This window comes from Vibrio sp. 1641, from assembly GCF_033339995.1.
In the GTDB taxonomy this organism is placed as follows: Bacteria; Pseudomonadota; Gammaproteobacteria; order Enterobacterales; family Vibrionaceae; genus Vibrio; species Vibrio alginolyticus.
The window spans coordinates 57,672-115,342 of the sequence record NZ_JAWOVP010000008.1 but is presented as its reverse complement, the minus strand read 5'-3'; the positions used below and the strand labels follow the sequence as shown (position 1 = coordinate 115,342).

Genomic DNA, 57,671 nt, shown 5'->3' with positions numbered 1-57,671 from the left:
CGCCGCAGAGACTTGTTCGCTGCTCTGCTCACCAGTTGCCGTCAATACACTATCCTGACAGTTTATATCGGCAATCACAGGACCGAGATCTAAGCTGCCAACGGGGCTTTGAATACCACTGGCATTCCATACTAAAGTGCCTTCACCGTTCTTACACCAAGGCGCAGCATAAGTCGCATGACGAATATTCAGCTCAAGCTGCCCATCAACACCAACAGGCACAGGGAGGCGCGCTTGCTCAACAACTTTTACCGCCGGAATCGAGGCAACTAAGTTTTTGGCATAAGGGCCATCACTTAAGCTATAGCCGACAAAACCGCGCCCACGAACGTCCATTTCACTACCACGACCAAAGCGCACAGCAAACTCAGCTTTACCTGTCAGTAGACTCGACCATTGGAAATCCCAATTAACTTCTCCAAGGTTCTGGTGCTGCCAACGAATACTAGCAGCTTGACCTTGCCATACCGAACCGTTGGCTCCTTGAATGTCCAGGCCTCTCACTGTTGGTGCTTGTTGTAACACCCAAGAGACTGGTAATCCCATTAAAAGACTGACTGAAAAAAAGACGATAAAGATAACAACGTAAAGTACTGCTCGCTTCACCTTAACCTCGCTTAAACTGAAGGCGGTTTACATCGATCATGCCCGCTTGCTCTGTTCGGTCGATATCTAAAAATTCGACTTCAATACCCTGTTGCTCTTTCAAGTAACGTAACCAATCCACTAGTTGATTAAACGCGAGTGGTTTGATCCACACTTGAACGCTCTCATTACGAGGTTGTACGCGAATCAACTCAACTTTATAACGACGAGCTGAAGAAGAAACCAACTGATTCAACGGTTGACTAGAGTAGCTCACACCGCTGCTTTTTCGCAGTGCAGTGATGCCATCCGCTTTATCTTGTACCCAAGCTAGCAACTGTTTTTCGCTTTGAATACGTGACTGAGCTAGCTCCGCACGTTGGCTCATTGGCTGTAATAAACCCCAATAAATAATACCGATAACGGCAATAGCGCCACATCCCATGACCAAACGCTGCTCACGCTGCGAGATGCTACTCCACCAAACCTGAGCTTGAGAAATTAAGTTTTTCATCATCACCTCACAAACGCTTCAAAACAAAGCTGCCAACCACAACGTTATCGCTACGGTTCAACTGACCTTGCTCAACATTAAACTTCTCTGCCAATTTCACACGAGCTTGCTCAAAAGGTTGGAAGTCTGAACTACGAGCCTGAATACGTACTTCGCCACGTTGTCCGTCGTATTTAAAGCTAGTGATCTCCAAGTCGCTGACCTGACCAAGTGTCGCGGGTAATGCCGCCAACCATGACAACATTGCCTGCTGACCACTTCCACCAGATAAGCGGCGCTCTTCATCATCCATTTGTCGTTTGAGGTAACTAACGGTAGGAATGCGTCGTTTATTTGGGAACACCTGGCGGAAAATACGCTCACTCTCCTCACGATACGCTTGAGCTTGTGCTTCGTACTTGTGGACCACGAGCAACTGCTGCGCAACCATGACGACGATAAGCACCCCCGCAGCAATGGTAGCTTTTTGCCAGAGCTTCCAGTATTTACCCCAAGAAGATTTCGGCTTGAAGATCCCAGTCAGCAAATTGACTTTGCTTTCTGTCACCCCCTTCGCCAGTAAAGCTATCGTCATTTCTTCTGGTTGCGGCTCCCATATTTCAGGTAACGCAGATTCCGGGACCGAGCTATAGCAATCGAGCTTCCAACCTTCATGATTTTGTAGATAAGAAGAGAGGTAAAGGTCTAACCAAGAAGCGTCGACAACCGCGCCCTCTGTCGCAGAGTGACGAATTAGCCATTGCTCGCCAATCATTGCAGCACTGCTGTGCTCTCCACGAACCGGTAATGCAAGCACATCGGGTAAAATGCGTTTAATGGCGATACCTTGGCTTGAAAAACGTTGCAGTACAGTCTGAATCCAAGCACGTTCAACTGCGCAAATCTGCGCTTTGTCCGCTTGTTTACCCAACACGCTAAAGTGCAGGCCATCAACGTCCTGAGCAACTTCGTCTTCCACTAAGTACGGTAACATCGCCTCGAATTGGCGTGTTGCACCAGGTGGTATATCCACTTGCGTCAGGACCACATCATTACTCGCCAGCAGCGCCACAACTTGGCGCTGACCAGCATATGAGACCAACTCATCTAAGTGTTCCCATCCGGCGATTTCACCGCTAGCAATCACTTCCTGTTGATCTGTCGACCACACCACCCAAGGAATGGTACTTTGTTGTTCGCTACTCAGCCGAACGGTCAGAAACTCGCTCACTGATCCCTCCAAAACGACGGCGAACTACGGTCACCGTTTCTCTATTTGTACTTTGCAAAAGGCTTCGGATACGTACACGTGATTCATCCACCAACACTTGTGCATCCAATTCAAAAAAGGCGCTATCCACACCCAAATAGCCTTTGGCGTTTTTCTTTACATCTTCACTTAAGCCAGCCATTTCTGACTCTGCTAAAAATTCATCAATGCTATCCCACCCATCAAATGGGCGTTTTTCAATTAGCTGAATCGCATCACTACTGCTTAAGTTTGGTGAGAACATTGCCACCAAAATCGGAGCTTGCTCAACATCAATCGTATTCACGTTTAAACGCCAGTCATCACTTGGTAATGCACAGACCAGCGGCTCCAATTTTTGGAAAATTTCACCACTCACCTGATAGACAGCCCGTAACTCGGAAGCATCTGCCATCCAACCATTTGATGCTAAATAGGAAGGCTTCATCGCTTCATATGTGCTGTCTTCAACCCCAGTAGTCGAACGGACAGAGTCGTCAGCATCAATGTATTCCCAAGTAGAGTCTGCAATGATTTCTGCTTGATATGGCTCGACATCCAACTCTTCTAATAGGCGCTGCAATACATTCACTAAATATGGTCTTGTAATTTGCTGACCCGTTGGTTGCACACGACTCAATACATTTAGATTAAAGCACGCTTGCTTGTCTCTAATTCGTCCCGCCGCTTGACCATAATCTAACGGATAGACTTGCTCTTTTATCGCCCACGGTTGACTCATATTAATCGTGTCGGTGTCTTTATAACTTTGCTCGATACCCACTTTTGCTAGCGCCTCGACGCCAAGGCTGTACCAATACGCTTGCTGGTAATTGATTTGATTAGCGCCTCGCTGAAACTGCAAGAACAAACGTTCCGACATACTGGCAGCAACCGTCGCCATAATCGCCAGCAACATCAACACTATAATCAAAGCAACACCGCGTTGACGGTTAACCATTATTGCTGTCTCCTGAACTTTCCTCTTTCTGACTCAATGTGCCATCAGGAGTGAGATAAGTGCGGGCAATTTCTCCATAGTCTTTGAGAGTGAGAACAACAGAAACCGCTTTCGGCAGCGCTTTTTCTTCAGCCCACTCTTTTTTCCATTGCTTACCATCATAGAAACGCATATCAAATGACTCGACCTGCGTTAGCAATGGAGTAACAGTACCTTGTTGCCCAACCGGCGTATCAGGATAGCGCCACCATACTCGCTGCAGTGTTTCTTCTTTTAAGCGATAGCCAACCTTGGTTACTTCTCCACGAGGGAACTGCTGCTGAGGGTTGTGCCAACCTAAACGGGCAAACATCAGCCCTTTAGTATCGGAGTCCAACAGGTAATCGGACCAAAAAATTAGCCGGCTAGCAGGCTCTTCACCATTAGTACGTGTTTGACGCATCGCCATTTGACGAAAATCGTTATCCATCATCACCATGGCACGCTGAATTTCGTTTAAGCGTTGGGTTCGTTCTTGTGATAGCGCATTGCTACGCTGTACTTGCGATACCACTTGGTACGCAGCGACACTTAAACTGGCAAAGATGGCAATCGATACCAACACTTCAATAAGTGTAAAACCTTTTACCCTTTGGCGCGTGTTTGCGCGGGGATGATTATTGCGCCACATAGCTTCGTACCGTTACTACGGGGCTCGCGCTTTTCTCTACCGAGACGCTCACATCAAATGCTTTCAGCAATGGCTGCGTCGTGGCGACTGGCGTGACTTTCCAGAACCAAGTGCGTCCTGCCAGCTCTTCTGTGCCGTTTTTCGCTTTGAGTTCTCCGGTATTCAACATCACATTTGCCATCTGATTATCCACAACCATGGCTGCAAACATTTTTTCTTCTAAATAACTGATTGTATTAATATGCTGGCTCACGGAGCGAATGACACTGATGGCAGCGGTGGCGAAAATTGCCAGTGCGACCAATACTTCCAGTAAGGTCATGCCTCTCGTCCGGCGATGACTCAAATTTGGGCGAGCTTGCTTAAAATTGCGCATTCTCATCCTCTTTCACTTCTTCGCCCGGAGCTAATAACAAGACTTGTCCACTTTCTTTGCCAATGACTCGCCAACCGTCATTAAAGGCATCACCATTTTGCGGAAAAAAAGACAGGGTAAATGGCGTGACTTCGGCGCTGGAAAAGATAAACACTTGCGGTGGCTCAATTTTCTTTTCGTCCTCTTCTTCTGTGAACATGTCTTCATCAAAAAGAGAACCTGGTTTGAATAAGCGCTCATCATTATCCCAAGCACCACCTCCGAGCTCGAGTTGTAGCGCAATATCTTCTTCTAGCTTGGTTTTGCTCGGAATCTGCTTTAATTTCAGAGGCTGCCAACCTTCTGAGGTTAAACTCAGTAAAACGTAGGTCGATTTGGCATCATCCACTCGAACGCCAAAATCTTTACCGCTCAGCACCGCTTCTTCATTGAGCAACTGTAAACGCTGAAAAAAGCTTTGAGCATACTGTTTGGAAAGATCTTTTTGGCTAGTCGGTAACGTCGAGATCACGGCCACAGCCGTAAGAGATAGCAAAACCAGCACCAATAGAATTTCTATCAATGTAAAACCGTTATGTTTTCGCATTTGTTTCATTAGTGCTGGCTTAGGCTCAATTATTGGAAGTCTTGCATGTTCCAGTTGCCAATATCTGCAGCTGGACCTTCTCCACCCTCTTGGCCATCTGCGCCTAGAGTGAAGATATCGATTGTACCGTTATCACCTGGGCTTAAGTATTGGTACTGGTTGCCCCAAGGGTCATTAGGAAGACGTTTGATGTAACCACCATCACGGTAGTTGCGTGGCTCTGGGTTAGATGGCTTACTAACCAATGCTTCTAGACCTTGGTCCGTTGTTGGGTAAACGCTGTTATCCAACTTGTACATATCTAAGGCATTTTCCAACGCGACAATGTCCGTAATCGCTTTTTGTTGGTCTGCCTTCTCTTTGTTACCCAATAGGTTTGGAACAACAAAACTTGCCAAAATACCTAGGATAACCACAACAACCATCACTTCTAAAAGTGTAAAACCCTGTTGTTTACTACGCTTAAACTTCATTTTTTTCTCCGAAAGTTAGATTAAAGCCATGCCGTTAGTAGACACGTCTTAATTCGAAATTATCCGCTCATCAAGTTATTCATTTCTAACATTGGCATCAAGGTCGCCATCACAATGAACAACACTAATCCAGCCATTAATGCAATCAGCGCAGGAGTAAACACACCCAGAGCAATATTGACTGTTGATTCAAAGTTTTGATCTTGGTTATCGGCTGCCCGCGTCAACATGCTCTCTAATTCACCACTTTGCTCACCACTGGCGATCATGTGTAGCATCATTGGTGGAAACAAGCGGGTTTGGTCCAACGCCTTACGCAAACTAGCGCCCTCTCGAACGTTATCCGCTGCAAGCAACACTTGCTGCTTCACATAACGGTTAGACATAACATCTACCGCAACGCGCATACCCTCTAGAATTGGAATCGCACTGGAAGTACAGATCGAAAGCGTTCGTGCGAATCGTGCGGTATTCAAACCTCGAGAGATCTTACCTATTAGCGGTAAGCTCAAGATTTTTCTGTCCCAAGCTAAGCGAAAGTCTGGCTTTTGCAACGCCAGTTTGAGGCCATAGAAAAGCGCCACCAGCACAACGAAAATAATCAGCCCCCAATCTTGCACAAACTCACTGGCTGCCAGTAAAAATTGCGTCGATTGAGGTAACTCTTGGCCCATCTGAATGATGGGTTCAATGATTTTAGGAACCACTGTCGCCAATAAGAACGAAACGATGACAACCGCGAATACCACCAAAACTACAGGATAAATCATGGCTTGAAGCAATTTAGATCGCATCTTTTGGCGGTTTTCGACATAGTCTGCCAAACGCTCTAATACGGTATCGAGGTGACCTGATTTTTCGCCCGCCGCAACCATGGAGCGGTACAGTTCATCAAACACGTGTGGGTAATCGGCAAAACTGTCGGCGAGCGGATAACCCTCGGTTACTTTCGAGCGAACCGCAGCCAACATAGAACGAATCCTCGGCTTTTCAGCCTGCTCAGAGACCGCACGCAAACACTCTTCCAAAGGCATTCCTGATTGGACTAGCGTAGACAATTGCCGTGTGATGAGTGCCAGCTCAGATGTCGAGATGCCGCGCTTAAAGCTGACTGAACCTGAAGACTTAGCCGATTTAGCTTTCGTCTCGACCACTTCAATCGGGATCATCCCTTGCTCTTTGAGTCGCTGGCGCACTTGTCGGGCGTTGTCCCCTTCTATCGTGCCTTTTTTATGCTTGCCTTTTGCATCTAGCGCTTTGTACTCAAATGCCGCCATTAGGTTTCCTTCGTCACTCGCATCACTTCTTCAAGTGACGTAATACCACGACGTACTTTGCTTAAACCATCACTGCGAATACTTGGCGTATGGGCGCGAACGGCTCTCTCAATTTCTTGTTCACCAGACTCTCGATGAATCAACTCTTGCACTTGCTCATCAACCATAATGAGCTCGTGGATACCTGTTCGACCTCGGTAGCCTTTTTGGTTACACGCTTCACAGCCTTTTGCTCGGTGCAGTTCTAACGGTTCATGCGCTTCCATACCAAACAGTTTTTTCTGTTCCGCATCGGCTTCATACGGCTCTTTACAGCTTGGACAAAGCGTTCGAACTAAGCGCTGCGCTAGCACCCCTAATAACGAAGAAGAAATAAGGAATGGCTCAATACCCATATCACGTAGACGCGTAATCGCACCCACTGCGGTGTTGGTGTGGAGAGTCGACATTACCAAGTGACCCGTTAAGGACGCTTGCACTGCAATTTGTGCGGTTTCTAAGTCACGGATCTCACCGACCATCACCACATCCGGGTCCTGACGCAGAATGGCACGCAAGCCGCGCGCAAACGTCATGTCGACCTTTGGGTTCACCTGAGTTTGACCGATGCCATCAATATCAAATTCGATCGGGTCTTCAACCGTTAGAATGTTGCGTTCGTTGCTATTGATCTCTTGCAAGCCAGCGTACAAGGTGGTGGATTTACCAGAACCTGTCGGGCCCGTCACCAAGATGATACCGTGAGGGCGGCCAATCAAGTGACGGAAGTTGTCATGCACTGAAGGGGTCATGCCCAAACTATGTAAATCAAGACGAGTCGCGTTTTTATCCAACAGACGCATTACCACGCGCTCCCCATGAGAGGACGGCATCGTCGATACACGCACGTCCACCGCACGACCACCGATACGCAACGAAATACGGCCATCTTGAGGCACACGCTTTTCTGCGATATCTAGTTTAGCCATAACCTTCACACGAGAAACCAGCAAAGGCGCTAGCTTACGACTTGGGGTCAGAACTTCACGTAATACGCCATCGACACGGAAACGAATCGAAAGGGTTTTCTCGAACGTCTCAATATGAATATCCGACGCACCTTCTTTGATCGCTTCGCCCAACATGGCGTTGATCAATTTGATGATTGGCGCATCGTCTTCCGATTCTAATAAGTCTTCATCGTGCGGCAGTTCTTCAGCCAAAGAGAAGAAGTCATCGCTATCAGCACCAATATCTTCCATCAACTGACGCGCTTCAGACGAGTCGCGTTGATATGCTTCGGTCAGCTTTTTATCAAAGGCTTCTTTATCGATAGGTTGCGGTACGAAGCTTTTCTTTAATACACGACGGACTTCAACCAGAGCCGCAGGGTTAAGCGGCTCGACATAGTAAAGAATAGGTGGACGCTCAGGATGCTCTGTCTCCAGCACCAGTTTAAAGCGGTTGGCAAAACTGAATGGCAGACGACGCATACTTGGCGCTGTGTCTAACATATCAACCATTAGTTGTTTTCCATTTGATCAATAAACGCTTGAATCTCTGTTGGGTGCTGACGCTCCTGGCCAAAGGCTGGCATAACCGGGATCTTCTCGTCTGCCATCAACTTCAACCCTTGATCCGCTTTATAAAGCTGTTCTGCGCGAATAAAGTTGTATTTACGCTGCGTAATACCGTCAGCCGTCACACCATCGCGAATAATCGTCGGCTTGATGAACACCATCAAGTTACGTTTTTCTGTTTGCGTGCTAGTTGACTTGAACAGGTGACCCAGTACCGGAATGTCACCCAATAGCGGCACTTTAGACTCACTTTCAAGTGCGCGTTCATCGACCAAACCACCAAGAACCAACATCTGACCATCTTGGATCATGACAGAGGTGTTTAACTGTCGTTTAGCAAAGCGAACGTCAACCGCACCGTTTGCGCCTAATACGTTGGAAACTTCTTGTTCAATGTTTAACTGTACAGAGTCACCTTCGTTAATTTGTGGCACTACTTTGAGTTTGATACCGACTTCTTTACGGTCAACCGTTTGGAATGGGTTGTCGTTGTTTGAGCCAGCCGTAGAGCCCGTAATAACCGGAACCTCTTCACCCACAATAAATGATGCTTCGCCATTATCCATTACGGTAATACTCGGAGAAGATAGAATGTTTGAGTTGGAGTCAGAAGCAACAGCACTAATTAGCGCTGTCCAGTCACCCATGACAATACTCATTGCCGCACCATTTACTCCGCTAAGCGCTGAAGCTAGCGTAGAGTAGTCACCTGATTCAGTAACATCATATGGCGTTCGTTCGCCATTAGAGTTGGTATAGTATTCAGTGCGGGTTTGATCTTTTGCTTCTTCTAGACCAACCATCACCTGACCAATCGGGGCTCCTGAGTTACCGTACTGAATTACAGCACCCGTTTCTAATGAACCCCACTGAACACCTAGGTTAATACCATCACCTTCAGACATTTCGACAATTAACGCTTCAATAAGAACCTGAGCACGACGAATATCGAGTTGAGAAATGACGTCTTGTAATGCCATCATAATATCTGGTGGCGCTGTTAAAACTAACGAGTTAGTTGCAGCGTGAGCAGCAATGACGACCTCACCACGCGATGCGCCTGATGTTTTCTGACCGGCTTGCTTTTCAGCTTGCAGGTTATCGGAAACACCTTTCAATACATCCACCAAGTCTTCAGCTTTCGCATTTTTCAGGTACACAACTCGGTTGTTACCTTTTGTCGCCATTTCAACATCAAGTTGACGAATCAAACGTTTCAAGCGGGCTCTTACTTTTGGATCACCAGAAATTAAAATCGCGTTAGTACGTTCATCGGCCACAATTTTAGGTTCAAGGAACTCTGGCGTGCTTTTCTGATTCGCACTTTTATTCAGTGCTTCGACAATGCGTACCATTTCAGCAGCAGATGCATTACGCAGCTCCACCAATTCAATTTCTTTATCGCCGGCTTGGTCAACACGCTTGATGATCTCTGCTAAGCGATTCACTACTGCCGCACGACCAGTAATCAAGATAATATTCGCTGGATCATAATGAACCACGTTACCGGCACCGGCGTTATCAATCAGCTGACGAAGTAGAGGAGACAACTCACGGACCGACACATTACGCACCGCGACAACTCGAGTGATAACACTATCGCCTTGCGCGCTGCCATCACCTAACACAGGGATTGCTGAGGTTTTTGAGTCTTTTGCTTTGATAACCTTAAGTACCCCATTGTCCATCTCTACGACTGCGTAACCGTATACTTCAAGGACATTAAGGAAAAAGCTGTAATATTGCTCTTCGTTAAGTACGTCATAGCTGCGGACATCGATCTTACCGCGTACTGAAGGATCAACAATGATGGTCTTTTCGAGGTTACGACCCACTATGTTGATGAATTCTTGAATATCAGTGCCTTTAAAGCTCGCACTAAATTCGTTTGCCATTGCACCTGGTACGCAGAGTAAACTTCCTGCTAGTAGCCAAGCACTTTTGCTGAACCAATGTTTCACGTATGTCTCCCTGAACTTACGCCGGTTGCCTAAGTCTTACAATTGGATATAGATATCGTACTGTTGGCCGTCTCGCTCAACAGTTAAATTTAATTCTTGCGGATCGCTCATCACTTGCATCAGTTGTACTGAAGAAGACGGATCACTTAAATCGATCCCGTTCAGTTGAACCGCAATATCACCGGGTTGTAGCCCTACATCATTAAATAATGCGGCATCACGACCAGGTGATACTCGATAACCAACAATGTCTCCGTCTTTTTTGACGGGTGAAATGGTGATGTATTTAAAAACGCTTTGTGGATCTTTCGCAATTTCCTCGCGGATTTGCTCTAATTTCTCTCCAACGTCAGACGTCGCTGCTTCTGCTCGCTGAGCTTGCGCCCTAGCTACCTGCGGCGATTCAGATAGCTTCTTATATTCTATACCTTGCATCATTAAGGTCTCGTCTCGACCTTGGTTATCAATGATGACGCGATCCACCAATACCGCTTTTAGCGTCGCACGTGTCCCTTCGATTTCTTCACCCAAACCGTACGTAGCTTGCTTACCTCGGTTAGCAATAACAGCAAGGCTGGTATTGGCATCACTGCTGGCAACCGCACCGACTAGCGTGAGGTTAAGGCGCGTCTTAGGGGCGTCTTTAACAATGGGCTGTTCTACAACTGCCGCTTTTTGCTCAGTGTATTTACCGAATAGGTTGGCATTCTGAAGGGCATTAAAATCTATCGCGTCGCCTTTATTGCTCGCGACAACGCCACTCGCCGATGGACGCCATTGCGGCACTTCCGACGATTGAGGTATGGCTAACCACACAATTTTGCCAAGTATCCATCCGGTTATCGCAATAAACAGACAGGTAAGCAACAAGCTAAGTTTGGCTTGAATGGTATAATGATTGGACTTGATCTGAGCCAGTAGCGGTCTGCTTGATAATCCTGCACTTAGCTCTAAACGTTTCACTGAATGGATTCCTTTATTCTAACGTCCGTCATTTAAGCTATAACGATAGCTATCGACTTTAAATTGCTAAATTTGCAATAAAATTATTACTCAACAAAGAGCAGTGAACTATATCACAAGTTGTCTTTCATACCTTTTTCTTATGCAGTTTTTGCCAACTCCCTTGAAAAAAATACGCCTTGACTCCATCTGTAGGTGAATAATCCATCACTCATTGCCGTATTCGGGCAGTGATTAGATAGCGTAGTGTTCTATGAGTTCCCTAAATGAAGCCGTTAGGCTAGATAAATGGCTATGGGCCGCAAGATTTTACAAAACCCGCTCCATCGCGCGTAACATGGTCGATGGCGGTAAAGTCCACTATAATGGCCAACGAAGCAAGCCGAGTAAAATCGTTGAAGTGGGCGCTGAAGTAAGACTTCGTCAAGGCAACGAAGAAAAAATCGTGATCATCGAACAAATCTCAGATCAACGCCGAGGCGCTCCCATCGCACAAACCTTATATCGCGAAACTAATGAAAGTATAGCGAAACGTGAGGAACACGCGACTCAACGTAAGCTTAATGCCCACAACCCAAGTCCGGAACGCCGCCCAGATAAAAAGCAGCGCCGAGACATCATTAAGTTCAAACACCAATAAAAGCCGGAATTACCAACGAGGAAAGCACTCCATGGCAAATAATGTTTTAAACCGCTACCTATTCGAAGATCTTTCAGTACGTGGCGAGTTGGTACAATTGGATGAAGCGTACCAACGTGTTATCTCCAGCAAGGAATATCCGGCAGCAATAGAGAAACTGCTGGGTGAGCTACTCGTTTCAACTACTCTTTTAACTGCCACTCTTAAGTTCGAAGGTTCGATCACCATCCAGCTACAAGGCGATGGTCCTGTGTCTCTTGCCGTTATCAACGGTGACCATAACCAACGTGTCCGTGGCGTAGCTCGCTGGGAAGGCGATATTGCCGATGACGCAAACATTCACGATCTAATGGGTAAGGGCTACCTTGTGATCACTATCGAACCGAAAAACGGCGAGCGTTACCAAGGTGTCGTTGGATTAGAAGGTGACACTTTAGCAGAAGTGCTAGAAGGCTACTTTGCAAACTCAGAGCAGTTAAAAACGCGCCTATGGATCCGCACTGGTGAGCATGAGGGCAAAGCACACGCAGCAGGTATGTTGATTCAAGTGATCCCTGACGGCACTGGCTCTCCAGATGATTTCGAACATCTAGAGCAGCTCACTGATACAGTAAAAGATGAAGAATTGTTTGGTTTAGAAGCGAACGAGTTATTGTATCGACTATATAACCAAGACAAAGTACGTCTGTACGAGCCGCAACCTGTCGAGTTCCATTGTGGCTGTTCTCGTGAGCGTAGCGGTGCCGCAATCATCACCGTTGAGAAATCTGAAATTTATGACATTTTGGCAGAAGTTGGATCAGTTTCTTTACATTGTGATTACTGTGGCACAACTTATACGTTCGACGAATCTGAAGTCACTGAACTGTATGCACAAGCTTCTACGGACAAGAAAACCCTGCATTAATTTACATAGCTTATCAAGCACGTAATTTACCCTACAAAAGGCCAGCTTAATGCTGGCCTTTTTGTGATCAACCCCTCGTAATAACTAGCCTCAAGCGTAATAAAACAACTGCTTAATTTTAAACAATTAATAATGATTTTGCCCTAGCGCAAAGGATTGCGTGCACGATAGACTATTCCCACCAATATGTGACGGGTTACCTAAAACCTTATTGAAATCATGGGTAAATTTTGAGCTATCTCCCTGTTTTCTCCCCGCCCCGTTGCTAGCATGGTGAGCAGATTAAAATTAAAACATTCTTACAAAATCCCTACAAAATCCTTATAAGGAGCACCTATGACCGTTATGGAACATACTAAGGCTGCAACACTTGATCTAACCAAGCACGGACTGCATAACGTAAAAGAGGTTATTCGCAACCCAAGCTACGAAATGTTGTTTGAGGAAGAAACGCGTGAAGACCTAACCGGTTATGAGCGCGGCGTGGTTACTGAACTAGGTGCGGTTGCCGTTGACACTGGCATCTTTACTGGTCGCTCACCAAAAGATAAATACATCGTCAAAGACGCTACGACAGAAGAACATATGTGGTGGACGTCTGATCAAGTGAAAAATGATAACAAGCCAATCACTCCTGAAGTGTGGGACGAGCTAAAAGAACTGGTCACAAACCAGCTTTCTAACAAACGCTTGTTTGTTGTTGACGGTTACTGTGGTGCAAACCCAGATACACGTTTGAGCATTCGTGTTATCACAGAAGTCGCATGGCAAGCGCACTTCGTTAAAAACATGTTTATTCGCCCGACAGAAGAAGAGTTAGCGACATTTGAACCAGACTTCGTGGTAATGAATGGCGCAAAATGCACTAATCCAAAATGGGAAGAGCAAGGCCTGAACTCAGAAAACTTCACCGTATTTAACCTAACTGAGCGCATACAACTTATCGGTGGTACTTGGTACGGCGGTGAAATGAAGAAAGGTATGTTCGCGATGATGAACTACTTCCTTCCACTAAAAGACATCGCATCAATGCACTGTAGCGCTAACATGGGCAAAGATGGCGATGTAGCGGTATTCTTCGGTCTATCTGGTACGGGTAAAACGACCCTGTCGACTGATCCTAAACGTGCGCTAATTGGTGATGATGAGCACGGCTGGGATGATGACGGTGTCTTCAACTTCGAAGGTGGTTGTTACGCAAAAACCATCAAACTTTCGAAAGAAGCGGAGCCGGACATCTACAATGCAATTCGTCGTGATGCACTGCTAGAAAACGTAACAGTACGTGGCGATGGCTCTATCGACTTTGATGATGGTTCGAAAACAGAAAACACACGTGTTTCTTACCCTATCTACCATATCGATAATATCGTTAAGCCAGTATCAAAAGGCGGTCACGCGAATAAAGTGATCTTCCTATCAGCCGATGCATTTGGCGTACTGCCTCCAGTATCTAAATTGACACCTGAGCAAACTAAGTACCACTTCCTGTCTGGCTTTACCGCCAAACTAGCGGGAACAGAGCGCGGTATTACTGAGCCAACACCAACTTTCTCTGCTTGTTTCGGCGCGGCGTTCCTAACGCTCCACCCAACAAAATACGCGGAAGTACTGGTAAAACGCATGGAAGCAGCGGGCGCTGAGGCTTACCTAGTGAATACTGGTTGGAACGGCACTGGCAAACGTATCTCTATTCAAGATACACGCGGAATTATTGATGCCATTCTTGATGGTTCGATTGAAGATGCACCAACTAAGCACATTCCTATCTTCAATCTTGAAGTACCAACGTCACTACCAGGTGTGGATCCAAGCATTCTAGACCCTCGCGACACGTACGTTGACCCACTTCAGTGGGAAAGCAAAGCGAAAGATTTAGCAGCGCGCTTTATCAATAACTTTGATAAGTACACAGACAACGCAGAAGGTAAATCTCTGGTTGCGGCTGGTCCTCAGATTGATTAAATCGAGTAACAGCGACGTCGCGTAAACTCAGTGAAAAGTTGGCATTAACTTATCACCTTTACGTAGGCCAAGTTACAAAAATTGCTTCAAGCCCCTCTTTTGAGGGGCTTTTTATTGAATACCACAGAATATTGATACAAGCTAAAGCCTATCTAGTTTTATTTAATAACACACGTAGGTTCTAGCAAAGATGAAAACAGCGCGTCGAGTTCTACTTCTGTTACTGGTTATCTTAGTTACCATTCCGGCCGCTACGATTGCGCTGCTAACAACATCTTACGCGGACGCAACCTGGCGCTTGCTGTCAAACACCTTTTCTCTTCCCTTCCGGGCCGAAAGCGTGCGTTATGGCTTTCCCTATCACCTAACTTTACAACGCGTGAACACCAGCGGAGACGATGCGTCTTACATCGAGCAAGTCGATTTATGGATGAATCCCGATGTTTATCGCGATGGTAAATGGATCGTTGATAGTTTATTGATTGATGGTATGAGCTTGCAGTATGGCGCACCAAAGCTCCCACCTTTAGACAACGTTTTATTCCATCAAATCGCGCTCAAAAATATTGATTACGCCGACGAGCAGTTCTCTGCCAATGGCATTGACCTTCAAATTCAATCACCACAATGGAATGGTCAATTAATACCATATGGCGAAGTTCAACTTGCGGCCGACCAACTCTATTGGAATGGCGAAGCCTTTAATCAAGTCTTAGTCGATATAGACTACAAACCGCAAGACAGTACGCTTTATGGCACCTCTTTTAACTGGCGTAACAGTCAAATATCTGGGCAAGGGGAGCAGTATCCTCAAGGCTGGTCTTTAGTAAATGTGACCATCAACAAGCTGAAACTGAGTAATACGCAGCGCCAATCACTGCTTGCAAAACCTTGGCACGATCTACCATTTAGCATTAATCATATTAATAGCTTAGATTTGCTTAACGCCGATATTGAATGGGGCGACTGGCACTGGCAGAACTTGGATCTTTCTGTGGAAAACGCCACACTGCCACTGTCTCTCTGGAAGACAAAAGCTCAAGTGTCATTGCAGGCGGATAGCGTTCGATTCCAGCAGCAAACCGCAATAGAGCCACGTTTGAGTGCCGCTATCGAGCCAGGAACAATCCAGCTCAACGAGCTCAGCTTAGATTGGCAGCAAGGTCGAGTGCAAGTTTCTGGATTGTTCACGCCAACACAATGGAAGCTCAAAGAAGCCTCTATGCAAGGCCTCAAGTGGGCAACACAGCCAGAAGACAACCTAAATTGGTGGCACACCGCCACCAGCGAGTTAGAGCATGTTGCAATCGAACGACTCGACATTGAGCGCAGCCAAATTATCCAGCTATCTCACGAACCTTATTGGCAACTTTCCGGTTTAAATATCGAAGGGCAACAGCTTGATATTAAACAGTCGGCTCAACGTTGGGGCCTTTGGCAAGGCGAATTGGAAGTCAGCGTTGTCAACGCCAGCTATGACCAAATACTCACGTCTCACGCAGCACTTGCCATGCAAAGCAAAGATGGCTTTTGGCAATTGACTCGCCTTTTTGCGCCACTCGAGCAAGGCTACGTAGAAGGCATCGGACAGATAGATTTGAGTACCCCAAGCCAACCTTGGGCGCTCAACGTCAATGCTGATGGTATTCCCTTATCGCTCTTCCACGATTATTTTTTACCCGACACACTGGCTATTGATGGTTTTTCCGATCTCAGCCTCGATCTACAAGGGTTATCAGGTGATCGCAACATGCTGGCCTACAGTTTGTCGGGTGAAGTGGAAGCCAACCTCCGAGATACTCGCTTGAAGTCCCAAGCGGATCATTCGCTCAAAGCCATTACCCTAAGTCCACTGCGTTTAAGCGCGCAACGAGGGGAAGTTGCCATAACGCCGGTCACAATTTCAGGAAAAGCCATAAGTGGTAAGGTTTGGGGAACATTTGATATGGCCAACAACCCGCTAAGTGGCATTACTTATCAATTGGAAGAGTCGTGCGGAAACATTGAAGGCGATCTACTAAGTGGTGAAACCCACCGTAATGAGTGCGTGAACGCATCAAAACTGGCCGAGCCTACTGATATTGAGACTCCACAAAAAAATGAGCCTTCCATCGAGCAACCTATCGTGATTGATAACATCAATTTGGAGACTCAAGAGGAAGAGCTTTACGAAGAAGTTATCGAAGAAGATGAAGTACCCGACACGAATACCGCAGCAGAACAAACCCTCTCACCGACAGAGCAAGAAAGTGAAACAGATAAGCGCCCAGCAGATCAGTCGGCGCTTAACCCATCAGCAACTGAGTAACTGCGAGTAGTTCGGTATCAACATATAGGTACCGACAAAATCCACAGCTGGCGTGTCACCACTATAAATCACTACGTGAATAACGATGCGTGCTTTGCGTCCCGACTCCAATCGGTCTAGGTCACCACTGATCCCATCTAACGAAGTACTCGCCACGGGGTTTTGTTCGACTGGTTGACGATAACGAATCGAGCTGTCGGCCAACACAATATCACCGTGCAGCCCACGCTCTTTAAGCAGCAGCCACGTCATCCCCCACCCTGTCAGGGTTGCTAAGGTAAAAGCTGACCCGGCGAACATGGTGTTATGGGGATTAAGGTTAGGATTAAGCTGCGCACAGCATTCAAACTGGTAACCCGTGTACTGGTTAATTTTGATCCCCATTTTGTCGCTAATTGGGATTTGTTGCTCCCAGCGCTGTTGAAGCTCAGTACACCATTCAGGGCGACGTAACACATTGGCCATCGGATCCAGTTGCTTCACCATTTGCTGATGGCGCACAGGGCCACGCTCATCGGTCAGCTCGCCTCGACGCTCAAAGCCATTTTTTTCATAAAAGGCGATGGCATCTTCACGGGCATTACACACCAAGCGTTTCGCTCCTTCTTGGCGCGCTAACGACTCTAGTGCAACCAAAACCAGCGAACCCATCCCTTTGCTACGGCGATTATTTTTAACCGCCATATAGCGGATCTGGCCATCATTGTCCGGCGTAATGTATAAACGGCCAATCGCCATAGGACGACCTCGACCATCAACAATCATGCGGTGATGGCTCATTTCGTCGTATTCATCGCGCTCAGAGCCGATCGGCATACGCCATGGCTCACGAAGCAGTTGCCAGCGAAACTGATAATACTTGTTTATCTGATTATCGGTTTTGGGAGTAATGAGTTTGAACATATCAATCCTTTGAAAGCACAACACTAATCAGTGTCGGAAAAATTACTCCAAGCCAATTCCATGAGCTTGGAGTTAAAGCTTAGACTATGGCGCCTGTGTTACCAGATTAGACCTGCAACCAAAACGTCACTGGACCGTCATTCACCAAAGACACTTTCATATCGGCAGCGAAGCGGCCACGCTGTGTGGGTAAGACTTCTTCACACAAGTCAGAAAAGTAATCATACAAGCGCTCTGCATCAACAGGATGCGCACCGCGAGAAAAGCCAGCTCGCGTGCCTTTTTTTGTATCCGCAGGCAGCGTAAATTGAGAAACCACCAGCACTTTACCTTCCACCTGTTTAACGTTTAGGTTCATCTTGCCTTCGTCATCTTCGAACACACGGTAGGTTGTAACACGCTCCATTAAACGCTTTGCTTTAGCTTCATCGTCGTCCTTCTCTACGCCCAATAAGACCAGCAGACCACGATCAATTTCTCCTACGACTTCACCATCCACACGGACGGCTGCTTCACTGACTCGTTGAATTAGCGCTATCACTACTCTCGCTTCCTTCATCTGTTAACTGAGATTCAGCGGTCGAGTGTATCATGTCTAAATCTTCACTCCAGTGCTCTCGCTCACCAAGCGCAGCCGTAACTTCCGCCCCCAATAACACGATCATCCAGCATAAATACACCCAAACAAATAAGATAGGAATCGCCGCTAACGCGCCGTAGATGAGCTGATAAGACGGAAACTGAGTGATGTAGAGTGCAAAGCCTTTTTTACTCAACTCGAACAGTATCGCGGCGACTGCTGCCCCCATGGCACCATGAGCGAGGTGTACTTTTTTATTCGGCACTAGAATATACAAGCCAAGAAAAGCAAAAAAGGACAGCAACAACGGTAGCCAACGCAGAAATAGATTAAACGCACCAGATAATGTCTCATTCTCTAAAATTTGCAGCGAAGTCACGTACGACGTCGCCGCAATACTCGCACCGACCATGATCGGCCCTAACGTGAGTACCATCCAATACATAGAGAATGAAAAGACTAAACGGCGCTTGTCTTTAACTCGCCAAATGTAGTTTAAGTTCTTATCAATGTTGGAAATCAGCATGACCGCTGCGATGAATAAAAACCCACCGCCAACCGCGCTCATTTTGCCCGTATTCGCCACAAATTCCTGTAATGCCGTATGTACAGCTTCTCCAGAAGCCGGCACAAAATTCTCAATAATGTAGCCTTGCAGCACCTCACCAACGTTCGCAAAAACGGGAAATTTCGACAATATTGATAACAATACCGTCAGCATTGGCACAATAGACAACAAGGTAATGTAGGCAAGATAGCCCGCGTTCACATTCACACGGTCATGCGTTAATCGCTTAAGAAGGTACGTAAAAAACGCGACGCAACTTGGCAGTAGATTGATTAATCTCGCCTTGTAACTCTCTGATAACTGGTTCATAGTTCATCCCATAATTAGCGCCGAGGACATAAGAATGCCTTATTTATTAGCAATTGTACTATCAATTTTCACTTTAACAGGGTGTCAATCTGCTTATTACTCAGCAATGGAGCAGGTTGGGTATCATAAACGAGATATTATGGTCGACCGCGTCGAAGATGCCAAAGAATCTCAACAAGATGCACAAGAAGAATTCACCAGTGCACTTGAAGCCTTATCTGCGATCACCAACTTTGATGGTGGTGAGCTAGAAAATGTCTACAACAACATCAATGACAAATACGAAGATAGCGAAAAAGCGGCTCAAGACGTACGTGACCGTATTGCTGCGATTGAAGACGTATCTGGCGCACTGTTTGATGAGTGGCAAGATGAGCTAGAGCTGTACTCGAGTGCGAAACTGCGTCGTTCAAGCGAGCAAAAGCTACGTGAAACCAAAGCCTCGTACAAAACCATGCTTAGCGCTATGAAGCGTGCAGAGAAAAAGATGACACCGGTACTGGACACGCTACGTGACAACACGTTGTACTTAAAACACAACCTTAACGCCAGTGCGATTGGTTCTTTGCAAGGTGAGTTCTCTAGCTTAGAGAAAGACATTCAGTTTGCGATCAAACAAATGAACGAAGCGATTGCAGAGTCCGATAAATTCCTACAAAAGCTCAATCAAAAGTAAATGATTCAGACCTCCTCCTAGTGAGGAGGTTTTAGTCGGCGACCTCACCGAGTAAACCGATGACTCTTCGAACAAAGCCTACTCTCTCTGGCACAGTTCCCCATGGCACTTCTACCACTTCATAACCCAACTCAGTATAGACACTCACTAACGACTGATGAATCTCCAATGCTTCTTCAAAGCTGTGCGGACGCACTTCATCTTGTACGTAAATGGATGCTTCAGGTCGACAAGTAAACACCTGACTATGGTACCCAGCGCTTTCGGTTAAGAAAGCTTGGTCAACCTTACAGCCGCCCACTTGTAGGTATGCAATGATGTCGGGGATGGCGCGATCAACAAACGCAACATCATGACAACGCGCATCACTCTTTTGTTTGTCCATCAACCCAAGGCATAACTTGGCAAACTCAGGTAAATTCGTCCACGGCAAAATACCATTTTCTAACTGGCTTTGCTGCTCAATCAAGTCGCGAGACCCTTCAGGAAACGTGGCGTAACCACACGCGTCTAGCGCATTCAGCAGTGTTGTTTTTCCCGCACCAGGCCCACCGGTGATAATAATCGGGTTCATATTCAACTCCAGAAAACAAAAAGCCCCGAGCATAACTCGAGGCTTCTTCTTAATTGAATCGCTTAACGAAAATTATTTCGCGCCACGAGAAGCACGCTTACGGTCGCTTTCCGTTAGGAACTTCTTACGGATACGGATACTTTCAGGCGTTACTTCTACTAGCTCGTCGTCATCGATGAATTCTAGTGCTTGCTCAAGAGTCATCTTGATTGGCGGAGTAAGAACCTGTGCGTCATCGGTACCTGATGCACGAACGTTGGTTAGCTGCTTACCTTTCAGTGCGTTTACCGTTAGGTCGTTGTCACGGCTGTGAATACCGATAACCATACCTTCGTAAACTTCAACACCGTGACCGATAAATAGACGACCACGCTCTTGAAGGTTGAACAGTGCGTTAGTTAGCGCTTTACCCATCGCGTTCGCGATTAGTACACCGTTTACACGTTGACCGATGTTACCGCCTTTGTGAGGGCCGTAGTGATCAAACGTATGGTAAAGAAGACCTGAACCTGAAGTCAGTGTCATGAATTCCGTTTGGAAACCGATCAGACCACGTGATGGCATAACGAAGTCCATACGCACACGACCTTTACCGTCTGGAGACATGTCTTTCAGCTCACCTTTACGTAGGCCGATGTTCTCCATGATGCCGCCTTGGTGCTCTTCCATTACGTCGATAGTTACCGTTTCGAACGGTTCCATCAACTGACCATCTTCTTCTTTGATGATTACTTCTGGACGAGATACTGCTAGCTCGAAGCCTTCACGACGCATGTTTTCGATCAGGATAGAAAGGTGAAGTTCACCACGACCTGATACGCGGAATTTATCTGGATCGTCTGTTTGCTCAACGCGTAGTGCAACGTTGTGTACCAGTTCCTTCTCAAGACGCTCAAGGATGTTACGTGACGTTACGAACTTACCTTCTTTACCCGCGAATGGAGACGTGTTTACTTGGAACGTCATTGTTACTGTTGGTTCATCAACAGACAATGGTGGTAATGCTTCTACTGCGTTTTGTGCACAGATAGTGTCAGAAATTTTCAGCTCGCCAAGACCAGTGATTGCGATGATATCACCCGCGTTAGCTTGTTCAACTTCGTGACGCTCTAGGCCAAGGTAGCCCATTACTGTACCCACTTTACCGTTGCGAGTTTTACCATCAGCACCAATAATGGTTACCTGCTGGTTTGGTTTAACGCTACCACGAGTTACGCGAGCCACGCCGATAACACCAACGTAAGAGCTGTAGTCTAGCTGAGAAACTTGCATCTGTAGTGGACCATCAAGGTCAACATTTGGCGCGTCAACAACATCAACGATAGTTTGGAATAGTGGTTCCATGTTCTCGCCAGTTTCGCCTTCTTCTAGAGAAGCCCAACCGTTAAGTGCTGATGCGTAAACTACTTTAAAGTCTAGCTGGTCATCAGTTGCACCTAGGTTGTCGAACAGGTCGAACACTTGGTCCATAACCCAATCAGGACGTGCGCCAGGGCGGTCAATCTTGTTGATTACAACGATTGGTTTTAGACCGTGAGCAAACGCTTTTTGTGTTACGAAACGCGTTTGAGGCATTGGACCATCAACTGCGTCAACGATAAGTAGTACAGAGTCTACCATCGACATGATACGCTCAACTTCACCACCGAAGTCCGCGTGTCCCGGAGTATCTACGATGTTGATACGGTAATCGTTCCAGTCGATTGCTGTGTTTTTAGCAAGAATGGTAATACCGCGCTCTTTCTCGATGTCGTTCGAGTCCATGACTCGCTCTTCAGCTTCACCGCGAGACTCAAGCGTGCCTGATTGTTGTAGCAGCTTGTCAACCAACGTGGTTTTACCGTGGTCAACGTGCGCGATGATCGCGATATTTCTTAATTTATCAATCTGTGGAGTAGCCATGGATATTGATTCACTTAGATAGATGAAATGCCCCCACGCTGAGAACGGGTGCTCTCTGGCGACATTTGCTGATTAAAAAAACGGCCATAATGTACCAGATTTTAGCAAAAAGCCTAGAAATATGTGATCTACTCCCGAGCATTTCTGCGATTTTTACACTTAATGCCCATTTTCTTCCTCAGAACGAATTGATTAAACGCAACTTTATTCTAATCGATGCATAATTCAAATTGACTCTTGCTCAAAAACTGGGCTGAATACGCAATGTACCTGTCACATTATGGTGCAACAATGATTTTTGGCACCATAATAGTGCAAGCAAAGATCATTTTGGTGCAAGCAAGTGCACCAAACTAGCATTCAAAAACACAATTGCTTGAAATTAATGGAATATTTTTTTGGCACGGTTTTGGCTTTAGTTAAAACAGCATCGATTAATGAAAAGTCAAATTGATTAATCAATGCCAGGTTTCATGAATAATTCATAAATCGAGCTTTTACCGCTTATTAACACTGGAGGTTATCCAAGATGTCAGTAGAAAACGTTCTATCGCTGATCCAAGAAAACGAAGTTAAGTTTGTTGACCTACGCTTCACTGATACAAAAGGTAAAGAGCAGCACATTTCGATCCCTGCTCACCAAATCGACGCAGACTTCTTCGAAGAAGGTAAAATGTTCGATGGTTCATCAGTTGCTGGCTGGAAAGGTATCAACGAATCAGACATGGTAATGATGCCTGACGCATCTTCTGCTGTGCTTGACCCATTCACGGAAGACGCAACACTAAATATCCGTTGTGACATCTTAGAGCCTGCAACAATGCAAGGCTACGACCGTGACCCACGCTCTATCGCAAAACGCGCTGAAGACTTCATGCGTTCTACAGGTGTTGCAGATACTGTACTTATCGGTCCTGAGCCAGAATTCTTCCTATTTGATGACGTGAAGTTCTCGACAGACATGTCAGGCTCTTTCTTCAAAATCGACGACGTAGAAGCGGCATGGAACACAGGTTCTGACTACGAAGAAGGTAACAAAGGTCACCGTCCAGGCGTTAAAGGTGGTTACTTCCCAGTAGCTCCAGTAGATTCATCTCAAGACATCCGTTCTGCTATGTGTCTAGTAATGGAAGAAATGGGTCTTGTTGTTGAAGCGCACCACCACGAAGTGGCAACGGCGGGTCAAAACGAAATCGCAACTCGTTTCAACACGCTAACAACCAAAGCTGACGAAATCCAAATCTACAAGTACGTTGTACACAACGTTGCTCACGCGTTTGGTAAAACAGCGACGTTTATGCCTAAACCACTTGTTGGCGACAACGGCAGCGGTATGCACGTTCACCAGTCTCTAGCAAAAGATGGCGTAAACCTATTTGCTGGTGACAAGTACGGCGGTCTATCTGAAATGGCGCTTTACTACATCGGTGGTATCATCAAACACGCTCGTGCAATCAACGCATTCGCTAACCCATCAACAAACTCGTACAAACGTCTTGTACCAGGCTTCGAAGCACCAGTAATGCTAGCTTACTCAGCGCGTAACCGCTCTGCTTCAATCCGTATCCCAGTGGTACCAAGCCCGAAAGCACGTCGTATCGAAGTTCGTTTCGGTGACCCAGCGGCGAACCCATACCTATGTTTCGCAGCAATGCTTATGGCTGGTCTTGACGGTATCAAGAATAAGATCCACCCAGGCGAAGCGATGGATAAAGACCTTTACGATCTTCCAGCTGAAGAAGCAGCAGAAATCCCAACTGTTGCATACTCACTAAAAGACGCGCTAGCAGAGCTAGATGCTGATCGTGAGTTCTTAACAGCGGGCGGCGTATTCTCTGACGACTTCATCGATTCATACATCGACCTTAAGTCTCAGGACGTAGAGCGTGTGAACATGACAACTCACCCTGTTGAGTTCGAACTTTACTACTCTGTGTAAGGTCGACACTGTGTAAAATGTAAACACAGCAATAAAATATTAGGCTCGCCTCGCAGGCGGGCCTTTTTTGTATTCGCCACTCAAGCTTCGACGTTTAACATGAGGGGATAATAAAAATACACTTAGAATTTTTCCTTACAGGTCAAAGAGCTAAGCCATTGAAACGTGAAATCATCGAACAAGAGAAGGTGAGCAATGAAAGTTCAGCTTATTCCATCACTGTGTGCACTCAGCGGATTGTTAATCGCCTCTATCGCCTTCGCGCAGGTCGCGTATACGTGGGTAGATGAAAATGGCGTGGTTCACTTTAGTGATACGCCAAACAAAGGAGCAAAAGCGATCGCACTGCCAAACCTTGAAGCCAGCGCACCAGCTCCTGAGGTAGAAAGTACTGAATCGCTCGCACCTCAGACTACGCCATCTACTGCATCACAAAACAAGCCAGAGAAAACAACCGAGAAGCCTCTTCCATTACAACTCTCGATGCTGACTCCCAAGCACAACGAGACCATCCGCAGCAATCGAGGCATCATCAATATTCAATTAGAAACCAATCGCAAGCTTGGTATCGGTGAGCAATTGCAATTGTTACTCGATGGAAAACCTTATGGTGCACCACAAAGCCATATAGTGTGGCAGTTAAACAATATTGACCGAGGCACTCACACACTTGCTGTGCACGCGAAAAGAAGCGGCAAGCTTATTGCATCTACTAGCCCTATAACGGTGCATTTACATAGAGCAAGTGTTAAGCCGACCGTAAAAGGGGCAAAATAGAATATCTGGTGAAAAAAATCACATCACAGCGGTGCTTTTCACTTTTTCTTCTAAGATTTATTCGCCATACTTAACGTTCAATTGCACCATTATTGTGCATCGCACAATCTTAAAGCAAAACAAGGACGTAATGTGGATACCAGTCTTCCTAGTGCCATTCTCAACAATATGGTGACAGCAACGCTGATTCTTGATGATGGATTGGCCATCCGTTATGCCAATCCGGCTGCCGAGTTGCTATTTTCTCAAAGCGCCAAACGAATTATTGAACAATCACTTTCTCAATTGATTCAGCATGCGTCGCTGGATCTCGCGCTGCTCACTCAACCGTTGCAAAGTGGCCAAAGCATCACCGACAGTGACGTCACTTTCGTTGTTGATGGCCGCCCTTTAATGCTAGAGGTGACGGTTAGCCCTATCACTTGGCAAAAGCAGTTGATGCTTCTGGTCGAGATGCGCAAAATTGATCAGCAGCGCCGACTCTCTCAAGAACTGAATCAACACGCCCAACAACAAGCGGCGAAGCTGTTAGTCCGAGGGCTTGCACATGAGATTAAAAATCCGCTTGGCGGCTTACGCGGTGCGGCGCAATTGCTAGAAAAAATGCTGCCAGAGCCCTCTCTCACCGAATATACACACATCATCATTGAGCAAGCAGACCGTTTAAGGGCGCTCGTGGATCGATTACTAGGACCGCAGAAGCCAGGTAAGAAGACACAAGAGAATCTGCACCAAATTCTTGAAAAGGTTCGCCAACTGGTTGAATTAGAGTCACAACGCTCAATCATCATTGAACGAGATTATGACCCAAGCTTGCCAGAGATTTTGATGGATACAGACCAAATCGAACAGGCAATGCTTAATATCGTCAGCAACGCCGCACAAATTCTTAGCCATCAAGAACACGGGAAAATAACCATTCGCACCAGAACGGTGCATCAAGCCAATATTCACGGCAAACGCTGTAAACTCGCTGCTCGTGTCGAAATCACAGACAACGGCCCAGGTATTCCACCGGAACTACAAGACACGCTGTTCTATCCCATGGTCAGTGGCCGCGAGGGAGGAACTGGATTAGGGCTATCTATTTCGCAAAATTTGATCGACCAGCACAATGGAAAAATAGACGTAGAAAGCTGGCCTGGTCACACAACATTTACTATTTATCTGCCGATCTGATTGCGCTAATGGACTTCAAGTCGCGTCAGTTTTTCGGTTTGCTGCAAGGATTACTACATGAGTAAAGGATATGTTTGGGTCGTTGATGACGACAGTTCAATTCGCTGGGTAATGGAGAAAACGCTCTCCTCTGCCAACATCAAATGTGAAACCTATGCCGATGGAGAAAGCGTGTTAATGGCGCTCGAACGCGAAGTGCCGGATGTTCTAGTATCAGACATTCGCATGCCAGGTATTGATGGGTTGGAGCTACTAAAGCAAGTACAGCGCGATTACCCAGACCTTCCCGTGATTATCATGACCGCGCATTCAGATTTAGATGCGGCAGTGAATGCGTACCAAAAAGGTGCTTTTGAATATTTACCAAAACCTTTTGATATTGATGAAACTTTAACTCTGGTTGAACGAGCCATTGCACACAGCCACGAAAACAAACGCGAGCAGCTCTCTCCAGAAGACATTCCAGCAGAAACGCCTGAAATTATCGGTGAAGCACCAGCGATGCAAGAGGTGTTTCGCGCCATTGGTCGTCTTTCTCGCTCCTCTATTTCAGTCTTGATTAACGGTGAATCGGGCACGGGTAAAGAACTCGTTGCTCATGCACTGCACCGTCACAGTCCACGTGCTAACAAACCTTTCATTGCGCTCAATATGGCGGCGATTCCCAAAGACTTGATTGAATCAGAACTGTTTGGCCACGAAAAAGGCGCGTTTACGGGAGCAAACAATGTTCGTCAAGGACGATTCGAACAAGCCAATGGCGGCACTCTATTTTTAGACGAAATCGGCGACATGCCATTGGACATTCAAACTCGTTTACTACGCGTTCTAGCTGACGGGCAGTTTTATCGAGTGGGCGGTCACTCTCCGATCAGTGTCGATGTACGAATTGTCGCGGCAACACACCAGAACTTAGAAAAGCTGGTGCACGAAGGTGACTTCCGTGAGGACCTCTTTCATCGCTTAAACGTGATTCGCGTGCAGATCCCGGCACTGCGTGAGCGTAAGCAAGACATTGAAAAGCTTACACAGCATTTTCTTATCCGTGCGGCTGATGAGCTTGGTGTGGAAACAAAAACTCTCCACCCATCGACCGTGGAGATTCTTAACCGCCTTGATTGGCCTGGCAACGTTCGTCAATTAGAGAATATTTGCCGTTGGCTAACCGTTATGGCCAGTGGTAGCGAAGTGTTACCAAATGACTTGCCAAGCGAACTACTCGAAGAGAAAAAATCCATTTCAGACGCTGCACATGGTAGTTGGCAAGAACAATTGGCGGATTGGGCGCGGCATTCACTCGCAGCAGGAGATAAAGAACTACTTTCTTACGCTTTACCAGAATTTGAACGCATTTTATTAGAAGCAGCCTTAGAGCACACTAAAGGTCATAAGCAAGATGCCGCTAAAGTATTAGGCTGGGGGCGAAATACACTCACCAGAAAATTAAAAGAATTGTACTGACAATCACTTACGTGGTGCGTTAACAACGAGCGTCGTTTGTCACTCGATATTAATAAAAACATCAGTACAATTGTGGCGCACCACCATCTATGTGATTAGGCGATGTCTACTGCTACGACTCAAATTACACTGCGTACTGCTGTTCTGATTCCATTTGTCATGATCTTCTTACTGGCGATCGGTGTCATTGTCTACGTCCAAAAACAAAGTTACGAAGAAGTGGTCACGGATATCAGTGACAAGCAACTTTCCGTGTTAACCGAAAGCGTCCACGACCACCTCAATAGCTATCTACGTAAGCCTTTTACTGCGGTTATGGCTCTCGCGCACAACGTCAGCTATCACAACCTTTATCGCCCTCACGATACCTCAGACATTCAAAACTACCTGCTGAGTGCATTCAAAAATCTTTACCAATCGATACCGCAGTTGGATGTAATCGCATTTGGTTCAGAAAACGGCGACTTTGCAGGCTTTCGCCGCGAGCTTTCCGACGATTACACCTTAATGGTGCAAGATCGCCACACCGATGGTGATCTGGTTATTTATGGAACCAACCATGTGAGTAACAACATTCGAACGGTTATCTCCCAATACGATCCTCGCACTCGCCCATGGTATAAGCCCGTTGCAGATAGCCAAGACGCCACTTGGTCTGAAATTTATACCAACGCTGATGAACGCCAGGATATTACGCTATCAGCCATGACGCCGGTGTACAAACACGACCAATTTGCTGGTGTTTTGGTGACAGACATTCGTATCAATACATTCAACGAGTTCCTGCGCGAGTTAAAATACAACACTAAAGCGTCGGTCTACATCATGGACCCAGATCATCGTTTAATCGCTCACTCAGGCCCGGGAAGCGTCATCTCATGGGGCACAAAATTTTCGGATAAAGGGCAGCGTTTGCTTGCCGCTGAAAACGCAGACCCGATCATCAAAATCAGTGCGAGCCGCGTCCGGTCTTTCGATCTCAACAACACCAAGCAACCTTATACTTTTTCATTTGAACATGATGGCCAACGTATTTTCAGTCGGCTAACCCCGTATCGAGACCAAGATGGCTTAACATGGTTTATTGGCACCTCCATTTCGGAGTCCGAGCTTCTCGGCCTGTTACCGAAAAGCCAGCAAGAGAGTTGGCTCGTTGGCATTATTGTAAGCCTATTTGGGATCGCCATCAGTTGGATCATTTTCAACCGAGTTACTAGACCAATTAACGCGACGGCCGCCGCCGCTCAGCACCTGGCAAATGGGGATTGGGATAGCGGCATGCCAAAGCCTGGTTATGTGTATGAGACAACCGTACTGGTTCATGCTTTTAATGAAATGGCGAACAATCTAAGAGCTTCATTCAAAGCATTGCGTGAACAGTTGGTTTATGACTCTCTAACACGCTTATATAGCCGTCAGGGTTTGGTCGAAATCTGTGAAAATCAGTCTGATCTTTGTCACGGCAGTTTATTTTTACTTGGTATCAACAAATTTAGAGATATCAACGACAGTGTGGGTCATCACAACGGCGACCAGCTGTTGGTCAGCATCGCTGAAAGGTTAAAACAGCAGTTTCGTGACAACGCATTATTGGCTCGGATTGGTGGTGACGAATTCGCGGTGTTTCTCTCAAATGTCGACACTGAAACCAAAATTAAACAAACCGAGCGTCGATTACAGCAACTCTTTTCCACCCCATTTATGGTGGAAGGCGAGAATGTAGTGATGAAGATTTCACTTGGTATTGTACAAACCCAGCCAAACGAAACCATGCCTTTATGGTTACGCAACGCCAGCATCGCATTAAGTTACGCCAAACAAGACTCACTGACTGGTGTTTGTCACTACAGCCCAGAACTAGCGAGCGCTTCAAAGTTTCGTACACAAATGCTGACCAAGATCCAAACTGGCATTGAAAACCGAGAGTTTATTCCTCATTACCAACCGATTGTGGATCTCGTCAGTGGCACAGTGTGTGGCGCCGAAGCATTGGCGCGTTGGCATAGCGACTCAGGTATGGTGTCACCATTAGATTTTATCCCAATCGCGGAAGAAAGCGGCATGATCAAAGCCATCGGCCAACAGATTCTGTTACAAGCTTGTCGCGACACTTACCAAGCGATCGAAAGCAAACAGTGGCCGTCGGACTTCCAACTGCATGTGAATATCTCCGTTAATCAACTATCCTGCCCAAGTTTTGTTGATACGGTGACAAGCGTATTGGATATCACGAAATTACCAGCAAGTAACCTCACACTAGAGATCACAGAATCACGTATCATTGATAGCGCACCGACCACACTAGAAAATATGACTAAACTGCGTGAAATGGGTATTGGTATCGCGATAGATGACTTTGGCACCGGCTACTCATCACTGGGTTACCTCCACTCTCTGCCGTTTACCTGCTTGAAGATTGATCGCACCTTCATCAATCAACTCACACAAGAAAACTTAAACAGTTCAGTCGTCGCTGCCGTCATCAATATCACAGCAGGTCTCAAAACTAATGTCGTCGCGGAAGGTGTCGAGGATAGCAATCAAGCACAATTACTGCGCTCTTTAGGCTGTAATCAGGTGCAAGGCTTCTACTACAGCCGCCCTATGCCACTAGAAGAATGGCCAACACATTTGGTGAACATGAAGTAGAAAAGAGCGAGAATCGTTGATTTCCTAGTCATCCTCTACTGACAATCTACCCAACTGTTATTTATACTTAACTGCAAATCTTACCCATGTATTGTCACAGATGATGTTTGGGCCCTGTTCCAGTTCATAACTATCCGGATCGACAAAATGATAACGAAGAACCTTCCTCTTACTGATTTGCACCGTCACCTCGACGGTAACATTCGTACTAAAACGATTCTTGAGCTAGGCCAAAAGTTTGGCATTGCCCTACCAGCGTACGATATTGAGTCTCTCACTCCTCACGTTCAAATTGTCGAAGCGGAACCCTCTCTTGTTGCTTTCCTTTCTAAGCTCGACTGGGGTGTTGCTGTACTGGGCGATTTAGATGCGTGTCGTCGTGTCGCGTACGAAAACGTAGAAGACACGCTAAACGCGCAAATCGATTACGCTGAGCTGCGTTTCTCTCCTTACTACATGGCGATGAAACACAAGCTACCAGTAGCGGGGGTTGTTGAAGCCGTCGTGGACGGTGTGCAAGCAGGTATGCGCGATTTTGGCGTGAAAGCCAACCTGATCGGTATCATGAGTCGCACATTTGGCACTGACGCATGTCAACAAGAACTGGACGGCATTCTGAGCCAGAAAGATCACATCGTTGCCGTCGACCTTGCGGGTGACGAGCTAGGCCAACCGGGTGATCGCTTTGTGTCTCACTTCAAGCAAGTACGCGATGCTGGCCTCGGGGTAACGGTCCATGCTGGTGAAGCAGCAGGTGCAGAGAGCATGTGGCAAGCAATCAATGAGCTGGGCGCAACTCGTATCGGTCACGGCGTAAAAGCGATTCACGATCCAAAACTGATGGATTACCTAGCAGAAAACCGCATTGGTATTGAATCTTGCCTGACGTCAAACTACCAAACAAGTACGGTAGAAACGCTAGAAAACCACCCTCTCAAGCAGTTCCTAGAGCATGGCGTTCTTGCGTGTCTGAACACTGACGATCCAGCGGTTGAAGGCATCGAACTGCCATACGAATACGAAGTAGCAGCACCAGCCGCTGGTCTGAGCCAAGACCAGATTCGCCAAGCGCAAATCAATGGCCTTGAGATTGCGTTCCTTTCAGAAACAGAAAAAGCGGAACTGAGAGAAAAAGTAAAAGATCGCGCTTAAATCCAGCGAAAACATAAAAAAATGCCAGCATCTGCTGGCATTTTTTATATCTTGAATCTGTATCTCTGATTAAATAACACGAGAGAATTGTTGCTGACGCGCCTTCGCTCGCAGGTACTTATCGAAGCTCATACAAATATTACGGATCAGCAAACGACCTCGCAGCGTCACACGAATTTCATTGTCATCCACTTCCACCAGCTCATCGTTGATGAAGGTCTGAAGTAGCTGTAAGTCTTCTTTAAAGTACTGTTCAAACTTCACTTTAAACTCAGACTCAATGGCTTTCTTGTCTAACTTGAAGTTACAAATCAGCTGCTTAATCACTTCACGACGGAGCAAATCATCGGAGTCCAGAGAGACCCCTTTCCATAGAGCGTGACGAAGTTCGTTGACTTGAGCGTAGTATTTCTTCAGCTCTTTCTGGTTTTGCGCGTACGCATCGCCGATCATCGAGATTGCAGAAACACCAAAGCCAACCAAGTCACATTCACCTTGTGTGGTGTAGCCTTGGAAATTGCGATGCAAAATACCTTCGCGCTGGGCAGCAGCAAGTTCATCGTCCGGCAAAGCAAAGTGGTCCATACCGATAAATTGGTAGCCAGCATCAGTCAGTGTCGCGATGGTGTCTTGCAGAATCGCCATCTTCTCTTCTGCCTTTGGCAGATCTTCGTCTTTAATCTTACGCTGCGCTGCAAATAGCTGTGGCATGTGCGCGTAGTTAAACACGGATAGACGGCCCGGCTGCATCTCTAGCACTTGTTCTAGAGTCTTGGCAAAAGATTCTTTGGTCTGCTTCGGTAAACCGTAAATTAAATCTAGGTTCGTCGAACGAAAGCCTAACTCTTTTGCGCGCGCAACCATCGCAACGATGAACTCTTCATCTTGCTCACGATTCACCAGTTTTTGCACTTCTTTGTTGAAGTCCTGAACACCGATGCTCAAGCGATTGAAGCCTTCACTACGCAGATGATCCAGCATGGTCAGCTCGATTTCACGCGGGTCAACCTCGATACTGATTTCAGCATCGCTACTAAAAGTAAACTCTTGGCGTAGCAGGCTCATTACACGCGTGATTTGCTTTTCAGAGAGAAACGTCGGTGTACCACCACCAAAATGCAATTGCGTCACGGTGCGACCAACAAGTAATGCAGCACGTTGACGAATTTCGTGTTCAAGCACGTCGAGGTATTCATCCGCTTTGTGCGAGTGGCGCGTAATGACTTTATTACATCCACAGTAGTAACAAAGCTTGTGACAGAACGGAATGTGTACGTACAGCGATAATGGGCGTTCTGGGTATTGAGTGCATGCCATATCATAATCAGAAATGGTGAACGCTTCATGAAACTCCAGCGCCGTTGGGTACGACGTATAACGAGGCCCGGAATAGTTGTACTTATCCAATACCGCTTGATCCCAGACGATTTGCTGTTTCGATTCAGTGTGTTGATTCGACATGGTGGTACTTTCCGTTAAATGCTAGGGCAACGAAAGCCGTCACCCGATATTCAGAGCCGCTATTTTGCCATACGACGATGACAAGCGTGGCAACGCCGACTGGCTTTTTAAGTATAAAACTAAAGAAGTGCTAGCGTGATCACGATACCCCTATTAGTCATAAGGAGACTATTGGGGGTCGCGCTTAAATCATCTGAATATTGATTTGATTATTCAGTGGCTGGACGTTTTTCTGCAACACTTTGAGCTCCTCAATAATCGCATCAGTGAGGCGGCTTTCCGCTTTATGACGCGTCAAGTTCTGTTGCATACGCTCTTTCTTGGCAAGTTGTTGGCGTTCTTCGCCACGCGCCATATCTTTCACGATGTGGTAAAGCTCAGAAATCGCAGGGTACGTTTTATCGAAATCAACGCGGTCTTCACCTTGTACATAATCCATGATGTTATACACACGGATACTGATTTCAGATAAATCGCACTGGCCTTGAATGCCCGCCTGACACAAGGTATGCACATTCTCAAAAATGTTGGCGTTACGTTTGTCTATCGCCAATTTTTGATGCTTCAGCTGCAATTCCTTTTGCTTTTTCAATTGAAGCAGAAGGTAACCTGCATAAGAAGCGAGTGCGATGATAATCACAACACCAGCAATAGCTAATAAGGTTACATTCATAGCTTAATTATCCTTTATAGTCGTCGAAATTAATGTCGTCGAAATCTGCCAGCAAGTCATCATCGTTGCGCGTGCTTTTCTCAGCAGGTGCAGTGAAGTCTTCCTCTTCTTCAGGTTCCAACAAACCTAGTTGGTCCATTAGCTTCTCAATGCGATCGAGTTTCTCATCGACGAATTTCTGTAGACCTGTGCCCAGGTTTTCACCCGCTTCAATACGGTCTAGCAACACGTTCAATTGCGCGTCATTTTCTAGCATCTCTAGTTCTTGCTCTGCCGACAAACGACGCTCTTGCTTCGTCATTTTCTTCGCAGGTTCAACAATCAGAGGTATTTTCTTTTTGCTGCCTAAGCGCGGGTCGCGATTTTGTGCAGCAGCTTGCTTTTTCTGCTCATTAACTTCTGAGTTACGGTTACCCGTTTTCAGACCTTTACGCTTTTTAGCACGCTTGCGTAAGCGGCCTTCCACATCAGATTCTGTACGGTTACGAGTTACAACAAACTCAGGTGCACCAGCGGCACCCGGTTTTCTAGATTTTTTACTACGGCTCATTACTGGGGTTTCCTCAGTAAAATTACATCATTACCAATAAATTCGAGTTCGAGCTTATCCCGCTCTGCTAGGAACTGGAACGTGTCACGACTAAAGAACACTACGTGAGTGAGATCGTTCTTATAATGCCATGATTTGAAAGCCTCCACGTCGATGACCATTTTCGTCATCAGGCCTATCCAGCCCCCTGGCTTAACTAAATTCAACCATTGCTTCCACACCAAATCTGGGTGGTAGAGGTGCTCTATCACCTCTGTTGCTGTCATGAAGTCGTACGTTTTTTCTAAAACCGACGTATCAGGGTGGTAGTAGAGATCGTACAACGCCATGTTGTGCCCCGCCTCTTCCAGCATCAAGGAGAGCGTTGGGCCAGGACCACAACCAAAGTCGATACCATTTGATTGTGGAGAAATTCGCTCTGTGATCGGGTCAGCAATACGCGACAAAAAGCGTCGGTAACCCAAATCATCGGGGTTGTTCTCATGCAAATCATAGTGAGCTTTTTCGCTTTCCGCATCCAAACGTTGGTCTGGATTTACGAATACCAAGCTGCACTGCTCACATTGAAGATATTCACGACGCTTATCTTCAAAATAATGGTGAGTGCGCTGATTTTGGCATAAAGGACAGGTATGCATGCTGACTTCCTCAAACAGGGATGCGAAACATACCAGAAAGTGAACTCGGATTGGAGTGTTGTTGAGTATTTTTTCAGCAATTTTTGTTAAAAAACTTTGTTTACAACCTATAAAGCTAAATAAGTGCAGTAATCTCAATTCAAGTTACGGCTGAGCAAGTCAACGGATATAAAAAAAGCGACAGTCAGACTGTCGCTTTCTAAGTGCCATCAATTGGCGAAACTGTGTTGCACACATTTGGTGCACCAATGATCCCTTTGTTTTTAGAGCTTTCCCTGCCAAAAAGAGTTGTTTTTCATCTTCCTGATGAATTTTGGCTATCCGTTTACTTCCTGTCTACTGAGCAACTTCCTGTGCCTGATCCGTTTCACTGTCTTAACCGTCAGACGAGATGACCATCCTTATCTGATAGGCTCCCTACCTATCTAAATCCCTTTCTAAATCACCAAGCATCCGAGCTACATCCTTGGAGACCTAAACCGTGGTCTTCAATCCTTACATTCACCCCCCTGTGAACGACTTCTACTTTACGCCATCCCGTTATGCTCACAAGTAATGGGTTGAAAAAAAATCCGCCTATTTTTCTAAAAAATCAAAATTATCATTTAATCAAAAACTTAAAAACACTAACAAGAAAAAGCCAACATCAAGTATGGCAAATGTCTCACAAACTGCCGAGCCAACTATCGCTTTCGTATCCAAACTCGACTGTGATATCTGTCACGAACAAAAATGCCCTAGTGGATTCACTAGGGCATTTTTGTACAAGTTGCTCGAACGATGTAGGGACATCTACCCAACCAGCTCAAGATGCAGGATCTTGAGCGATTTAGGTATATTAGTGCAGACCGCCAACGTATTTAGACAGCACTTCGATATCTTCGTCTGTCATTTTCTTCGCGATGTCGCGCATCATGGCATTCATATCATTGCCACGGTCGCCATCACGGAATTTTTCTAGCTGAGCTTTGATGTAGTCAGCATGCTGACCAGAAATTTTCGGGAAACCTGAAAGCTCAGTACCATTGCCACGAGGACCATGACATGCAATACATGCGGTTAGGCCACGCTCGGCATCACCAGCGGTATAAAGCGTTTTGCCTTTTGCTACTACATCTTCAGGTGTTGAGTTTTCTGAAACTGGTAGCGAAGCGTAGTAAGCAGATAGGTCTGCGATATCTTCATCGCTCAGTGGCATTGCCATACCACTCATTACAGGATCGTAACGACCTTGTTTACCACCACTTGTCATGCCTAGCTTAAGTTCTTTTAACTGCTTCTCAAGATACTTAGCGTGTTGGCCTGCGAGTTTCGGGTACGTTGTTATTGCACTGTTGCCATCTGCTCCGTGACAGGCGACACAGGTTTGTGATTTTGCTTTACCAGCCTCAATATTACCTTGGGCCCATACTGAGCAACTGGCTAAAAGACTCAAAATTAGCGCTAATTTCTTCATGACATTCCATTATAATTATCAAGCTTCCAGTACCACGGAATGTGAACATACCGCGTACACTCATGGTACAATAGGCGACCTTATGCCGAGCACGGTTATTTTACACATTTTCACAAAAAAGTAATCAATCGACTACACAAAGTCGAGATGGAGTTAACAGTGAGCGTAAAAATTCATTACCAAAATACGCATTTCATCACCAGCGCACCCGATATTCGTCACCTGCCGGAAGACGAAGGTGTCGAAATTGCGTTTGCAGGACGCTCAAACGCTGGTAAATCGAGTGCACTTAACCGTCTAACTAATCAAAAAAGCTTAGCCAAGACATCAAAGACACCTGGTCGTACGCAATTAATCAACCTTTTCAAAGTAGAAGAAGGTTGTCACATTGTCGATCTACCTGGATACGGTTTTGCTCAAGTACCGGTAGAGATGAAAAACAAATGGCAGAAATCTTTGGGTGAATACCTACAGAAACGCGAGTGCCTAAAAGGCTTAGTGGTTCTAATGGACATTCGTCATCCAATGAAAGATCTCGACCAACAAATGATTTTCTGGGCCATCGATAGCCACATTCCTGTGCAGGTTTTGCTAACCAAAGCAGATAAACTAAAAAGTGGTGCACGCAAACAAACTCTACTGAAAGTTCGTAAGCAAGTAGAAACTTTCGGTGGTGACGTTTCTGTTGATGTGTTCTCTTCACTGAAAGGATTAGGTGTCGATCAGCTACGTGCAAAACTGGATACCTGGTTTGCACCAGCACTAGCGCACCTGATAGAAGAAGACGAACAAGAGATACCAGCGAGCGATGAAGAATAATTAACAATATTTGTTAAATTTCTTCGACACGGCCCTGCCATTTGGTGGGGCTTTTGTTTATCTGAACTAAATAACAGGCAATAAAAATCCCCGCCTTCCTGGCAGGGATAACGGGAGAGAAAAATTGGTAATTATTGTTATGTGACGAAGCATTGCTGAACTGAGATTCGATTTCAATAGGTTAAAAAGCGCTCTTGTTTCCTGTGCATCACCAAACATTCACTCGAAAAACACCCAATAGCTTTACAATTCAGACAGTTAAGCCAAGCAAAGCTTCAAAAAAGATGTAACTTAGTTTCCTTCAAGAAAAAATAATAGTGTGACTGGCGTAAATTTACAGGATGAATAACGCGATAAATTTGAAGGAAAAATCGAGATTTTGCAGTGATTTAGAAAGGTCAAAAAAGAAGGTTTCTGAAGGCTTACTTTAAGCTACTGATCCAAAAGAATAATTTTCTTTCGTCCAATAAAAAACGCCCCAGTCAAAAACTGACTGGGGCGGCTGAATCAGCCTAATCCAATAACGTGAAACAAAAGGTCTGAAAGATAGAACATCTTACCTCTGTACCCTACGAGTATTAATGTACAACAATTGGTCAGAATTGCAAAGAATTTTTGTAGTTTTTTTTCATGAAATTTTTATTAAGCAACATCAAAGTTAACTTTGCGCTAGCTTTTTTAATCTCAAAAAAAAGCCAGCGTTTGTGCGCTGGCTCATAATTAATTGGTTATTTTGGTCTAAAAGTGACTAATGAGCTTGATCCCAGTTATCACCGTGACCTGCTTCTGCAACCAACGGTACTTTTAGCTCTGCTGCAGATTCCATCAATTTCTGTACTTTACTTTCAATTTCGGACAATGATGACTCTTCAACTTCAAAGACCAATTCATCGTGTACTTGCATTAATAACTTCACACGACCATTGCCTTCTTCCTGAATCCACTGATCAACCAACAGCATCGCTTTCTTAATAATGTCCGCAGCCGTACCTTGCATTGGTGCGTTGATTGCCGCACGTTCAGCAGCTTTACGACGCATCCCGTTGCGCGATTTGATTTCTGGTAAATGCAAACGTCGACCAAAAATCGTTTCAACATACCCTTTATCTGCTGCCGTGCTGCGTGTGTCTTCCATGTACTGCATCACGCCTGGGTAACGTTCAAAGTATGTATCCATGTACGCTTGAGCCTCACCACGAGGAATGCCTAATTGCTTCGCCAAACCAAACGCACTCATGCCGTAAATAAGACCGAAATTAACCGCTTTCGCACGACGACGTTGCTCACTTGAAACGTCTTCAATAGAAACACCCATGATTTCTGCTGCGGTTGCCGCGTGGATATCTTTGCCATCACGGAATGCATCCAATAACGCTTGGTCACCAGAAAGGTGCGCCATGATGCGAAGTTCGATTTGCGAGTAGTCGACCGCTAAGATTTTATGCCCTGATGGCGCGACAAACGCTTGACGAATACGACGGCCAGCTTCGTTACGAATTGGAATGTTCTGTAAGTTCGGATCAGTAGAAGATAGACGACCCGTTGCAGTCACTGCTTGGTGGTAAGAAGTATGCACGCGCCCCGTTGATGGGTTGATCATCTTCGGCAGTTTGTCGGTGTAAGTTGATTTTAGCTTCGCCAAACCACGGTATTCCAAAATCAGTTTTGGTAGTGGGTAGTCTAGCGCGAGTTCTTGCAGAACTTCTTCATTCGTCGATGGTGTGCCTGATGGCGTTTTCTTCACAACCGGTAAACCCATTTTTTCAAATAGGATGGCTTGTAATTGCTTTGGCGAGTTCATGTTAAACTCTTGCTCTGCAATTTCGTACGCTTTCTTTTCAAGCTCATCAAGGCGAGCGGTAATCTCGACCGACTGCGCACTCAGCTTCATTTCATCGATAAAGACCCCAGTGCGTTCAATGCGCGAAAGAACTGGCACCAACGGCATTTCAATCTCTTCGTAAACTGTCTTCAGGCTTTCATCCTGCTCGATATTAGCAAACAAGCGATTGTGCAGACGAAGGGTCACATCCGCATCTTCTGCCGCGTATGGCGATGCTTGTTCCAGTTCGATTTGGTTAAACGTAAGCTGATTTTTGCCTTTACCTGCAATTTGCTCAAAAGAAATGCAGCTGTGCTGTAGGAAGCGAAGCGCCAAGCTGTCCATATCGTGTTTACCGCCGACACTGTTGTAGATATACGATTCCAACATCGTGTCGTGCTTGATACCTTTTAGCTCAATGTCGTAACGAGCGAGTACAGACGCATCATACTTTAAGTTTTGACCGACTTTTGCTTTCGCTGCATCTTCAAGAATTGGCTTCAGCTGTTCTAGTACCCAATCACGATCAAGCTGTTCAGGCGCATCTAAATAGTCATGTGCAACTGGCACATAAGCCGCAATACCTTCATCGACAGCGAATGACAAACCAACTAGATTCGCTAGCATGTAATCTAGGTTATCGGTCTCCGTATCAAATGCAAACAGCTCAGCCGTTTGAAGTTTATCTAGCCAAGCATTGAAGGTTTCTTTATCCAGAATTGTTTCATATTGGCTGCGATCGATTGTTACCGCAGAAGTTTCCATCTCGGCTTGAGAAGAAGAAGCTTGTGAAGATCCTGCAAGCTCTACGGCCTCCACAGATCCAGAACCGCCTTCAAGTAGTTCATTCAACCAAGATTTAAACGTCAGTTGGCCATACAGCTTCACTAATTCGTCTTTATTTGGTTCCGCTTTCAGCAATGATTCTGGCGTTTCCTCAAGCTCAACATCCAATTTGATGGTCGCGAGCTCATACGAAAGCATGGCATTTTCTTTGTTGTCGATGAGCTTTTTCGCCATGGTTTTAGAACCACGGAAACCAAGCCCTGCAATATCATCGAGGTTTTCATACAACTTCGTCAGACCACCAATACCTTGCAGTAGTGCGGTCGCTGTTTTATCACCGACACCCGGTACACCAGGAATGTTATCTACTTTATCGCCCATCAGTGCTAAGTAGTCGATGATCAACTCAGGTGGAATGCCAAACTTTTCAACCACACCTTCACGATCCATTACGACGTTTGTCATGGTGTTGATCAAGGTAATGTTATCATCCACTAGCTGCGCCATGTCTTTATCACCAGTACTGATCAATACAGGCATGCCCTTTTGTGATGCTTGGTATGCTAACGTACCGATGACGTCATCCGCCTCGACGCCAGGAACACAGATCAGCGGCAAACCCATTGCACGAATAACATTGTGTAATGGTTCAATTTGACAACGCAGGTCATCCGGCATTGGCGGACGATTCGCTTTGTATTCTGCATACATATCATCACGAAAGGTTTTTCCCTTTGCATCGAAAACCACCGCGATGCGCTCAGACGCAAACTGACGCATCATGCTGCGTAACATGTTCACGACGCCGTAAACGGCATTAGTTGGAATTTCACCATTGCTCATGGTGCCCGGGTAGGCGTGAAAAGCGCGATATAGGTAAGAAGAGCCGTCGATAAGGATCAACGGATTTTCAGGAATACTTGCCATAATTGTCTGTATCCAATTCAGTACTTGAGAGATCTGCCTAGGATGCCATGACTGCTGATCTGAATCTATCTTGTTCGCTCGATCTAGGTCGCGTAAATTTTTCCGACTTTATTCAAGAAAACACCACCCCTGTGGATAACTCTGTTTATAGAAATTATCCACTGGTTATCCAATAACAAAAAACACAAGAAAACACCAACTCAACCTATTGATTTGTAATAATAAATTCGCATGACGGCGAGAAGATCAACGATCCTAAAATGATCATCGCATGTGGAAAAGATATTAATAGTGACGTCAAATAGAAATCGTAGAAAAGAAAAAAGCGACCCGAATGGGGTCGCCTAGCAGAAGTGGTAAAGCAAATTCTGTAAATAGAGCAGCTTAACCAAGAAGCTATAAATTACACTGGAAGCAATGTGAGCAATGTCGTGTCAAAAAGAATTCGTGCAAGTTCTCGGAAAAATGTTTCATCACTTCTCAACTTTCAGTTAATTAACTTCTGTTAATAAGTCACTCAACGTCCTTGTGAACTTTCCTCATTCCCTAAGACAGGTTTAATAATAATGATTCTCATTTCGTAGTCAACAGTTAAATGAGAAAAAATCTCATTTATTTTCACATTGCTTTAATGAAATGCACTCGAGACTCTCGAAGATTTACTTTTTCTTCAAACTTTTCAATGATATAGCCATTTCTCAATAACAAGCGAAGCATAGCCGGAAACTGGTTTCGAGATTTCACTTTTAATGTGTTGTAGCCTTGTTCTGCCACCCAATCCTCTTGAGCTTCCAAAAGCAGCTGTGCCACGCCTTCATTTCGAGCTTCAGGGACAACACCACCTAACCAGCTATAGAAAACACCATCCTCTAATTCGTAACCTATTTTGAAGCCGACAATCGTGCCATTTTTTTCTGCAACGAGGATTAAACTGTTTTTCTCTTCTAAACGTTGAGTCATGGAGTCTACCGTTTCTCCTTTCGAAAACTCGGTAACACGCGCCACAACTTGAAGTGCTTCTTCCAATGTGCCTTCACGAATCAGCATTGTCATTGTTCTCTTCTCCAAAATAAAAATACCCAAGCACCTTGGATTGTTACTGTTGTAATCCGCCTGAGGTTACTTGGGTATATACAGACGAACAACTCTTGTTGGTCTGGTATTTCTCACTGAGCGATAATTACTCTTCTGTCGCTTCCGGAGTACGATTTAGGTGTTGAGCAGTTTGTGCATTCTCTTCTGCCAACCACTCAGCAACGTCTTTCGCAAAGTACGTTAAGATGCCATCTGCACCTGCACGTTTGAAGCACAATAGTGATTCCATCACAATTTCACGCTCTTTGAGCCAGCCATTCATGATCGCCGCTTTATGCATCGCGTACTCACCAGACACCTGATAAGCAAACGTCGGTACCTGAAGTTCGGTTTTAACTCGGCGAACTACATCTAAGTATGGCATACCAGGTTTAACCATCACCATGTCCGCACCTTCATTGATGTCTAGCGCCACTTCATGGATCGCTTCGTCAATGTTTGCAGGGTCCATTTGGTAGTTTTTCTTGTTGCCGCCTTTTAGATTTGAAGAAGAGCCAACCGCATCACGGAATGGTCCGTAGTAGTTCGATGCGTACTTAGCCGAGTAAGCCATGATTTGAGTATGAATGTAGCCCGCGTTTTCTAATGCTTCGCGGATCTTACCAATTCGGCCATCCATCATGTCTGAAGGCGCGACTACGTCAGCACCCGCTTCTGCATGAGACAAAGCCTGCTTAACCAATACTTCTGTGGTTTCATCATTCATTACGTAGCCATCTTCATCGATGATGCCGTCTTGGCCATGTGTCGTGAATGGGTCGAGTGCCACGTCTGTGATTACACCAATTTGAGGAATGTGTTCTTTAAGCGCTCGTACTGCTCGCTGAACCAAACCTTCTGGGTTGTAGGCTTCAGTAGCACATAAGCTTTTAGCGTCTTGATTTACGACAGGGAAAAGCGCGATTGCTGGAACGCCTAGATTTGCAAGGTATTGTGCTTCTTCTAGCATTAAATCAATCGACAAACGCTCTACACCCGGCATGGACTCCACGCTCTCACGACGATCTTTACCCATAAGAATGAACATTGGGTAAATCAGATCATTAACAGAAAGTTGGTTCTCAGCCATCAAACGACGACTAAAATCGTGCTTACGTAAACGACGCATACGGCGTGCAGGGAATGGACCTTGAATTGATACAGACACCATTTTCTCCTTGTCTGGACGGTTATGATGATCAAATCATCTGGTGAACAAAATCATATCACTCTTGATGCATGTTGCGAGTGACAATCTGGAAAAAGGTAATGAAAAAAACTGAAAATGACCCAGCACTCACACTCAAGTATACTTCGAATACGAAACCAACCATGAAGCACAGAGAGTAACGATGATCGATACCCACGCGCACATCTATGCTAGCGAATTTGATAACGACCGCGATGAAGTAGTACAACGCGCCTTAACGCAAGGCATTAATAAAATCCTGTTGCCAAACATCGATCTGGACTCAATTGAGCCCATGCTAAAAACCGAAGCGGCATATCCTGACGTATGCCACTCAATGATGGGGCTGCACCCTTGTTATGTGGACAGCAATGTTGAACAAACGTTGGAGATCATCCGCGGTTGGTTTGAGAAACACAAGTTTATTGCGGTGGGCGAAATTGGTATCGACCTATATTGGGATAAAACCTATCGTGCTGAGCAAGAAATGGCGTTCGTAGCTCAACTTAACTGGGCAAAAGAGATGGATTTACCAGTCGTTATCCACACTCGTGATTCGATTGAAGAAACACTCACTTTGCTACGACAAGAGCAAGATGGTCGTCTGCGTGGTGTATTCCACTGTTTTGGAGGCAGCTTAGAAGAAGCACAAGCAATCAATGAGCTAGGCTTCCACTTAGGCTTGGGTGGCGTATCAACCTTTAAGAATGGCGGGATGGATAAAGTCATTCCACATTTGGATATGCAGTGGGTCATTTTAGAAACCGACTGTCCATATTTAGCGCCGGTGCCACACCGTGGTAAACGTAATGAACCAGCCTACACTTCTCTCGTTGCACAACGTGTTGCCGACTTGCGTGATGTCGACATCGCAACCATCGATGCCATAACGACTGAGAATGCCAAAACGCTGTTTAATATTTAATTCACGAGAATTGAAAAAAGCGACGAAATCAACGTCGCTTTTTTATCACCTAAACTATTGAATGAACGATTCAACCCGTTGAAATAGTAGAACAATCCATACAAAATTATTGATAAACATAATAATTAACTAGCAACTCTACTTACTTCTCATATCGTCACTTTACTTCGTCCGCTTTGCAAAACTGTCGACAACTCGACACATTATTTTTCTATACTGATTTACGCCCATTAATTAGCACAAATGTAAAACAGCATGAATATGGAAGTTGAAGTGTGTACACATGGTGCTTACTTACAACGCGTACCGCGCAGTTTTTTTCAAAAGCTGCTGGGCATCAAGGAAGTATACGTATGCACAAAATGTGGTTACGTCATGAAAGTTAAGTAATTAGCCCAAGAAAAAACCAACCGCAAAAAAAGCGGCTCAATTGAGCCGCTTTTCACATCTAGATTAGCCTTATTCTTTGGTTTCCGCTTCTACTTCTTCGCTTCGACGAGTATAAAAACGCGCGAAGAACAAACCGACTTCAAACAGTAAACACATCGGAATAGCGAGTAAGGTTTGCGAGATCATGTCTGGTGGCGTTAACACCATACCTACGACAAACGCAGCCACTATAATATAAGGACGTTTCTGTCTTAAATCTTCTGGTGTAGTGGCCCCAGTCCAACACAACAAAATAATCGCAACAGGCACCTCAAATGCGATACCAAACGCCATAAATAGCGCCAGCACAAAGTCGAGATAACTCGAGATATCAGTTGCAAACTCTACTCCACCAAGAGAGATGGCGGTAAAGAAGCCAAACACCAATGGAAATACCACGAAGTAGGCAAATGCCACTCCACAGTAGAACAATAGCGAACTAGAGAACAGCAATGGCATGATCAATCGACGTTCATGCTTGTACAAACCTGGCGCTACAAATGCCCACACTTGATACAAGATAAACGGCACCGCAATAAATACCGAAGCAATTAACGTCAGCTTAAGTGGCGTAAAAAAAGGTGACGCTACATCCGTAGCAATCATGGTCGCGCCTTCAGGTAGACGTTCTACTAAAGGTGCGGAAACAAACTCGTAAATGTGGTTAGAGAAATAAATTAGTCCGACAAACACGACCAACACTGCGAGGATTGAGCGCAGTAGTCGGTTGCGAAGCTCCAACAAATGACTAATTAAAGGTTGTGTCTGCTCGACGGTAGACATGGCAAACCTCTTATTAAAAACCAGATCAAAAAGGAGCTACCAATCACTAGTAGCTCCTCCTAATGAGACTATTCGGCTTTCTTATCTGCCGCTGTAACCTTGCTCTCTTGCGCTTTCACGGCCTCTTCGACTGCTGGCTCTGTTTTTACAGGCTCAGCCTCTGAATCGATGTTCTTTGCGTAAGGACGATTTACAGATTGCGCTGCCTTCTTCAACTCTTCAACTGAAGATTTCAACTCAGGGGACAAATCATCCATCCCCATTTGTTCTGCTTTGCGCAAGTTTTCTTGCAGCTCTTGGACTTTCAGCTCGTGTGACAATTCGTCTTTGACGCTATTTGCCATACTCTTAGCGGCACCGATAAAGCGAGACACGCTGCGAATAGCATGAGGCAAACGCTCCGGCCCAAGAACGACCAGACCAACAACAGATATTAATACCAGTTCCCAAAAACCGATATCAAACACGTTTTACGCCTGCTCTTTGTCTTTTTTCGTTTCAGGAGCAGCTTCTTTTTTCTGCTGCTCTTCTAGACTTTTTGGTTCGAAGTCTGCGTCTTTGTCATTTTTCGCAGGTTCATCTTCGCTCATCGCTTTTTTGAAGCCCTTAACGGCACCACCCAGATCGCCACCGATACCGCGTAGTTTCTTTGTTCCGAATAGCAATACAACAATTACAGCAATGATTAGAAGTTGCCAAACACTGATACCACCCATTCTCTTTACCTCGGGTCTTTAAACAAACAAAAATATTTCAAGAGTTTAACGTCTATTGACGATAAGCTCGCCAACTAAGCAGCCAAAATGTGACACCTGCGATACCGCAGGCCAACGAAAGCTGCTCAAAAGCATCGTTCACCAATATTGCCGAGCATACGACTAAAGTCGCGCCAACGCCAAACAAAAACTTTCCTGTCGCCTGCTGGCGCTTGCTCTGGCGATACCCTTGATAAAGCTGATCCATACGTTGATTCATCGCTTTACCTTGTTTCAGGCTATCGTAAAGTAGCTCTGGCAGTTCAGGTAATTTCTCTGCCCAAAATGGTGCGCGGTCTTTAATCGCATTCACTAGAGCTTGTGGCCCAACTTGATTCATCATCCATTCCTCCAGGAATGGTTTTGCGGTCTCCCACAAATCAAGTTGAGGATATAGCTGCCTACCAAGCCCTTCCACGTACAACAGCGTTTTTTGCAACAGTACAAGCTGTGGCTGAACCTCCATATTGAATCGACGTGCCGTATTGAACAAATTCAACAACACATGACCAAAGGAGATTTCGCACAATGGCTTAGCAAAAATAGGCTCACACACAATGCGAATCGCGAACTCAAACTCATCGACATTGGTATCCGCAGGCACCCACCCTGAATCCACATGTAACTCCGCCACTCGGCGGTAGTCACGATTGAAAAACGCCAGGAAGTTTTCCGCCAGATAACGCTTGTCTTCGCTATTAAGTGTACCAACGATTCCGCAATCTAGCCCTATCCACATTGGGTTCTCTGGATGTTCGGGTTTGACGAACACATTACCCGGATGCATATCGGCATGGAAAAAGCTGTCTCGGAACACCTGAGTGAAGAACACACTCACACCGCGTTCCGCGAGCAATTTCATATTGGTGCCATTTGCTTTCAAGCCTTCAATATCAGAGACTTGAATGCCATATATTCGCTCAGAAACCATGACAGTTTCATTACTGAAGTCGGGAAAAACTTCAGGAACATATAATTCTTCGCTGCCCTCAAAGTTGCGGCGCAACTGAATGGCATTCGCCGCCTCACGTCGCAAGTCGAGTTCATCAAGCAGGGTTTTCTCGTACTCACGCACGACTTCAACTGGTTTTAAACGACGTGCTTCAGGCATCGCTCCGGCGACTATACGCGCCATTCGGTGCATCAGTTTTAGATCTGAATCAATGACTGGGCGAATATCTGGGCGGATAACCTTTAATACCACTTCTTGGTTAGTGTCTTTTATGCGCGCAGTATGTACTTGAGCGATCGACGCAGACGCGAGAGGCTTAATATCAAACTCGGTAAACCATTTTTCTAACGGACCACCTAATGCTTGCTCCATCTGCTTTTTTGCCAACTCGCCATCAAAAGGCGCGACTTGGTCTTGAAGTAAAGCTAGGGGATCAGCGATATGCGGAGGAAATAAGTCACGGCGCGTCGACATCATCTGACCGAACTTAATCCAAACCGGCCCCAGCTCTTGCAGTGCTAAACGCAGACGTTCACCGAGTGGTTTTTCTGGGTGCTTGTTCTTAATCCAAAACAAGCTTTTGCGCAGTAAAAGCGGCGCTTTGGTCAGTTGGTGATCGGGAAGCAGCTCATCTAAGCCGTATTCCAGTTGTACTTTGGCGATGTGGTATAAGCGCTTTAGTTCTGCTGGCGTCATGGTTTCTCCAATGCAGGCTTATCTGCATCCAGCTTATTCAGCAAAGCCGTTAAACGAGCTTCAATACGAGAAGCCTGGCTGCGAACCTCATCAACTTGGTCGCAGAAATAGGCCACTTCTAACGGAGCGGGAGCCAGTTTCCATTCTTCAGTCACTACTTGCGCAAGATGACGCTGGTGTTTTTCTGCTTGAGACGCAAGAAAGTTGCCGATGTTTTTTGAACCTTGCACAAAGGTATGTGCGGCGACATCGCCAGTCACGCGAGACAACCACTCTTCAACATCTGGTTTGCAATCCACCATCAACTGAGAGAATTTCTGCGCCAATTGAATATCGCCTTCGAGTTCAAGTTTATCTTGTTTAATAAGACGAGTGATGTTGGCCTGATCGCGCAGCTCTGGTAACACACTCAAGTTGAGCGATAGATAGCAGTTAGGCTGCCCTTCGTAATGACCAAGCACATCAATTTGCTGACTAAAAACGAATGTCAGTGTTTTATTGATCTCTTTCAGGTGAACTTGAATAACTTGGCCTTTTAGACGCGCTAAACGACGGCCCAATGCAGGGTCGTCTTTGATCAGTGTATTCAGTGACGTTTCAATCACAGCGGTGATAAGTGGTTCAAATGGCATGCCGTTAACCCTTAGAATTTATAACCGCGATGCAAAGCCACAATACCACCAGTTAAGTTGTAGTATTTGGTGTTTTCAAAACCTGCGTCTTGCATCATGCCTTCCAGCGTTTCTTGGTCTGGATGCATACGGATTGACTCCGCTAGGTAGCGGTAACTCTCTGAGTCATTCGCAACTAGCTCACCGATTCTCGGCAACAAGTGGAATGAATATGCGTCGTATACTTTCGATAACGGCTCTAGCACTGGTTTTGAAAATTCCAACACCAATAGACGGCCGCCTGGCTTCAGTACGCGGAACATTGAACGAAGCGCTTTGTCTTTGTCTGTCACATTACGCAAACAAAAACTGATGGTGATGACATCAAAATAATCATCAGGGAACGGCAGTTCTTCTGCGTTGGCTTGAACGTAATGCACGTTACCCACAATACCGTTGTCACGCAGTTTATCGCGACCAACGTTAAGCATTGAGTTATTGATATCGGCAAGGATGACATGGCCTTCATCGCCAACAATGCGCGAGAATTTCGCCGTCAAATCCCCCGTACCACCACCTAGGTCAAGAATACGCTGGCCAGGGCGAGCGCCACTACAATCGATAGTGAAGCGCTTCCAAAGGCGGTGAATACCACCTGACATCAGGTCATTCATGATGTCGTATTTTGTTGCCACGGAGTGGAATACTTCGGCAACCTTAGTCACTTTTTCGTCTTTTGCCACTGTAGAGAAACCAAAGTGAGTGGTTTCATTCTCTAACGCTGTATTGGATTGCAAACTTGTGTCCGTCATTCTAATTCCTCTTAGGCAGCGCTTTCCTCTACGGGGCGTTTGTTGACAAATAAAATCGCCCACTGCACTGCGGGCGATTAGTTTACTTTATCCTCAGCCGGATGTCTTTCTACTAACGGGTCATTTTCTGAAAATGCATCACTCTGCGCTAACTGTGCGAGGTCGGAAGAAATCGGTCGTTTAATTTCAACTCCCAAGTATTTAAAGCTTTCGGCTTGGCGAATCACATTTCCGCGCCCTGTGGCAAGCTTGTTCATCGCACCTTGATAGCTTTGATTCGCCTTATCCAGCGCACCGCCGAGCCCCTCCATGTCGTCTACAAACAATCGTAATTTGTCGTAGAGTTTTGTCGCACGCTGCGCAATCATTTTGGCGTTTTCATTTTGGCGTTCATTGCGCCATAGATTATCAATGGTGCGCAGTGCCACCAGCAACGTTGTTGGGCTCACCAAAATGATGTTTTGCTCCATCGCGTCTTTGATCAAACTTGGATCGGCTTGAATCGCGACTTGGAACGCCGGCTCAACCGGGATAAACATCAGAACATAGTCCAAACTCTGAATACCTTTGAGTTTGTGGTAGTCCTTCATGCTTAACCCTTTGATATGTGCACGTAGAGCAGCTAAGTGCGCATTCAAAGCCTGATCGCGCTCAGCATCAGTTTCGGCGTTGAAGTAGCGCTCATAGGCAACCAGCGCCATTTTAGAATCCACAACCACTTGTTTGTTTTGTGGGAGATGCACAATGACATCAGGTTGGTAACGCTTGCCTGCTTCATTTTGTAAGTTCACCTGAGTCTGATATTCGTGCCCTTCACGCAAGCCAGATTCGGCAAGTACCCTAGCGAGCACCACTTCGCCCCAGTTACCTTGCTGTTTGTTGTCCCCTTTCAACGCTTGGGTCAAATTAACCGCTTCGCGCGTCATTTGCTCGTTCAAACGTTGCAGGTTTTTCAGCTCATGCACTAGGGTATGGCGCTCTTTAGCTTCTTGGCTAAAGCTGTCATTAACGTGCTTTTTGAACCCTTCTAACTGTTCTCTAAGCGGTGACAACAAGCCTTCTAAACTCTGACGGTTTTGCAAATCGACCTTCGCGGTTTTTTCTTCAAACAATTGGTTGGCCAAGTGCTCAAATTGTTGTTTCAAGCGTGCTTCCGCTTGTTCTAAAATTTGCAGTTTTTCGGCATTAGCTTGGTTAATTTGCTCATGGCGAGCTTGCTGTTCACGCAGTTGCGTTTCTAGACGTGATTTGTGTTCACGCATTTGACCAAGCTCATCAAAGTATTGCTGGCGCTCTTGCTTTACGGCCTCGAAGTAACGCAGTTTTTCCATAGCTGCCATCAGCTTTCCGTGCGTTTGACGCACTTCAAACGCGGCTTTATCGCGCTCATCATCTAATTCATCCAACTCTTGCTGAGCATCGGCAAGGCTTTGCTTGACCTGTTCAAGTTGCTGTTGATGAAGCTGTTTTTCTGAAAAAAGTTGTTGCTCGAGAAGCTGAGTTTGGGTGATAAAACGCTGTTTCACCCACCAACCGGCAGCGACACCACTAAGCGTGGCAGCACAAAGAGAAGAGAGAATGAGAGATTGGTACTCAAGAATCCATTGCATAATAGCGAGTTAGCCTGTGTTTTGTATCTATAACAATGGTATTTAGACACTGGATAAATGTCCAGTTTGTTGGATGAAAAATCCTCGCATACACTAGGCCTTCCTATAATATTCTTTCTTCCGCTCAAATTATCCAAACCGAGCGGCACATCATCACGCAGAGGCATCATGAACGAGCGTCGCGCCCTAGGATTTGGGCTCTCAGCAGTATTACTTTGGTCTACCGTTGCAACCGCATTTAAACTCACGCTGGCAGAATTTACGCCGATTCAAATGCTATGCATTGCCAGCATCGTCTCTGCGATTGCACTAACAGTAATCTGTGGTGTGCAAGGTAAACTGGGCCAGTTAAGCGCTACATTTTTCTCAAACCCTTGGTATTACCTACTGCTTGGGTTGATTAACCCTTTGGCGTATTACGTTATTCTGTTCAAAGCATATGACTTGCTGCCCGCATCTCAGGCCCAAGCGATCAACTACAGCTGGGCCATCACCTTAACGCTAATGGCCGCTGTTTTCTTAGGACAAAAGATCCGTGGTAAGGACTGGCTGGCTTGCAGTTTTAGTTATGTCGGCGTGATAGTGATTGCCACACAAGGCAATCTTTTAGGCATGGAATTTGAGAGCCCGTTGGGTGTTGGTCTTGCGCTGCTATCAACACTGCTGTGGGCCGGTTACTGGATTTTAAATACCAAAAATAAGGCGGACCCTGTGGTTGGCGTTCTGCTCGGCTTTTTGGTCGCTATTCCATTCGCCATTGGTTTAAGTCTTTATGAAGGTGCGAACTGGCAGATGATCTCAGCTAAAGGCTGGGCAGCGGTGACGTATGTCGGACTGTTTGAAATGGGGATCACTTTCGTTTTGTGGCTGAGCGCACTCAAATCAACGCAAAACACCGCGCGTATCAGTAATCTGATCTTTGCTTCTCCATTTATCTCACTCATGTTGTTAGCTACCATCATCGGCGAAGAAATTCATCCTTCAACCTTGATTGGCCTGGTATTGATCATCAGTGGCTTAGTCATTCAGCAAGTCTCATGGGGTAAGAAAACCAAAGCGGTAAACGCTTCTTAATCACCTATCAAAAGCCCTAAAAAAAGATGCAATAAGTTGGATAAAAAAGAGATATAGATAACATTTTAATGATAGAAAGCACTTTACGCTGCTAGGATTTAGCTACGCGTTGGATACGATACTCACAAAGCCCAATAGCTTACGCTAGATTCTAATATAATTACCTTTGGGCGATTTAGGACTCGTTATTAATTTATGTTTCGCTTCGCTATTCCTTCGCCTTTGATGGCAGACTGGCAACACGCTCTGCGACAATGCTGTGATGTAACTCAAGCTCAGGGACAGCTTTATACTCTGAGCGATACTCAGCAGTGGCTATCGACTGAGGTGTCCACCTCAACCCAAAATCATCGTGCTATCGTCGATGTGATAACGCAAGTTGTCGATCACTTTACGCCGACAGATTTTACAGTTAGCCATACCCCCTTTGAAGAGCAAACCTTGAGCATTGGACCGATTTGGCTACCTAATGGCGAATTGCTTGCCGTACTGACACTGACTCACCCTAATGATCAATCAACGGTTGTTTCGGCATGGCTAAGCGCAATCGCGGGGCGGATCAGCTTTGATATCAACTTGCACTGTCAGCAAGAACAAACGCGACATCAAAGCGCGGAAATAAAGCCAACACCTACACTACAAGAGTTTATCGACTGCCTTGAAGACCACGTATGGATAAAAGGCATGGATGGCCTTTATTCGATGACCAACCGAAGCGTAGAAAACGCGTGGCAAAAAACCAACAGTGAAATCATTGGAAAAGACGATTTTGCCCTGTTTAGCCATGAACGTGCGGAAAAATTCATTGATGCCGATAAATTGGTGGTAGCCACTGGCACGCAAAATATTGTTGAAGAATGCCGTCAAATTGATGAAAACAATAACCCCACTTGGCTAGAAACCATTAAGTCTCCTGTCCGTGATCATGCGGGAAACTTAATCGGCATTCTGGGGATGACACGTAACATCACCCGCCGAAAAATGGTAGAAACGCAGCTCTCCTTAGCGTCCCAAATTTTCAACAATTCGCAAGAAGGCATGGTCATTACAGACCGCAATGCCAACATCATTGATGTAAACACGGCTTTTACCCAAATTACAGGTTACCGCTCTGAAGAGGTGATAGGAAAAAACCCACGAATTCTGCGCTCAGGCCATCATGATCAAGGCTTCTATCAACAGTTGTGGCATCAACTCGAAAACAAAGGCCAATGGAAAGGCGAATTCATCAACAGAAAGAAAGATGGCAGCATTTATCCGCAATTAGCGACCATTAGCGCCGTAATGGACGATAAAAACCACCTTATTAACTACATTTGTGTGTTTGAAGATATCTCTGTGCGTAAGGCACACGAAGAAAAGCTGCAGCGCATGGCTTTTTACGATCCATTAACCAATCTACCTAATCGCACCCATTTACTCAGCTTACTCGAACAACACATCGAAACCGGACACAAAAACCAGCAGACGTTTGCCACCCTATTCTTAGATATCGACCATTTCAAACACATCAACGATAGCATGGGCCACTTCTGTGGTGACCAATTGCTGTCTAAGTTAGCGATTCGTCTGCAAGATGTGCTTCACCTCAATGCGCATGTGGCTCGTATTGGCGGCGATGAATTTGTGATTATTTTGCCAGACATCCATAGTGATGTTGCCTTACTGGAAACCGTCGGCGATATTCTAAGCGTATTCCAGCAACCATTCGACTTGGCAAACCATGACTCACTTCGTGTCTCGACAAGTATTGGTATTGCCTTGTACCCAAGAGACGGTCAAGACAGTGAAACCTTACTGAAAAACGCAGACACCGCGATGTACTTAGCGAAGAAAAATGGACGCAACGGCTACGCGTTTTACTCACCGGATTTGACCGATAAATCCGTATCCCATGTACGCATTCAATCCGCTTTGCATCAAGCAATAGAAAAACAACAACTCCGGTTAGAATTCCAACCGCAATACAATTTGGAACAAAATACGATTGTCGGCGTGGAAGCTTTATTACGCTGGCAGCATCCAGAGTTTGGCCTTGTACCACCAGCAGAATTTATTCCAATTGCAGAAAAAACAGGGCTGATTCAAAGCATTGGTGAGTGGGTGTTACAACAAGCCTGTTTGCAAGGTAATGCTTGGCTAGACCAAGGCATCGAGTTTGGCAAAATCGCCGTCAATGTTTCTGCGTTGCAGCTTCAGCAGTCAAATTTCATTCAGCGATTAAGTACTATCCTCGATAACACCGGATACCCTGCCCAACGGGTAGATTTAGAGATCACAGAGAGCTTTTTACTGATCGACCCTCAACAAGCCATTGCATCGTTAAATCAATTACGAGAGCTGGGTATTGAGATTTCTCTGGATGACTTTGGAACTGGCTATTCGTCTTTGTCTTACTTGAAAGGTTTGCCAATCAACAAACTGAAAATTGACCGCTCATTTGTCAGTGATGTCCCAAGTAATAGCGACAGCAACGCGATTGTGAATGCCATTATTGCCATGGGAAAAACGCTGTCGTTGAAAGTCGTCGCGGAAGGGATAGAAACTCGGGAACAAGCCGATTATTTATTCGAAAAAGGCTGTATTTATGGTCAGGGATATTTGTTTAGTCAGCCAGTGAGCGCTGAAAAACTGTTTCGTTGAACCAGCTTGATCCTCAAGTCACTCTCGCGGTGCCACGTCCGCGGAGGTGATTTGTTTTGCTTGATTTTGGGTTGATTGGCATAGCTCTAGACGATCAACCAAAATATTGATACAAACCAGCAACGGCACACCGATCAATAGTCCCATTCCGCCCCAAAGCCAGCCCCAAAAAACAAGCCAAACAAAAATCACTAACGGGTTTAAGTTAAACCTTTTCCCCAATAGTGTTGGTGTAACAAACTGACTTTCAATCAAATTGAGCAGTAAATAGATAGACACCACCGTCAGCATAAAACTGACCGACTCCAACTGAAGATAAGCAACAAAGCCAAAGCTCACCATGGATATGACAGGGCCGAGGTACGGCGCAAAATTCATCACGCCTGCAAATGCGCCCCATAGAAATGGATCTTCAAGGCCTAGAACAAAAAACACGGCCCCAACACTCAACCCCAGCCCCGCATTCACTAAAGTGATGGTGCCAATGTATCGAGATAGGTCTTTCTGTAGCGCTTTGACCAACTCAATCGCTTGGCGCTGTTTGGCGAACCCATGTAAGTAAGACACTGACTTTCGAAATAAGCTTCGTCCATGATTGAGCATAAAGTAAACCATAAACAGCACGATCATCGCTTGTGTCAAAATCGTCGGCGTAGTGGTCGCGAGCGTTTTTACCAAAGAAAATACGGTGTTGTTCCCGACCTCATCCATACTCATATCGGTGGTGATATTCAATGGAGTATTAAGGTGATCAGCCGAAGCTTTAGTCACTTCACTCACTTCTTGCGACACATTTTTCACGATACTGGGCAGCTCAGACCACCATTGCTTGGCGGGCTCCGACATGGCGGCAAGACCAATAATTGAGGCGCCAACTAGAAATGACAGCGTCAACACGACGGTAATAGCACGTGGTAAGCCTTTGTCTTCAAGATAATTAATGAAAGGGCTGCACAGCAGAGAAATAAAGGTGCTAAGCACAATAGGTAACAATATTGGCTTGGCAAAATACAGCCCTGGGACGAGTAACAGGACGAGAAGCGTTGCACCAATCGCAGTGTTGGCAGGAATGTTCAATTTCGCTGTCATAATAAGCTCAGAATCGGTAAGAAAATTTTGCGGTGAAATCCGCTATTAGAGTGGTTCGCCCTCTGTCGTCGCAGCGTTACTTACTTGTGTTGCTGCATTTCCATTTTGCTCCGCACCTGACTCATCCAGAGAAGCTGCCGCGACCGGCTTTGTGAGCGAATCGGTAATATCAGACACGCTGCTAACCAATAGCCCCATTGACGAAATAGAAGAAGTCAGTCGAGACAATCGACTTGCTTTTGCTGCGGTAACGGCAACGACAGCACTAATGCCTAATGTCGTCCAAGGGTTTTCTCTCACAAACTTCTTGGTGGTAAACGTGAACATTTCCATCGACAAACAACATTGCTCTAGAGATGCTTTACCTTCCATCCGCTTGATCCGCATGGCTCGATTGAGCTTTTGTAGCGAGCGCATCCCACCCCTCCTGTAATTGTTCTGTCGTATTTTTGAATCCAAGAAATCCAACTAAACGCTTCTGCCACCAGGCTAAAGCAAATAATGCCAAGCCTAATGATGTGATAAATACACCCACGGCAACATACACGTTGGCAGTTAACTGATAAGCCACCACCCCAGAGGCAAGGCACAAACTGAATACGAACAATACCGACAATAGAGTAAAAACAACGGTACACAGCAAAATCTGACGCACTGCGGACACGTTAACTTTCATCTCCAAGAGGAACAAATCCAACGTTGAACCTGACCATGCTTTTAGCGATGTCGTCAGTTGGTCCAATTGCGCAAGAATGCTGCTCAAACCATTAATGGTCTGTTGGATATCCTGTTCTTCTGCCCCATCAGGGGCTCGGCCGTTGTCTGAAGCCGCCGAGCCTGATTGCTGATTGGTAACTTGCCCTGAGTTATTCATGTGAAGCCTCGCCTTTCTGTTGTGTGGCTTAATCCTTGGTGACCACTATTATTTGATCAGCTTCGAAACCGCCCAACCAGCAAGGAAGGCGCAGCCTATGCTCAGCAATGGGCGCTCCTTGATTACATTTTCTGCCGACTTAGTCGCCTGCTGAACTTGCTGCGCACCTACATCCAGCTTCTCTTTGGCTTGGTCTTTCATCGCGCCAACGGCTTCCGTCGTGGCTTGTTCCGCTAAGTGATATGCTTCTTCTAACTGCTCTTGAGGTTTTACTGTGCTTTCTTTTGTAGTAGCCATAACTAGCCTCCATTAATGAGTTGAATAGTGAATCAAGTGAAACAATGTCTGACCTCACTTATTCCCTACAAAGCCATATCCATGCCAGAATTTTAAGTTATTGTTTTTTATTGATTTTATTTTCATTTCGATAAAAAGTCGTATCTGTACGTGTAATTCTTTCCAAGCTTTCCCCGCCATTCTTGTAATTTTTTCTTAGCGCCTTACCGACTGTTAGCAAGTTATTGCAAAAAAAGATATTAAGTCACTGATTAATAAGACTTAAAACTCATTGGCATACAACCTGCTATTGAAGATGAAACATCGTGTTTGTATTCCATACACTCAAACACCCCTATCACCAGTAAATAAGGAGTGGCATATGAAAAATGAAAACATCGCCTCAATCATTGAGCTTATCGAAAGCGGAAATGAAATTTACAACAAGGCCATCGAGAACATCGACAACACTTCTTTGAATAATGTGTTGGTAGAACTGCTCAGAGTACGTGAGCGTGCAGTCATTGAGCTCACTCCATACTCTCTAGCAAGTAACAATGAAGAATCTGCCGACGACACTCCGGTTTCCTACACCATCAAGGCGCGTGAGGTCTACAGCGACGTGATGAAGGAAGTGTCCTCTGACAAAGAGTCAATGTATTTAGAACAGCTTGAAGGTGTCGAAAGCAAGGTACTCAAAGAGATTGAGAATTTGATTACTTCCCACCCAGAGCAGGCGGATAACTCGGTTCTGCTGAAAGTCCGTAGCGATATAAAAAGCTGCAAAGAAAAACTCAGCAGCATCAGCCTTATTAGCTAAAACCTGGTGGTCGCCTTTGCAATAAAGCTCGGTATTGAGCAAAGAAATGGCCAACTTGCTTTGGCCATTTCTGACAAGCCCACAGGCGCATTAACATAACCATCACGAGAAATGTCCCACGACAATAGTCATAAATAAAGAGGTCACTATGACATTGGATAACAATCGAGTAAGGGAGCTACTCGTAAAAATGACACACCATCGCCAAACGTGTTTGCCTCTCGTTAACCCGCAATCACATATGACACTCGCAAGAGCGGCATATCGATTCGTGAAAATAGAAAA

The 57,671-nt window shown here is 45.7% G+C and carries 53 protein-coding genes (2 of these 53 cut by a window edge); 17 read left to right on the top strand and 36 right to left on the bottom strand.

What is annotated here, in order from left to right; genetic code table 11:
• The 12 genes in view from R7Z47_RS16455 to gspC are tightly spaced (at most 59 nt apart) and all read right to left on the bottom strand, a layout consistent with a single transcriptional unit that may run on beyond the window.
• On the bottom strand, nt 1–606 hold the 5' portion of the coding sequence (locus R7Z47_RS16455; RefSeq protein WP_222712369.1) for a type II secretion system protein N. It extends 156 nt beyond the left edge of the window; 606 of the gene's 762 nt are visible here — the first part of the coding sequence; it begins with the start codon at nt 604–606; its stop codon lies beyond the left edge, outside the window.
• A gap of 1 nt (nt 607) precedes the next feature.
• Nucleotides 608–1,099, bottom strand: coding sequence for a type II secretion system protein M (locus tag R7Z47_RS16450; protein ID WP_005383002.1), 492 nt, complete (start codon nt 1,097–1,099; stop codon nt 608–610).
• Between the two features lie 7 nt (nt 1,100–1,106).
• Nucleotides 1,107–2,309, bottom strand: a complete 1,203-nt coding sequence (gspL, locus tag R7Z47_RS16445; protein WP_262606847.1) for a type II secretion system protein GspL — start codon at nt 2,307–2,309, stop codon at nt 1,107–1,109.
• Nucleotides 2,278–3,288, bottom strand: coding sequence for a type II secretion system minor pseudopilin GspK (gspK, locus tag R7Z47_RS16440; protein WP_005379302.1), 1,011 nt, complete (start codon nt 3,286–3,288; stop codon nt 2,278–2,280). The genes gspL and gspK overlap by 32 nt, the downstream gene beginning before the upstream one ends.
• Nucleotides 3,281–3,958: a type II secretion system minor pseudopilin GspJ gene (gspJ, locus tag R7Z47_RS16435; protein WP_053307279.1), complete on the bottom strand. Its 678-nt coding sequence runs from the start codon at nt 3,956–3,958 to the stop codon at nt 3,281–3,283. Before gspJ ends, gspK begins: the two co-directional genes overlap by 8 nt.
• Complete coding sequence (gene gspI, locus R7Z47_RS16430; RefSeq protein ID WP_017635009.1) at nt 3,945–4,334, bottom strand: type II secretion system minor pseudopilin GspI; 390 nt, start codon at nt 4,332–4,334, stop codon at nt 3,945–3,947. The genes gspJ and gspI overlap by 14 nt, the downstream gene beginning before the upstream one ends.
• Nucleotides 4,321–4,920, bottom strand: a complete 600-nt coding sequence (locus R7Z47_RS16425; protein WP_262606846.1) for a prepilin-type N-terminal cleavage/methylation domain-containing protein — start codon at nt 4,918–4,920, stop codon at nt 4,321–4,323. The genes gspI and R7Z47_RS16425 overlap by 14 nt, the downstream gene beginning before the upstream one ends.
• A gap of 29 nt (nt 4,921–4,949) precedes the next feature.
• Complete coding sequence (gene gspG / locus R7Z47_RS16420) at nt 4,950–5,393, bottom strand: type II secretion system major pseudopilin GspG (protein WP_005379298.1); 444 nt, start codon at nt 5,391–5,393, stop codon at nt 4,950–4,952.
• A 59-nt stretch (nt 5,394–5,452) separates the two neighbouring features.
• Nucleotides 5,453–6,670, bottom strand: coding sequence for a type II secretion system inner membrane protein GspF (gene gspF / locus R7Z47_RS16415; RefSeq protein WP_005382993.1), 1,218 nt, complete (start codon nt 6,668–6,670; stop codon nt 5,453–5,455).
• Nucleotides 6,670–8,172, bottom strand: a complete 1,503-nt coding sequence (gspE, locus tag R7Z47_RS16410) for a type II secretion system ATPase GspE (RefSeq protein ID WP_005379296.1) — start codon at nt 8,170–8,172, stop codon at nt 6,670–6,672. The genes gspF and gspE overlap by 1 nt, the downstream gene beginning before the upstream one ends.
• A complete protein-coding gene (gspD, locus tag R7Z47_RS16405; RefSeq protein WP_005379295.1) occupies nt 8,172–10,190 on the bottom strand; it encodes a type II secretion system secretin GspD in 2,019 nt (672 codons plus the stop codon). The genes gspE and gspD overlap by 1 nt, the downstream gene beginning before the upstream one ends.
• Nucleotides 10,191–10,226: 36 nt before the next feature.
• Nucleotides 10,227–11,153: a type II secretion system protein GspC gene (gene gspC / locus R7Z47_RS16400; protein WP_256903251.1), complete on the bottom strand. Its 927-nt coding sequence runs from the start codon at nt 11,151–11,153 to the stop codon at nt 10,227–10,229.
• Nucleotides 11,154–11,406: 253 nt separating this feature from the next.
• On the opposite strand from gspC, the gene hslR reads away from it, so the two are divergent.
• The 4 genes from hslR (at nt 11,407) to R7Z47_RS16380 (ending at nt 16,973) form a co-directional block, all read left to right on the top strand.
• Nucleotides 11,407–11,793: a ribosome-associated heat shock protein Hsp15 gene (hslR, locus tag R7Z47_RS16395; protein ID WP_005379292.1), complete on the top strand. Its 387-nt coding sequence runs from the start codon at nt 11,407–11,409 to the stop codon at nt 11,791–11,793.
• A gap of 31 nt (nt 11,794–11,824) precedes the next feature.
• Nucleotides 11,825–12,700 carry an Hsp33 family molecular chaperone HslO gene (gene hslO / locus R7Z47_RS16390; RefSeq protein WP_213877196.1) on the top strand — a complete coding sequence of 292 codons (876 nt, stop codon included), beginning with the start codon at nt 11,825–11,827 and terminating at the stop codon, nt 12,698–12,700.
• A gap of 336 nt (nt 12,701–13,036) precedes the next feature.
• Nucleotides 13,037–14,665: a phosphoenolpyruvate carboxykinase (ATP) gene (gene pckA / locus R7Z47_RS16385; RefSeq protein WP_318130268.1), complete on the top strand. Its 1,629-nt coding sequence runs from the start codon at nt 13,037–13,039 to the stop codon at nt 14,663–14,665.
• Between the two features lie 190 nt (nt 14,666–14,855).
• A complete protein-coding gene (locus R7Z47_RS16380) occupies nt 14,856–16,973 on the top strand; it encodes an AsmA family protein (protein ID WP_262606845.1) in 2,118 nt (705 codons plus the stop codon).
• Here the strand turns inward: R7Z47_RS16380 and R7Z47_RS16375 are convergent.
• The 3 genes from R7Z47_RS16375 to R7Z47_RS16365 all read right to left on the bottom strand — a co-directional run bounded on the left by R7Z47_RS16375 (nt 16,959) and on the right by R7Z47_RS16365 (nt 19,333).
• Nucleotides 16,959–17,876, bottom strand: a complete 918-nt coding sequence (locus R7Z47_RS16375; protein WP_005379283.1) for a bifunctional GNAT family N-acetyltransferase/hotdog fold thioesterase — start codon at nt 17,874–17,876, stop codon at nt 16,959–16,961. The genes R7Z47_RS16380 and R7Z47_RS16375 overlap by 15 nt on opposite strands.
• 106 nt (nt 17,877–17,982) lie before the next feature.
• Nucleotides 17,983–18,417, bottom strand: coding sequence for a D-aminoacyl-tRNA deacylase (gene dtd / locus R7Z47_RS16370; protein WP_005379282.1), 435 nt, complete (start codon nt 18,415–18,417; stop codon nt 17,983–17,985).
• Entirely contained in the window at nt 18,389–19,333 is a 945-nt protein-coding gene (locus tag R7Z47_RS16365; RefSeq protein ID WP_033905908.1) for a virulence factor BrkB family protein, read from the bottom strand. Before R7Z47_RS16365 ends, dtd begins: the two co-directional genes overlap by 29 nt.
• A 34-nt stretch (nt 19,334–19,367) precedes the next feature.
• Between R7Z47_RS16365 and R7Z47_RS16360 the strand changes: the two genes are divergently transcribed.
• Complete coding sequence (locus R7Z47_RS16360) at nt 19,368–20,009, top strand: DUF2959 domain-containing protein (protein WP_005382972.1); 642 nt, start codon at nt 19,368–19,370, stop codon at nt 20,007–20,009.
• Between the two features lie 31 nt (nt 20,010–20,040).
• Here R7Z47_RS16360 and R7Z47_RS16355 read toward each other — a convergent pair whose 3' ends face one another.
• Entirely contained in the window at nt 20,041–20,583 is a 543-nt protein-coding gene (locus R7Z47_RS16355) for an AAA family ATPase (protein WP_031779018.1), read from the bottom strand.
• 72 nt (nt 20,584–20,655) lie between these two features.
• The gene (gene typA / locus R7Z47_RS16350) at nt 20,656–22,485 is read right to left on the bottom strand and encodes a translational GTPase TypA (RefSeq protein WP_005379276.1); all 1,830 of its coding nucleotides are present in this window, start codon (nt 22,483–22,485) and stop codon (nt 20,656–20,658) included.
• 529 nt (nt 22,486–23,014) lie between these two features.
• On the opposite strand from typA, the gene glnA reads away from it, so the two are divergent.
• From glnA to add, 6 genes are all read left to right on the top strand, one after another.
• A complete protein-coding gene (gene glnA, locus R7Z47_RS16345) occupies nt 23,015–24,424 on the top strand; it encodes a glutamate--ammonia ligase (protein WP_005379275.1) in 1,410 nt (469 codons plus the stop codon).
• Between the two features lie 195 nt (nt 24,425–24,619).
• Complete coding sequence (locus R7Z47_RS16340; protein ID WP_053307274.1) at nt 24,620–25,201, top strand: DUF4124 domain-containing protein; 582 nt, start codon at nt 24,620–24,622, stop codon at nt 25,199–25,201.
• Nucleotides 25,202–25,333: 132 nt separating this feature from the next.
• Complete coding sequence (gene glnL, locus R7Z47_RS16335; RefSeq protein ID WP_017821940.1) at nt 25,334–26,380, top strand: nitrogen regulation protein NR(II); 1,047 nt, start codon at nt 25,334–25,336, stop codon at nt 26,378–26,380.
• Nucleotides 26,381–26,437: 57 nt separating this feature from the next.
• Nucleotides 26,438–27,841 (top strand): nitrogen regulation protein NR(I), encoded by a 1,404-nt coding sequence (glnG, locus tag R7Z47_RS16330; protein ID WP_171343032.1) that lies wholly within the window; start codon nt 26,438–26,440, stop codon nt 27,839–27,841.
• 102 nt (nt 27,842–27,943) lie between these two features.
• Nucleotides 27,944–30,490 carry an EAL domain-containing protein gene (locus R7Z47_RS16325; protein WP_145473365.1) on the top strand — a complete coding sequence of 849 codons (2,547 nt, stop codon included), beginning with the start codon at nt 27,944–27,946 and terminating at the stop codon, nt 30,488–30,490.
• Between the two features lie 147 nt (nt 30,491–30,637).
• Nucleotides 30,638–31,642 (top strand): adenosine deaminase, encoded by a 1,005-nt coding sequence (gene add, locus R7Z47_RS16320; RefSeq protein WP_262606844.1) that lies wholly within the window; start codon nt 30,638–30,640, stop codon nt 31,640–31,642.
• Between the two features lie 69 nt (nt 31,643–31,711).
• On the opposite strand, the gene hemN is transcribed toward add, so the two are convergent.
• The 5 genes from hemN to R7Z47_RS16295 form a co-directional block, all read right to left on the bottom strand.
• The gene (gene hemN, locus R7Z47_RS16315) at nt 31,712–33,103 is read right to left on the bottom strand and encodes an oxygen-independent coproporphyrinogen III oxidase (RefSeq protein ID WP_258482113.1); all 1,392 of its coding nucleotides are present in this window, start codon (nt 33,101–33,103) and stop codon (nt 31,712–31,714) included.
• 184 nt (nt 33,104–33,287) lie between these two features.
• Nucleotides 33,288–33,776: a DUF2489 domain-containing protein gene (locus tag R7Z47_RS16310; RefSeq protein WP_005379254.1), complete on the bottom strand. Its 489-nt coding sequence runs from the start codon at nt 33,774–33,776 to the stop codon at nt 33,288–33,290.
• A gap of 7 nt (nt 33,777–33,783) precedes the next feature.
• On the bottom strand, nt 33,784–34,326 hold the full coding sequence (gene yihI / locus R7Z47_RS16305) for a Der GTPase-activating protein YihI (protein WP_005379252.1): 543 nt from the start codon (nt 34,324–34,326) through the stop codon (nt 33,784–33,786).
• Nucleotides 34,326–34,964 (bottom strand): class I SAM-dependent methyltransferase, encoded by a 639-nt coding sequence (locus R7Z47_RS16300; protein ID WP_005379250.1) that lies wholly within the window; start codon nt 34,962–34,964, stop codon nt 34,326–34,328. Before R7Z47_RS16300 ends, yihI begins: the two co-directional genes overlap by 1 nt.
• 838 nt (nt 34,965–35,802) lie before the next feature.
• Nucleotides 35,803–36,420, bottom strand: a complete 618-nt coding sequence (locus tag R7Z47_RS16295; protein WP_005379248.1) for a c-type cytochrome — start codon at nt 36,418–36,420, stop codon at nt 35,803–35,805.
• A 159-nt stretch (nt 36,421–36,579) separates the two neighbouring features.
• Here R7Z47_RS16295 and yihA point away from each other — a divergent pair, with 159 nt between their 5' ends.
• Nucleotides 36,580–37,239: a ribosome biogenesis GTP-binding protein YihA/YsxC gene (yihA, locus tag R7Z47_RS16290; RefSeq protein ID WP_017635019.1), complete on the top strand. Its 660-nt coding sequence runs from the start codon at nt 36,580–36,582 to the stop codon at nt 37,237–37,239.
• A 748-nt stretch (nt 37,240–37,987) separates the two neighbouring features.
• Here yihA and polA read toward each other — a convergent pair.
• The 3 genes from polA to hemB form a co-directional block, all read right to left on the bottom strand.
• Entirely contained in the window at nt 37,988–40,774 is a 2,787-nt protein-coding gene (gene polA, locus R7Z47_RS16285; RefSeq protein WP_005379246.1) for a DNA polymerase I, read from the bottom strand.
• A 618-nt stretch (nt 40,775–41,392) separates the two neighbouring features.
• Nucleotides 41,393–41,827, bottom strand: coding sequence for a GNAT family N-acetyltransferase (locus tag R7Z47_RS16280; protein ID WP_005379245.1), 435 nt, complete (start codon nt 41,825–41,827; stop codon nt 41,393–41,395).
• 127 nt (nt 41,828–41,954) lie between these two features.
• Nucleotides 41,955–43,016, bottom strand: coding sequence for a porphobilinogen synthase (hemB, locus tag R7Z47_RS16275; protein ID WP_031777176.1), 1,062 nt, complete (start codon nt 43,014–43,016; stop codon nt 41,955–41,957).
• A gap of 184 nt (nt 43,017–43,200) precedes the next feature.
• Here hemB and R7Z47_RS16270 point away from each other — a divergent pair, with 184 nt between their 5' ends.
• A complete protein-coding gene (locus tag R7Z47_RS16270) occupies nt 43,201–43,962 on the top strand; it encodes a TatD family hydrolase (protein WP_203345744.1) in 762 nt (253 codons plus the stop codon).
• Between the two features lie 459 nt (nt 43,963–44,421).
• Here R7Z47_RS16270 and tatC read toward each other — a convergent pair whose 3' ends face one another.
• The 7 genes from tatC to rmuC all read right to left on the bottom strand — a co-directional run bounded on the left by tatC (nt 44,422) and on the right by rmuC (nt 50,610).
• The gene (gene tatC / locus R7Z47_RS16265; protein ID WP_171343029.1) at nt 44,422–45,174 is read right to left on the bottom strand and encodes a twin-arginine translocase subunit TatC; all 753 of its coding nucleotides are present in this window, start codon (nt 45,172–45,174) and stop codon (nt 44,422–44,424) included.
• Between the two features lie 68 nt (nt 45,175–45,242).
• Nucleotides 45,243–45,641, bottom strand: coding sequence for a Sec-independent protein translocase protein TatB (gene tatB / locus R7Z47_RS16260; protein WP_262606843.1), 399 nt, complete (start codon nt 45,639–45,641; stop codon nt 45,243–45,245).
• Between the two features lie 3 nt (nt 45,642–45,644).
• On the bottom strand, nt 45,645–45,890 hold the full coding sequence (gene tatA / locus R7Z47_RS16255) for a Sec-independent protein translocase subunit TatA (RefSeq protein WP_005382958.1): 246 nt from the start codon (nt 45,888–45,890) through the stop codon (nt 45,645–45,647).
• A 52-nt stretch (nt 45,891–45,942) separates the two neighbouring features.
• On the bottom strand, nt 45,943–47,577 hold the full coding sequence (gene ubiB, locus R7Z47_RS16250; RefSeq protein WP_005379226.1) for a ubiquinone biosynthesis regulatory protein kinase UbiB: 1,635 nt from the start codon (nt 47,575–47,577) through the stop codon (nt 45,943–45,945).
• Nucleotides 47,574–48,209 carry an SCP2 domain-containing protein gene (locus tag R7Z47_RS16245; protein WP_005379213.1) on the bottom strand — a complete coding sequence of 212 codons (636 nt, stop codon included), beginning with the start codon at nt 48,207–48,209 and terminating at the stop codon, nt 47,574–47,576. Before R7Z47_RS16245 ends, ubiB begins: the two co-directional genes overlap by 4 nt.
• 11 nt (nt 48,210–48,220) lie before the next feature.
• Entirely contained in the window at nt 48,221–49,000 is a 780-nt protein-coding gene (gene ubiE, locus R7Z47_RS16240; RefSeq protein WP_005379210.1) for a bifunctional demethylmenaquinone methyltransferase/2-methoxy-6-polyprenyl-1,4-benzoquinol methylase UbiE, read from the bottom strand.
• Nucleotides 49,001–49,077: 77 nt separating this feature from the next.
• The gene (gene rmuC, locus R7Z47_RS16235) at nt 49,078–50,610 is read right to left on the bottom strand and encodes a DNA recombination protein RmuC (RefSeq protein WP_262606842.1); all 1,533 of its coding nucleotides are present in this window, start codon (nt 50,608–50,610) and stop codon (nt 49,078–49,080) included.
• A 168-nt stretch (nt 50,611–50,778) separates the two neighbouring features.
• Between rmuC and R7Z47_RS16230 the strand changes: the two genes are divergently transcribed.
• Complete coding sequence (locus tag R7Z47_RS16230; RefSeq protein ID WP_262606841.1) at nt 50,779–51,684, top strand: DMT family transporter; 906 nt, start codon at nt 50,779–50,781, stop codon at nt 51,682–51,684.
• 195 nt (nt 51,685–51,879) lie between these two features.
• Complete coding sequence (locus R7Z47_RS16225; protein ID WP_262606840.1) at nt 51,880–54,327, top strand: EAL domain-containing protein; 2,448 nt, start codon at nt 51,880–51,882, stop codon at nt 54,325–54,327.
• Between the two features lie 18 nt (nt 54,328–54,345).
• Here R7Z47_RS16225 and R7Z47_RS16220 read toward each other — a convergent pair whose 3' ends face one another.
• The 4 genes from R7Z47_RS16220 to R7Z47_RS16205 are packed head-to-tail and all read right to left on the bottom strand — an operon-like array spanning nt 54,346 to nt 56,587.
• Nucleotides 54,346–55,416 carry an AI-2E family transporter gene (locus R7Z47_RS16220; protein WP_213963090.1) on the bottom strand — a complete coding sequence of 357 codons (1,071 nt, stop codon included), beginning with the start codon at nt 55,414–55,416 and terminating at the stop codon, nt 54,346–54,348.
• A 45-nt stretch (nt 55,417–55,461) separates the two neighbouring features.
• Nucleotides 55,462–55,788, bottom strand: coding sequence for a hypothetical protein (locus R7Z47_RS16215; RefSeq protein WP_213963091.1), 327 nt, complete (start codon nt 55,786–55,788; stop codon nt 55,462–55,464).
• The gene (locus tag R7Z47_RS16210) at nt 55,778–56,290 is read right to left on the bottom strand and encodes a phage holin family protein (protein ID WP_213963092.1); all 513 of its coding nucleotides are present in this window, start codon (nt 56,288–56,290) and stop codon (nt 55,778–55,780) included. The genes R7Z47_RS16215 and R7Z47_RS16210 overlap by 11 nt, the downstream gene beginning before the upstream one ends.
• Nucleotides 56,291–56,338: 48 nt before the next feature.
• A complete protein-coding gene (locus R7Z47_RS16205) occupies nt 56,339–56,587 on the bottom strand; it encodes a hypothetical protein (protein ID WP_005379196.1) in 249 nt (82 codons plus the stop codon).
• Nucleotides 56,588–56,948: 361 nt separating this feature from the next.
• On the opposite strand from R7Z47_RS16205, the gene R7Z47_RS16200 reads away from it, so the two are divergent.
• Together R7Z47_RS16200 and R7Z47_RS16195 are read left to right on the top strand one after the other, a co-directional pair.
• On the top strand, nt 56,949–57,386 hold the full coding sequence (locus R7Z47_RS16200) for a DUF2383 domain-containing protein (protein WP_005379194.1): 438 nt from the start codon (nt 56,949–56,951) through the stop codon (nt 57,384–57,386).
• Nucleotides 57,387–57,534: 148 nt separating this feature from the next.
• Nucleotides 57,535–57,671, top strand: the 5' portion of a protein-coding gene (locus R7Z47_RS16195; protein ID WP_005379193.1) for a hypothetical protein. The gene runs 262 nt beyond the window's last position; 137 of the gene's 399 nt are visible here — the first part of the coding sequence; the start codon lies at nt 57,535–57,537; the stop codon falls past the right edge of the window.

What these genes read in the sequence shown, in the direction of transcription:
- R7Z47_RS16450 (WP_005383002.1), bottom strand. Translation starts at nt 1,099, where the DNA reads ATGAAAAACTTAATTTCTCAAGCTCAGGTTTGGTGGAGTAGCATCTCG.
- gspK (WP_005379302.1), bottom strand. Translation starts at nt 3,288, where the DNA reads ATGGTTAACCGTCAACGCGGTGTTGCTTTGATTATAGTGTTGATGTTG.
- gspJ (WP_053307279.1), bottom strand. Translation starts at nt 3,958, where the DNA reads ATGTGGCGCAATAATCATCCCCGCGCAAACACGCGCCAAAGGGTAAAA.
- gspI (WP_017635009.1), bottom strand. Translation starts at nt 4,334, where the DNA reads ATGCGCAATTTTAAGCAAGCTCGCCCAAATTTGAGTCATCGCCGGACG.
- R7Z47_RS16425 (WP_262606846.1), bottom strand. Translation starts at nt 4,920, where the DNA reads ATGCGAAAACATAACGGTTTTACATTGATAGAAATTCTATTGGTGCTG.
- gspG (WP_005379298.1), bottom strand. Translation starts at nt 5,393, where the DNA reads ATGAAGTTTAAGCGTAGTAAACAACAGGGTTTTACACTTTTAGAAGTG.
- gspF (WP_005382993.1), bottom strand. Translation starts at nt 6,670, where the DNA reads ATGGCGGCATTTGAGTACAAAGCGCTAGATGCAAAAGGCAAGCATAAA.
- gspE (WP_005379296.1), bottom strand. Translation starts at nt 8,172, where the DNA reads ATGGTTGATATGTTAGACACAGCGCCAAGTATGCGTCGTCTGCCATTC.
- hslR (WP_005379292.1), top strand. Translation starts at nt 11,407, where the DNA reads ATGAGTTCCCTAAATGAAGCCGTTAGGCTAGATAAATGGCTATGGGCC.
- hslO (WP_213877196.1), top strand. Translation starts at nt 11,825, where the DNA reads ATGGCAAATAATGTTTTAAACCGCTACCTATTCGAAGATCTTTCAGTA.
- pckA (WP_318130268.1), top strand. Translation starts at nt 13,037, where the DNA reads ATGACCGTTATGGAACATACTAAGGCTGCAACACTTGATCTAACCAAG.
- R7Z47_RS16380 (WP_262606845.1), top strand. Translation starts at nt 14,856, where the DNA reads ATGAAAACAGCGCGTCGAGTTCTACTTCTGTTACTGGTTATCTTAGTT.
- R7Z47_RS16375 (WP_005379283.1), bottom strand. Translation starts at nt 17,876, where the DNA reads ATGTTCAAACTCATTACTCCCAAAACCGATAATCAGATAAACAAGTAT.
- R7Z47_RS16365 (WP_033905908.1), bottom strand. Translation starts at nt 19,333, where the DNA reads ATGAACCAGTTATCAGAGAGTTACAAGGCGAGATTAATCAATCTACTG.
- R7Z47_RS16360 (WP_005382972.1), top strand. Translation starts at nt 19,368, where the DNA reads ATGCCTTATTTATTAGCAATTGTACTATCAATTTTCACTTTAACAGGG.
- R7Z47_RS16355 (WP_031779018.1), bottom strand. Translation starts at nt 20,583, where the DNA reads ATGAACCCGATTATTATCACCGGTGGGCCTGGTGCGGGAAAAACAACA.
- typA (WP_005379276.1), bottom strand. Translation starts at nt 22,485, where the DNA reads ATGGCTACTCCACAGATTGATAAATTAAGAAATATCGCGATCATCGCG.
- glnA (WP_005379275.1), top strand. Translation starts at nt 23,015, where the DNA reads ATGTCAGTAGAAAACGTTCTATCGCTGATCCAAGAAAACGAAGTTAAG.
- R7Z47_RS16340 (WP_053307274.1), top strand. Translation starts at nt 24,620, where the DNA reads ATGAAAGTTCAGCTTATTCCATCACTGTGTGCACTCAGCGGATTGTTA.
- glnG (WP_171343032.1), top strand. Translation starts at nt 26,438, where the DNA reads ATGAGTAAAGGATATGTTTGGGTCGTTGATGACGACAGTTCAATTCGC.
- R7Z47_RS16325 (WP_145473365.1), top strand. Translation starts at nt 27,944, where the DNA reads ATGTCTACTGCTACGACTCAAATTACACTGCGTACTGCTGTTCTGATT.
- add (WP_262606844.1), top strand. Translation starts at nt 30,638, where the DNA reads ATGATAACGAAGAACCTTCCTCTTACTGATTTGCACCGTCACCTCGAC.
- hemN (WP_258482113.1), bottom strand. Translation starts at nt 33,103, where the DNA reads ATGTCGAATCAACACACTGAATCGAAACAGCAAATCGTCTGGGATCAA.
- R7Z47_RS16310 (WP_005379254.1), bottom strand. Translation starts at nt 33,776, where the DNA reads ATGAATGTAACCTTATTAGCTATTGCTGGTGTTGTGATTATCATCGCA.
- yihI (WP_005379252.1), bottom strand. Translation starts at nt 34,326, where the DNA reads ATGAGCCGTAGTAAAAAATCTAGAAAACCGGGTGCCGCTGGTGCACCT.
- R7Z47_RS16300 (WP_005379250.1), bottom strand. Translation starts at nt 34,964, where the DNA reads ATGCATACCTGTCCTTTATGCCAAAATCAGCGCACTCACCATTATTTT.
- R7Z47_RS16295 (WP_005379248.1), bottom strand. Translation starts at nt 36,420, where the DNA reads ATGAAGAAATTAGCGCTAATTTTGAGTCTTTTAGCCAGTTGCTCAGTA.
- polA (WP_005379246.1), bottom strand. Translation starts at nt 40,774, where the DNA reads ATGGCAAGTATTCCTGAAAATCCGTTGATCCTTATCGACGGCTCTTCT.
- R7Z47_RS16280 (WP_005379245.1), bottom strand. Translation starts at nt 41,827, where the DNA reads ATGACAATGCTGATTCGTGAAGGCACATTGGAAGAAGCACTTCAAGTT.
- R7Z47_RS16270 (WP_203345744.1), top strand. Translation starts at nt 43,201, where the DNA reads ATGATCGATACCCACGCGCACATCTATGCTAGCGAATTTGATAACGAC.
- tatC (WP_171343029.1), bottom strand. Translation starts at nt 45,174, where the DNA reads ATGTCTACCGTCGAGCAGACACAACCTTTAATTAGTCATTTGTTGGAG.
- tatA (WP_005382958.1), bottom strand. Translation starts at nt 45,890, where the DNA reads ATGGGTGGTATCAGTGTTTGGCAACTTCTAATCATTGCTGTAATTGTT.
- ubiB (WP_005379226.1), bottom strand. Translation starts at nt 47,577, where the DNA reads ATGACGCCAGCAGAACTAAAGCGCTTATACCACATCGCCAAAGTACAA.
- R7Z47_RS16245 (WP_005379213.1), bottom strand. Translation starts at nt 48,209, where the DNA reads ATGCCATTTGAACCACTTATCACCGCTGTGATTGAAACGTCACTGAAT.
- ubiE (WP_005379210.1), bottom strand. Translation starts at nt 49,000, where the DNA reads ATGACGGACACAAGTTTGCAATCCAATACAGCGTTAGAGAATGAAACC.
- rmuC (WP_262606842.1), bottom strand. Translation starts at nt 50,610, where the DNA reads ATGCAATGGATTCTTGAGTACCAATCTCTCATTCTCTCTTCTCTTTGT.
- R7Z47_RS16230 (WP_262606841.1), top strand. Translation starts at nt 50,779, where the DNA reads ATGAACGAGCGTCGCGCCCTAGGATTTGGGCTCTCAGCAGTATTACTT.
- R7Z47_RS16225 (WP_262606840.1), top strand. Translation starts at nt 51,880, where the DNA reads ATGTTTCGCTTCGCTATTCCTTCGCCTTTGATGGCAGACTGGCAACAC.
- R7Z47_RS16220 (WP_213963090.1), bottom strand. Translation starts at nt 55,416, where the DNA reads ATGACAGCGAAATTGAACATTCCTGCCAACACTGCGATTGGTGCAACG.
- R7Z47_RS16215 (WP_213963091.1), bottom strand. Translation starts at nt 55,788, where the DNA reads ATGGAAGGTAAAGCATCTCTAGAGCAATGTTGTTTGTCGATGGAAATG.
- R7Z47_RS16210 (WP_213963092.1), bottom strand. Translation starts at nt 56,290, where the DNA reads ATGAATAACTCAGGGCAAGTTACCAATCAGCAATCAGGCTCGGCGGCT.
- R7Z47_RS16205 (WP_005379196.1), bottom strand. Translation starts at nt 56,587, where the DNA reads ATGGCTACTACAAAAGAAAGCACAGTAAAACCTCAAGAGCAGTTAGAA.
- R7Z47_RS16200 (WP_005379194.1), top strand. Translation starts at nt 56,949, where the DNA reads ATGAAAAATGAAAACATCGCCTCAATCATTGAGCTTATCGAAAGCGGA.